We start from the raw sequence: 57,671 nt of genomic DNA, 5'->3' as shown, positions 1-57,671 counted from the left end.
CCCAAGGTGGAGATGAGCAACGCGCCGCGGTTCGATGACCCGCTCCGCTTCGATCCTCGGCGCATCCGGCTCGCGGACATCGACGGCTCGGGCACGACGGACATTCTCTACATCGGCGCGGACGGGATCCAGATCGCCTTCAACCAGGCGGGCAATGGCTGGAGCAAGGTCGAGAAGCTGCCGGGGTTCCCCACGGCAGACCTCGGGTCGCCGATCTCGGTGCTCGACTTCCTGGGCACGGGGACGGCCTGCATCGTATGGTCTTCGCCCTGGAAGGGCGTGGCGCAGCCGCCGATGCGTTTCATCGACCTCTTGGGCTCGAAGAAGCCGTACTTGCTCACCTCGACGAAGAACAACCTCGGGGCGGAGACGAAGCTCGAGTACGCGCCCTCGACGAAGTTCTACTTGGAGGACTTGAAGAACGGGACGCCCTGGGTCACGCGACTGCCTTTTCCGGTGCATGTGCTCGCCCGCGTGGAGACCCACGACGCCGTGAGCGGCACGAGGTTCGTCAGTACATACAATTACCACAACGGCTACTACGACGGCGCGGAGAAGGAGTTCAGGGGGTTCGGCATTGTAGAACAATGGGATGCTGAATCATTTTCCGAGAACGAGTTCCACCTCCCGCCGGTCCTGACGAAGACCTGGTTCCACACGGGCGCCTTCTTCGAGAAGGACAAGATCGAGAAGCAGTTCGCGAGGGAGTACTACGCGCTCGACGCCCAGGCGCCTGGACTTCCCGAAGCTGTTTTTCCCCAAGGCATGAGCCCGAGGGAGGCACGGGAGGCGGCGCGGGCCCTCAAGGGGCAGATGTTGCGGCAGGAGATCTACGGGCTCGACGGCTCACCGCAGCAAGAGCACCCGTACCTCGTCACCTCGGCCAGCCACGAGATCCGCAAGCTGCAACCGGCCACGGACAAGGCGCACGCGGTCTTCTTCCCGTACGTCCGGGAGAAGCACGAGGCCCACTACGAGCGGAATCCAAAGGATACGCGCATCGTCCACACCTTGGCGCTCGAGGTGGACACGTTCGGGCACGTGACGCGCTCGGTGACAGTGGCCTACGCCCGCCGGAACATGGAGCTGCCCGAGCAGGGCCTGCTCGCGACGATCACCGAGGCCACGGTGGCGAATGAGCCCAGCGCGCCGGACTTCTACCGGCTCGGGGTGCCCGTCGAGACCCGGACGTACGAGCTCACGGGCCTGCCGAAGGCGCAGAGCGCGTGCCTGCCCTTCGCCAGCGTCCTCGCCTCGGTGAACAACGCGACGCCCATCCCCTACGAGGCCACCCCCGATGGCAGCCTCCAGAAGCGCCTCGTCGAGCACGTGAGGCACCTCTACTGGGACAGCTCAACCCTGGCCGGCCCGCTGCCTCTCGGAGCCGTGGACGGGCTCGCGTTGCCCTACGAGACCTACGCGCTCGCCTTCACGCCGGGGCTGCTGGCCGGGGCGTACGGCTCGCGAGTCACGCCGCAGCTCCTCGCCGAGGGCGGGTACGTCGAGCAAGACGGCTTGTTCTGGATCCGGAGTGGACGGGAGACCTTTGATCCGACCAGGTTCTACTTGCCCATCGAGGTCAGAGACCCCCTGGGACAAACCACGAAGATCGGCTACGACAGCCACAACCTGCTCGTGGTCTCGGTCGTTGATCCTCTCGGCAACGAGATCACGGCGGAGAACGACTACCGCACGATGTCCCTGGTCCTGGTCACCGACCCGAACAAGAACCGCACCGCGGTAGAGCTCGACGAGCTCGGGCTGGTCGTGGCCACGGCGGTCATGGGCAAGGTCGGCGCGGGCGAAGGGGACACGCTCGCGGAGCCGACCTCTACGTTCGAGTACGACCTCGAGCGCTGGTGGAAGGACAAGAAGCCGAACGTCGTCCACGCCGCGGCGCGCGAGCGGCACGGGGATCCCGCCACGCCCTGGCAGCACAGCTACACGTACCTCGACGGGCTCGGGCGCGAGGTCATGAAGAAGGTCCGTGCCGAGGCCGGGCCCGCGCCGAAGCGGGACCAGAACGGCATCCTGGTCAAGGATGCGCAGGGGCAGCTCGTCCTCGAGAACGCGACCGTCCGCTGGGTGGGGACGGGACGCACCGTGTTCGACAACAAGGGCAACGCGGTCAAGAAGTACGAGCCCTTCTTCAGCGCGACGCACGAGTACGAGGACGAGAAGGAGCTCGTCGAGTGGGGCGTGACGCCCATCCTCCGGTACGACCCCCTCGGGCGACTTGTCAGGACCGACCTGCCAAACGGCACGTTCTGCCGCGTGGAGTTCACGCCCTGGAAGCAGACGAGCTGGGACGAGAACGACACGGTACTGGAGAGCGCGTGGTACGCGGCCCGGCAGGCTGGCACCTCGCCCTCACCGTCGGCCCAGGAGCAGCGCGCCGCGCAGCTTGCCGCCAAGCACGCCGGCACCCCCGCGGCGCTTCTCCTGGATGTCCTGGGCCGGCCGGTGGTGAAGGTCGAGGACAACGGGGCAGCGGGGAAGTACACGACCGCGACGACGCTCGACATCGAGGGCAATCCGCTGGCTATCAAGGATGCCCGAGAGAACATCCCCATGAAGCGCGTGTTCGATGTGCTCGGACGAGCGCTCTGGCAGAACAGTATCGACGCGGGCGAGCGGTGGACCTTCTTCAACGTACTCGGCAACCCGATCCGGAGCTGGGACAGCCGTGGGCACGTCGCCCGCTCGGTCTACGATGCTCTTCACCGGCGCACGGAGCTCTGGGTGCAGAAGGACGCGGGCGCGGAGATCCTGGCGGAGAAGACGAGCTACGGCGAAGGGCAGCCGAACGCGCAGGCCGTGAACCTGCGCGGGAAGGTGTATCAGGTCAGGGACGGCGCCGGCCTTGTCACGCACGTGGCGTACGACTTCAAGGGCAACGCGCTCGAGGTGCACAGGCAACTCGCCAAGAACTACAAGGGCGACATCGACTGGTCTGCGTCGCCGCTGCTCGAGGCGGAGACGTTCCTCCAGAAGACGCAATACGACGCGCTCAACAGGCCGACGAGCCTCACCACGCCGGACCAGAGCGAGACCAGGCCAAAGTACAACGAAGCCGGCCTGCTCGAGCAGGTAGAAGTGCGGCTGCGCGGGTCTGCCACCTGGACGACGTTCGTCGACGATATCGATTACGACGCGAAGGGGCAGCGGGAGAAGATCGTCTACGGGAACGGCGTCTACACCGAGTACAGCTACGACCCGCTCACGTTCCGGTTGACGCGGATCAAGACGACCAGGCCCTCGGACGGGGCACTTTTACAAGATCTTCGCTACACCTACGACCCCGTCGGCAATATCGTCGAGATCGCGGATCTCGCGCAGAAGACGGTCTTGAACAACGGCCCCGTCGAGCCGGTCTGGAGGTACGAGTACGACGCCTTGTACAGGCTGATCGAGGCGACTGGCCGCGAGCATGCGGGGCAGAACGCGGACATCCAGCAGGACGAGGGCGGCTTCCCCCTGCTCAATGTGCCGCACCCGAACGACCCGCAGGCGCTCCGGAACTACACCGAGCGCTACAAGTACGACGCAGTTGGGAACATCGAGAAGATGATCCACGAGGTCGTGGGCCTCTCGGGGAGCTGGACACGCTGCTACGACGTCGCGCAGGAGAACAATCGGCTACTCCGCACGAGCCTACCCGGCGATGCGGACGGGGACTTCTCGGCGAAGTACGGCCACGACGCCCACGGCAACATGACGTCGATGCCCCACCTGCCGAGCATCGGGTGGGACTTCAAGGACCAGAAGCGCGAGGTCGACAAGGGCGGCGGCGGCAAGGTGTACTTCACGTACGACGCTGCGGGGCAGCGCGTCCGGAAGGTCTGGGAGCACAACGGGATCGTCGAGGAGCGGATCTATCTCGGGGGCTTCGAGATCTACCGGAGGCGCGACGCGGGCTCCCTGGTCCTCGAGCGCGAGACGCTCCATGTGATGGATGGGGCTCAGCGCATCGCCCTCACCGAGACGAAGACCGTAGATGCTTCGGAGCCGAACCTCATCGTGGCGCCGCGCGTGCGCTATCAGCTCGGCAACCACCTCGGCTCGGCCGCGCTCGAGCTCGACAAGGCCGGCCTGGTGATCTCCTACGAGGAGCACCACCCGTACGGGACGACAGCATTCCACGCGGCGGCGAGCGGCGTGGAGGTGAGCACAAAGCGGTATCGGTATACGGGCAAGGAGCGGGACGAGGAGACGGGCCTCTACTACCACGGGGCGAGGTACTACGCGCCATGGCTTGGGCGGTGGACGAGCGCGGATCCGGCGGGGATGGTGGATGGGCCGAATCTGTATGCGTATGGCCGAAATAACCCCATCCGCTTTGTTGATCCGGATGGGCGCCAGGCGCTTGTCAAGCAGACAATGGTACGTCCTCCTCGGACGCCCGCTGATGTGCAGGCGGAGCATCGGGCGCAGCAGATGGCGCGGTCATCTCCCCCGCCGCCTCCATCCCCACCAGAGCCAGAATCACCGCCCACGGTGACGCCACAACCGAGGCCGGCGCCAGAGAGAAAGCCCGTTACCGAATTGAAAGTAAGCGAGAAGCTTGTCGACTGGGTCAAAAACCAAGAGCAATGGCACGATAACCCTATCGCGTTGCACGCCACCGTGGCGTGGGGGCACAAAATATCGACAGAGCGCGATTTGGAGCGGCTGGAGAAAATCTACGGAAAGGGGGCGACGATCAAGAAAGGCGACCCACGTGCGGAGGTAATGCTTCGTTCGGACCTGAATGCCCAGCTCACAGTGCTGGCTCGTATGCTCAAGGTGCCGCTAGCGCAACACGAGGCAGATGCGCTCGCCAGTCTTGCGTTTAACGGGGCCCTGTTCCGGAGCAAGGTCATCATCGAGAAGCTCAATGCGGATGCGAGTCGTGTAGAGATCGCGGAGCAGATGTTTGGCAATATCGCGACATCCGAGGGGCCGGGCGGCGTGGAGACTGGTCAGAAGGCCACGGTATCCCGGGGATTGATTGTACGGCGAATCGGGGAGATTCGGATGTTTCTCGAAGCAGTGTACGAGGGACGAAACAGGGAGTTGGACGATTTGGCGCGGGACATCGCGAAAGACTACAACCAAGGCGTGCGCAAGGGTTTCATCGAACGCATCACCGCGCGGAAGCAGTCGGTACCCCGATGACGTCGGCACAACTGCGTCCATGGTTTATAGCGCCGTTTGCGTGCACGGCCTTTACTCTGCTTGCCTGCAACGCACGACTATGCGGTAGCGTCGGGCCTCCCGGCAGCACAACTCCGCCGTCGCCAACGACGACCGGTGCGGGCACCATTGCAGGCGCCGAGTCGACAAATCCTGAAGATCACCAGAGCAAGCCACATGAAATGAACGGCGGCGAAACTCCTTCAACCGCAAAAAATGTCGATACTGATGTGTGCGCGCTCGTCGCGGAAAGGATCCACCTCGTCATCCGGACGAGGCGTGCGCCGCGTGACCTGGTTACAGGGAAAGCGCTATCGTGTGACGAACCGACTCGCCCGGCAGTTTGCGGCACGGCGTGGGCTGACGAGATTGGACTCCTCGGCATCGCCTTCCCGCAGAGCGGTCAGGGTGCATTTTTCTTCTTCGACCTGAACAATGAACCCGTCAGCAAAAAGCGCCTTACGTGCAACACAATCGGCTTAACGGCCAATGCGTGGCCGGAACCGGGCGTTGAACGCTGCGCGACAGTCAAACAAGGCCCACTAGCGGAAATGACGGTTATCGTCGATAGTCGGTGCGACGGATTGAGGATGACGGTCTTCGACAAGGCGTATAGCTTGAAGGATCCAACCGCAGAGCGTGTGACGGACTGCGACAAACCTTCAGCCGAACGCCTGGCTGGGCCAGAACTGCTGTGCAAACGTATGAACGAATAGGGGCGGCGTACCGGTGTGTCTGACGTCGCATCGGAGGCGCACGCGGAGCTGATCGGCGCATTGGCCCTGGCGTTAGAATAAGGGCGGCCAAGGAGGCCCGAATGAACCTTCGTCACGTCGTCGCGGCGATCTCCCTCGCACTACTGCTCGCCGGCCTCGGGATCTTGCCTTCATGCAGCAGCGCTTCCTGCGACGGCGGCGGTGAGGGCTGCCCGTGTACGACAGGCGTTGAGTGCGGCAGGCCGCCCATGTGCACGGGCTGGATCTGCGACGGCACCTGTCACAGCTTCAACGAGCGCGTGGGCTTCCGCTGCGTGATGGATTCGTGTCCCGGCCCGGATAAGTGCCCCGGCGTGTGCGACGGCGCGGGCACGTGCATCGGGTGCCTGCAGGACGCGGACTGCAAGCCGGGACATACCTGCGAGCCCGGGAACGTGTGCTCGCGGTGCGATGACGGCGTGAAGAACGGGGACGAGACCGACGTCGACTGCGGTGGGTCATGCCCGCTGTGCCCGGGGACGTGCAACGTGGATGCTGACTGCCCTGGGGGCTACTGCTGGGAGGGCCTGTGTGTCCGGTGCGATGACGGAGTCCAGAACGGGGACGAACAAGGCGTGGACTGCGGCTCGATTTTTGGACATTGCCGCATCTGCCTTGGTTACGAGTGCGAGGACGATCAGCAATGCACGAGCGGGATCTGTTCAGCGAATGGCGTGTGTTGCAAGGTCTCCTGCGAGGGCTGCTACGACTGCAACGGTACGGGTGATTGCAACATGAATGTCGGCCCCGTGCCTTGGGCCGGGTGTGCCGAGGGCCAGCTCTGTGGATGGGGTGGATTGTGCTCTTGGCCTGATGGCCACTCCTGCACGAAGAACGAGGACTGTTATCACCTCTCCTGCGTCAATGGCGTATGCACGTAGTCGCTGTTTGCTACGTCCCGGTTCAAGGCGGCGGGGTTAGCTCTGCGAGGCAGCAGTACGTCACGGGCCACGCGGTGAACGTTTCGCCGACGATGTCGCCACCGCTCGGCTGACACGCGCCAGCATCGTACGAGAGGATCTCGGCCGTCTTGCTGCCGACCGCCGCGCCGCTCAGCAGGTCTACGCACTTCGTCCCTCCATTCGACGAAAGCGACATGCTGGCTTGCTCGTTCCCGCAGGCACCATCCGTATACGCCTTGACCCGCACCGTGCATGACCCGCCTTCCACAGGACCACAGGTGCATGCCGAGCAGTGCCGCCCCTCCTCCGCCTGCTCCCATCCGGTATGCCGTTCGGGCCAGGCGTCAGGGCATGGGTGGGCCGCACCGAGCCCATCCGCGACGATGCAGAGCCGATAGCCCGCTGGCGTGTTCGGGATACAGGCTTTGAAGCCGTCGCAGTTGCCAAAGTCAGCCGAGGCGACCTCGATTACCCTTGTGCGCACCGGCGGGGGCAGGGGCTGGCCCTCGGGAGGAATCGCCGGCTCGGGCACGCACGGCGCGAGTGTCGGCGGCTCGACCACCAACGACCCAGCACACGGCACGCCACCGCAGTCGAGTCCCGCAGGGAGCGCGTTCTCCGGCGAGCAGGTGCCATCCCACCCGGCCGGCGCCCCGAACGAAGTGATAGTTGGGATCGTATTATCTTGACAAGCGGTTGACTCGACGTTCCACGCTGCCGGCAGGATGCATGCATCCGATGGCGTCGCGCACGAGCAGGCAGGGCACGCAGGTTCGGCGAACGTGACGTCGACCCACGTCTCGCGGACGGTTCCGGGCAGCGGCGGAGGGAGGGGATCCGTCTCCTTCCCCATCCACACGAACGAAGGGAAGTGCTCCCAGACCCCGATGCCTGGCGTGACGCACTGCCCAGGGCACGACGTGCCCGCTTCTGGGCCTCCATCTTCTTCGCCTGCATCAACATCGTCGCCGGCATCCACATCGGCGTCGTCCCCCGCATCCGGCGGGCACGCGTACTTCTCCCCTGCCGGGCCGCAGCAGGGGACCTCCTCCTGCGCGTCGTTGTAACAAACGGACACGTACTCGCTCCTCGCTACCCCACATGCAGCGAGCCCCAAGGCGATCAACAAGCCGAGGTACGAGGCGAAGACCGTGAACGCACGCACGCCATAAAGGCTAGCCCCCGGATCCAGGCACCGTCAATGTTCGGACCCGACGGACAAACCAAGCCTGACCGCTGTCGCGCTCCACCAACGCTTGCGCCTCTCGCGCCCCCCGGGCATGCTCTGCGCTGGGGACAAACCTGGTCTCTCAGGTCATGCGCGACGCCTCTTCACGCCCATGCAAGGCGCGCCTTCTGCTCGTCGCGGCCCTGCTCTGCGGCACCTCGGAAGCGGCAGCGCAGCCATCCCAGGTGCTGCCGTGGCGCCTCGACTATGCCCCCGGTCCTGACGCCCCGAAGAACTGCCCGGACAAGAGCTACATCAAGGCCGCCCTCGCCACGAAGCTCAAGGGCCACGACCCCTTCACCGACGACGCGCCGCGCTCCATCTCCGTGAAGTTGGTGCTCACGCCGCAGCGGATCGAGGCGCACATCGAGGCGCGCGACGAGAACGGGAAGGTGGTCGCCAACCACGTCACGCAGGCGGAATCTTGGCGATGCGATCAGCTCGCCGATCGCACCGTCTTCTACTTGCGCGACATCATCGACCCACTGACGATCCCGCCCGCGGCACCGGCGCCGTCGAGCTCGTCGGCGACGCCTGCGCCCTCCGCGGCTTCATCAGCCGTGCCGCCCCCAGCTCCCTCGACTCCCGCTCGCGTCGAGCCGCTTCAACCTGCCGCAGACCCCTCGGCACCCAAGGCCGCGGCGCGCTCGGCAGGTCTGCCGCAGCTCGCCATCTACGCGAACATGGGGGCTGCGTGGTGGAGTACCCCCAAGACCGCCTTGAGCCTCGCGGCGGGCATCGAGGCGCGGTGGAAGTGGCTCTCCGTCGGTGTCGAAGGGCAGTACGATCACGCCTGGGCCCTGCCGACAAAGCTCGATGTGGAGGCTGAACGCGCGGGCCTGGCCGCCCTGGCATGCGGACGCCATGAGCTCCTCCCTCCCCGCATCTTTGCCCGCGCATGCGTCTTCAGCGACGTGGCACTGCTCTCGCTCGATGTCCGGAAAGTCAAGCGCATCAACGAGGAGGATGATCTTGTCATTGACGTCGGCGCGCGGCTTGGCGCCGAGTTCCGGCTTGCTCGCTTCTTGGGCCTCCAGCTACAGGGGGACATCGCCTATGTGGCCCGTCACCGGGAGCTCGTCGTCGACGGCGAGGAACTCTGGCGCTCTCCTCGCCTCACCGGCGCGGTCCGGGTCGGCCTGGTTGTTCCCTTCGACATCCGGTGAAGTAGCCTTCGAGCAGAAAGCCGTACGATTTATTGGACGGGTGGCCCATCTCGGCGCGTGTTTGTAGTCGTGCGCCTCCTCCTGCCGTTCCTGCATCACGCCAGCGATGCCTTTCTCCGCTTCTACGCGTCGCACCTCCTGACCGTTCTCGGGATCCTGGCTCGAATGGGCGTACGCCAGGCAGATGTCGACGACCTCGCGCAGCTCGTCTTCGTGAAGGTCTACAAGAACTTCGACAAGGTCCCGTCCGCGGGAGTCGAGGACTGGCTTGAGATGATCTGCAAACAGCAGGCGGCGGAGCACTACCGTCTCTACCGCCACCGCTTCGAGACGCCCGAAGCAGACGTCGGCGTGGACGTGCCCAGCGACGAGAACCCGCACGAGCGCTTCGAGCATCATGAGCTCGATCAGGTCGTCAAACGCGTGCTCCAGACCATGGACGCGAAGCTCGTCGATGTACTGGTCAGGGCCGAGTTCAACGGGGAGTCGCTACCGAAGATCGCCGCAGCGCTGGGGGTCTCGCGCAACACGGCGCAGGCCAGGCTCGTAGAGGCCAAGGACGTCTTCCGGCGCAGGGTGAAGAAGCTGTTCGGCCGGGACTTCACGCCGTTCATGCTGCTGCCCTTCGGCCTGGACACCGTCTTCCGCCCCGAGGACCTCACGCCCGACTTCATCGAGAAGGCACGGCACGAAGTCTGGCGCGGCATCGCCCGCGAGCTCGGCTTCGACGATGCGCTTCCTCCCGCCCTGCCGCCGAGCTCGCCGCCGCCTTCAGAGCCGCCGGCTTCGGGCAAGCGGCTCATGCAGGCGGTCGCGCCCACGGGCTCCGGGCCTGGCGCTCGCGCCACTGCGAAGGCGGTGCTCGAGCTCATCAAGCACCCGCTCTTCCTGGTCGGCGTCGGCGCCCTGGGCGGGGGTGGCGCGGTCGCGCTCTGGCCCCACGACGAGTCGCCTGCCGCGCGGCATGCGGTGCCGATGGTGCTCTCCGTCGTGGTCGGCGAGAGCGGACGTGGTGAGAGCTTCTCCGTCGTCGCGCCCCCGCCCACCCCCGGACCGAGCCCCACTGTGGTTGTCGTCTCGCCCTCGCGGCCCCCTACCGCACCCGTGCCCGTCAACGACCCGGAGACGACAAACCTCGAACAAGCCCGGGAGATGCTCTCGCGCGGGCAGTTCACCGAGGCGCTCTCCACGCTGCGACAGCATGAACGGGACTACCGAGGCAGTCATCACGCGGGGGTCCGAAACAAGTATATCGCCGCCGCGCTCGAGGGCCTGCGGCAGAACGAGCAGAAGAGCGGCACTACGCCCTGACCAGCCCTTTGCATGGGGGCGTGCACTTTCGTTGGACGGTCGCCGACGTCGGCTCGTGTTTAGAGAGTAAGGACATGCGGCTTCTGCGCCCGGCCATGAGCGCCGGCCTGCGGCACGCGTTTGTCCTCGCGAATTATCATCATCCGCAGACGGCCGCGGTGCAGGGCGCGCATTGGGGTGCGTTCGTCGAGGCATACCACCGCGGTCGCCTGGGGATGGTGATGTTCGCTCGAAGGAGGTCGCGGGACACAGCTCGCATTCGCTAGCCCAGGTTCCGCGCCCGCCTCCGGGCGATCATCACTTCGATCGTCATCCGCTGTCATCTGCTGCGTCTCCCGAGTCGACGTCGCAGAGCCGACGACGAGCGGCTTCGCGGCTTTTTCAGGCCGCAGACGGCATTCGTGCGCTCGGAGGGGTACATGGCCGACGAGGAAGAAGACGAAGCTGCCACGCGCGTGATGGCGCGCCCGGCTGCGAGCCACGAAGAGGACGACAACGCCCCCACGGCGTTCTTCGTGCGGCCGGCGGCGCCCGCGCCTCCTGTCCCCGCCACGTCGATCTCGGTGAGGCCCTCATGGTGGCGCGTGCTGATCGGCCTCTTGTCCTTCTGGCGGCGCCGCCCTGTAGCGGTTGTCGCTGCTCCGGGGCCGGCCCCTGCACCTGCGCGTTCGGCGGCCTCTGCGTCGACATCGCACGTGCACGTGTCCGCGCACAAGGCGGCGCGCAGGCCCGTCCCCACGCTGGTCTCGCCTCTCTCCCCAGGGCGGCGCGCCGTTGTCGACGAGGTGCACACGCTGCTCTGGAGCTTTGAGCCTCACGAGCTTGAGGCAACGGCGAAGCTCATCGAGCACATCGTCGCAGCTAGGCTCGCAGGGCCGGAGGGACGCGTCGAGGCGCAGATCATCTACGCGCTCATGTACATGCGCCCCGACGAAGATGGGGCGGTCAGCCTCGCTGTTCTGCGGGGCAAGCTCCTCGGGCTTGCTCGATCCGCAGTGGACCAAGCGCTCCTACATCTCGAAGAGCAAGGCCAAGTTGTACTTCGTCCTGCGGATCCGCTCTCCGGGACACGACGAGTTGCTGCAGGGATCGAACATCCGACGCGAGGGCTGCTCGAGCGCGTCGCTCTCGTTGCACAAGCGAGGAGAGCGTCTTGAGCGGCGAGCGCGCCACAACACGTACGCCGGGCGGCGCCAACGCGCAGGCCGCGCCCATCTCGACGAACCCGCCGTCGACGATCCGACCTTCCCCGCCTGCGCCCCCACCCGTCGAGCCTCGACGGCGTCATCGCACGCCGATCGAGGAGGTGAACTATGTCCTCCGGCAGCTCCGCATCCCCGAGCTCGCCGACGTCCTGCTGTACGCGCAGCGCACCCTCGCCGCGCGTGACGCAGGTCCAGATCCGGCCGTCATGAGCGAGATCCTCGCGGCGATGGGCCGGCTTCATCCGGCCTACAAGAACACGCACGGCGTGCCGCTGCCGATCCTCCGCGGGGCCCTTGTTCAAGTTCCACGCGCGGCGTTCGAGGCGGCTCTACTTCACGCCGAGCGCGAAGGGCGCATCCGGCTGGTCGCTGCTTCGCTGCTCGCGCCCTTCGTCGAACGCGCCGCGGGCATCCACGACCCGAAGCGAGGCTTGCTCTACTTCTGTACCGCTCCGGAGGCACGCGGACGGCGGGAGCCCTGACATGGGCCGCCGACACGAGCCGGATCCGTTTGCCCTCAAACTAGGTCATCGGATCAGGGATCTGCGCCTCGCACAGGGGATGTCGCTCGAGCACCTCAGAAGGAAGACCGGCATCGTCGCGAGCCACCTGTCGCTCATCGAGCGCGGGTACGTCGCGATCAACGTCGGCACCCTCGATCGCATCGCACGCGCGCTCGGCTTGACGCCGATGTTCCTGGTGCTGTTCCCCGAGGAGAGTGAGCTCGAGGCAGTCGTCGAGCAGATCGGCCTCATGAGCGCGGAGGAGCTCGCGCAGCTCCGCGAACAGGTGTCCGCCTCTCAGAGCCCACGGGCAGCGAAGCCTCGCCCTTCGCGTGGAACTCGTCGCACGTAGACCAGCAAGTAGCCAGACTTGGCAGGCAAACGGGACGAGCCTCGACAGCAGATGGGGATGAACGAGTGCCACGGCATGCAAGCGAAGAACCCAAGGTCAGGCTCAACTTGGAGCTTCCCGAGCGCCTCCGTGGCAGGCTCGATCAGCTGCGCGCGATGAGCGAGGCCGGCACGATCACCCAGGTGGTGAAGAGAGCCGTGACCCTGTACGACGTGCTGCTCTCGGCGATCCGAAACGGCCGGGAGAGGATCATCCTGCGCAGCGCCGACGGCACGGAGCGCGAGCTGCTCATCCCGTGATCTTTCCTTCCCACGTGTTCCACTAGGATGACCAGGCAGGGTTTGTCCTCTCTTGCAGTTTGCCCCGGAACATGCGATCGAGGGGCTCGATGTCCTCCGCTCGTCCGCCTCCCGCGTCGTTCGAGCCCCCGCCTCCGCCCTCGCGAAGGCGGCTCAGAACGGGCCCGGCGCGTTCGATGTCCTCTCGCGGGACGGCGCGGCCGCGGTTCTGCTCTTCGCCCGTGCCAAGCTCGAAGCTGAGCGTCGGCGTGCACCGGGGCTCGTGAACGGATCCCTGCGCGCATTCGCCTCGGGCGTGGAGTCAGCGGCTCGCCGCGTGACCGAAGGGGTACATGACGACGGCGTGTTCATCGCACCGCTCTTCCGCCTGCTCCGTGAGCGTGACGAGGTCCCGTCCTGCCCGACGCTGTCGGCGTTCAAGGCGCGGCTGCTCCAAGCGTACAACCGCGGGCTCCTCGAGCTCGCCACCTGCGAGCGCGCCGAGGACGTGAACCCCTTGGTGGTGGCCGCATCTGCGGTTCGTTTCCGACGAACTACGTTTCATCTCGTACAGCGATGGTCGCGTCGGAACATCTTCTCCGCGCTCGACGACGTTGTCGCAACGCTCTCTCCCAAGGCTTACGCTGCAGCCAAAGACTTCGCGCGCAAGGTCCACGATGATGAAAAGCGCCGCGAAGGGCGCCCGCGTTTGATTACGCTGCCGCTCGACGCTCTTGCCGCCCGCGTGCAGACCGTGGTCAATGAAGGCTCGCAGGACGCGCTCATCGTGGAGCTGTTCCGGGAGCTCGATGAACGCGGTGAAGCGACGGGACTCAGCCTTCGGGCGTTCAAGGCGCGCCTTCGCGCGGCGCATCGGATGGGCCTGCTCACGCTGCGCGCCTGGCAGGCGACGGATGGTGGGGAGACCCCAGCCATGCAGGCGTCCGTGGTTGGTCACGAGGGGATGACGCTGCATCTCGTATGCCGCACGGCGGCCTCGTTGCCCATCCCGTGGGGGCGGCCGGCGCGGCTCTTGGTTCCCGCACCGCGCTGGATCGAAGCATCGCAAGGGCGAATGCAATGAGTGAGTATCAGTATTATGAATTTCAGGCGTTCGACAGATCTCTCACCGAAAAGGAGATGGCCGAGCTCCGTTAGTACTCGACGCGTGCCTTCATCACGCCAACGAGCTTCGTCAACCATTACGAGTGGGGGAACTTCAAGGGCGACGAGGACGCGTGGATGTTCCGCTACTTCGACGCGTTCTTGTATCTGGCGAACTGGGGCACGCACGTGTAGGGTCTAGGACGCGATAAGAAAGCTGTTGATGTGCTTCACGTTCCAGATCCACGCCGTGCCCCTCATACACGAGGACGGTTCATCTGCCGAAGTTTGTCCTCAACGACAGGAAGCTCTCCTTCGAGGCAACGACCGCCAATAGTTAACATGCGGGTAGTAAAGATGAGGCTGCATGCTGGATCGTCGTAACACCCATCCACTCTCGTTCCGCCGTCACGGACTTCTCTCGCTGCTGTCGCTTGTCGTCGCCTGCACAGCTCCGCCGCCTCCGTCCCCGGCGCCACGGCCCTCCTCAAGTCCCTCCCCGACACCTCAGTCCGATGCCTGCACGCGCGCTGCCGCGCTGCGCGGCAAGGTGCCGGCGTTGGTCGAAAACGGAAAGCTCGACCGGGCCATGCGCGTAATCGATAAGGCTGACCGCCTTTGCTCGCGCAGCGCGCCCGAGACGTGGTCAGTCGCTGTTGAAACTCTTGTGATGCTAGGACGATATGCGGAGGCCCGTCAGCTCGCCAAACAGATCGTTGTCGCGAATGAGGCATCCTCAGATGCCAAGTTTGCCGCGCAAGCGGCAATCGAGCTCAGCACGGACCCGCCTCCAAGCCCCTCCATTTCGTCGCTTCTCGAAGCATCCGAGAAAGCTCGCGCATCCAGGAATTACGTGCAGTTGCAGCGACTGCACGACCGAACGCTTTGGGAGATGATCAGCAAGAGCGGGCGCTCCCCCGTCATCGACATTGGAGGCGAGCCCACCAATACGGTAGCCTGGTCGCACGATGGGAAATGGCTCGCCTTTGGTCATGGTCGGACCATCACAGTAACCGATGCGGCGGCATGCAATGAGCAGTTCATACTCGAGGGGCACGAGCGTGTCGTAGAATCGCTTGCATTCTCGCCCGATGGCCAACTTGCTTCCGGAGCACGTGATGGTTGCGTGCGGCTCTGGGATGTGCCCTCAGGGCGGCTCGTGCGGTCATTGTGTTCGCCTTCGTTACAGAATGCGTTGATCGCCCTTGCATATTCGCACGGCGGCCACGTCCTCGCGATCGGCGCTACAGATGGCTCCACGCACCTATGGGACTGGCGCAGTAGCACATGGCGATGGACGCTGCGCGGTCATAATGGCGAAGTTGGGGCCATAGCGTTTTCTCACGATGACAAGCATCTCCTCACAGGTTCGTCGGACCGTTCGGCCATATTATGGGACGGGGAAACTGGCAGAGCTCTCCGGACCTTCGATGGACACGACGCGGCGGTCTCATCCGTTGCTCTTTCTTCTGATGGAGAATACGTCGCCACGGCTTCCGCAAAGGGGACTGTTCGCGTGTGGGATGCTCGAACGGGGGCCGGGCGCATGACCTCAACTCAGAACAAAGGTGAGATCCGCGCACTGAAGTTCTTGTCGGATGGCACCCAGCTGGTATCCGGTGGCCGGGATGGCACCATTCTCCGCTGGAACATGACTACCGGGAAAGCAACAGCGCTCGTGCATGATCCCGATGAAGCGCTCGCCTTTGCTTGGGCACCCGATGGAAGACAACTCGCTGCCGTAGGCCCTCGCTCTTTGCGCACGTGGGACACAGAGACAGGCAAGCACCAGTACTGCGTCAATGAATACAATGACCGTATACGCCGAATTGCGTTCTACCCGAAGGGATTGCAGTTTGCCACGAGCGGCTCCACCGTACGGTTCTGGGATCTCGTTCAGAGACAGTTCGTGACAGCTGATCCCGAAGCCGTCGATGCAGTTGCCTTTACGCATCGAGAAGCGCACATGGTCGGCATGCGGACGAGTGAAGGTCAATTGATTCTGATGGAGCCCCAGCATGTCGATATAACCAGGGTTGGTGGCCAGGTCACTTCCAAAGTCTACTTTGCCTCCTCAAAGAGCGTGGACCTACAGGATGCTTTGGGGCAGAGGGCTTCTGGGCTCGCGTCGGCGACGGCATCGGCGGATGGCACGCGCATCGCGGCGATTGATCGAGACGGTAGAATAATCGTTTGGGACGCGCAGACTGGCCGGCAACGAGCCATGCTGCAGGAGCGCGATGTCTGGTCCGAGCCTGTTGCACTTACCAAGGATGGGTCCGTGCTGGGCGTGGCTACCAGTGGACGCACGAATCGACAAGGTCCACGCATTCGCCTCTGGAACGTACACAAGCATACGCTCATTCATGAGCTCTCAGGCTCTGCGCACCGCGTGACGTCGCTTGCGTTCTCACCCGACGGACGGGTTCTCGCGTCGGGGCTAGCCACGGGGAACGTGGTTCTCTGGAGTTCAGAGTCCGGGACGATTCTCCTGGACGTTCCGGGTCACAGCCTGGACGTCACTGCACTTGCATTCTCTCCAGATGGGAAGATGCTCGCGTCGGGTGCACAAGATGCGACGGTGCGGCTGATAGACACGCAGAACGGCAAGCTGCTCAGGACCTTCGGTAGCCATGTTCACGCGCTGTCATTCGCCTACCAGGGGAGCTTGCTCGCCACGGTGGAACAAGACGGAGCAGTACGCCTCTATCGCACTACCAATGGCGAACGTATTGCGATGCTGGGCGCGCTGCGGGTCTTTTCGGGCGGATATGTAGTGGACGCGGAGAGCAGAATCGAGTTCGTCGGGCCCGAGGCGTGCGTCGTGCAGCATTATCCCCACCTCGTCTGCCGTTTCGGAAACCACGCAGTACCATTCGATGTCTGTAGGGAACGCTTGTTCGTGCGGGGCATGCTCCCCGCGCTCCTCGCAGGCGATACCTCGTACGCGGAACCAGAGCTCGAACATGCTCGCCTAGAATGTCCCCCTATGGCGTCTATGCCGTTGGATCTCGATAGCCTTGACCTTCCATCGAACGGGATGACGCCTTGAGCCGGCCACATGCCGGCCGGCGTGACCCCTCGCTGTCGAGCATCCTCGCGCTCGCGAAGGGCCTGGTGGTGCCGCCGGGGGAGTTCGTGGGTGGCGTGCACGATCTCGAGCCGGCTGCCATCGAAGCAGCACGGCTCTTCCAGGGCGCGTCCGAGGACGTCCAGGATACCGTCCTCCGCCTCTTGCGTGCTGTGACGCGGGGACGGCGGCGGAGCGGGTAAGTCGGGCCTGGGGCGGGGCCTAGCGGGCGCCCGGCCGGCAACCCACCTGCATGTCGAAGGTGGTTGCCGCGAACGGGAAGGCCGAGGGACGGCCATCCTCGCCCCCTGGTCGGGGCGTGAATGCGGCTCAGGGGCGCGCGACGTCTTCGGCTCCCTCCGCTCGCGCGCCGACTTTTCTTCGCCTCGCGCCCGGGAGGATTCGGCGCCGAGGCCAAGGTCCGGGGGCAGGTCCGTGAGCCGCGCCGATCGGCGAGAACTTCACGAACGAGCGCTGGCGACTGACTTCAAGACTCTGCTTCAGCGCCGCGACGTGACGTTCCCGCGCGACCGCGAGCTCGTCGGCCAGGTCCACGCCATCAAGCGCCGTGTGCTCCCCTCGGGCAAGGTCAGATTCGACGCCGAGCGCAACGCCGGGGCCACGCCGACAAGTTCTGGGCGCGGGCGCTCGCGTGCCAGCGCGAGCGCCAACCGGACAAGCCGAGGGGCAGCGAGGTCGGGGTGCGAGTTCTCGGATGAACGATCCGCTGGTATCCTGTACTCTCGAGGATCCCAGATGACGTTGTTGATGGTGTGGACCAACAAGCCCAATGACCCGACTGCGATCAACATCGCGAGCGACAGTCTGCTGTCCGCTCACGATGGGAAGGGCGGCCAGATCTCGTGGCAGTACGCTACCAAGATTCATCGGCTCCACCCGACCCGAGAGTATTTTGGCTACTGCGGCGACTCGTTCGTAGCCCTTAGTGCCATCGCCTCCGCCGTCGCGACTATCAGCAACTCAGACCATCTCCACAAGGTGGACGAAAAGGAGGCGCCGACAGTCGACGCGAGGGCGATGGCGATCCACGAACACCTCCGGCACACGTTCCCACTGCTACCGACTGCGTGGCGGCGTCCGGCGACACTTCTGCTCGCCGGTTGGGACTCACGGAAGGAGTGCTTCTCTGTCTGGCGGTTGGAGTTGAGCGACAAGGACGTCGCAGCACCTGTAGCGATCGACCTCGCATCAAAGCGCGTTCACTGCTTCGGAAGTGGGGCAGCCTTGGCGAAGTCGCGACTCAGCGAGCTGGAGAAAACAGGGGCGGTCAACACGCAGGGCATCGTGAAGGCGCTTCACGATGTAATTCTCGACGACAAAGAGACCAGTGTCGGTGGGGCGCCGCAGATGGTCATGCTGACGAAGGAGAGCGACGTCCCCGTTGGGTTCTGGTGGTCCAGCGAGGGTGGCAAGGGCACCCGCCACCTCTTCGGCCTTCCGATCCACCTGTCCAGCAAGATGGAGAACGTAAGTTGGAGAGAACCTGCGACGTTCGATGAACGTCCCTTCGTTCCCTTCAAACGCGTCGACGCTTGAGGAGGTTCACTCTGGCGGGGCCCCGCCGCCGAGGCCTGGCGCTTCGCCCGTTCCGGAGGCCAGTCGCGCGGTCCAGATGCTCGGTGTCCAGGTGGGCTGCCGCCTCGCAGGCTGGCCAAGTGGCTCGCCTCCGCTGTTCTGCGGAGTCCACCATGCGGCGCATCCTCAAGGTCTTCGTAAATCGCGGCCGGCAAGCCCGTGGCCACCCTGCTCGAGCCCGGGACTGACGTCGAGCTCGAGGCTACGTCCGAGGACGCGCTGCTCGACGCCGCGCACGAGGCGCTGACCAAGCGCGGGCAGCGGGCGCGCGCCGTGTCGTTCACCCCGACCGGCCTCGTCGTTCGCGGAGGCCGCCCGGTCAGCACGCCCGAGGCTGTCCACGAAGCGGAGCGGCGCCTCCAGACCATCCTGAAGGTCATCGTTGTCGGCGCATGGGCTAGGACCTCGAGGTCACGGGGTTCGCGTAGACGACGTCTCCCGCCCTGCCGTGGCCGAAGCGCGTCATCACGAGCTTGCCATCCGGGAGCTTCACCACCTGGCCGAGGCCCCCGCCCTCGGGCGGCGCCGGGGCAGCTCCGCGACGGTTGAGAACCCAGCCGCGTCGGTCCACCGGAGGATGCGGTTGTTCTTCGCGTCGGCGATGTAGAGGGCCGCCGCGGTCTCGTCCCACCAGAGGCCGTTCGGGCCGCCGTCGACCGGGATGCTTGTAGGCCCACGACGAACCCCAGTGTCCCCCCTCGGGGTGACGCCTGGATCAGCGGTTGCGGTGCCGGTCTGAGTACCTCCGCACGCCATGAACGAGAGCATGCCGCAGATAGCCACTGCGAGACGAACTGCGACGCGTAACATGCGCGGAGAATAGGCGAGGCCGTGCAACCGGTCCACGTTGTTCTGCCGATCGCGGGAGGAGTTCGATGTCGATCAGCTCAGCGAGCAAGTAGTCGTCGTAGTTGTCGACGTCGGTCCAGATGAACTCGGCGATCACGGCCGCTGTTTATCCGTCTTCACCGACAGGTGCCGGAGGCAACTCACGCGCTGAACATCGAGATCATGGTGAAGCGCATGAACAAGACCTCCGAGCTGCGGAGATGTACTCCCGGCGGTGGCCCCTGGGGGTGTGTCTGCGGGTGCTTGCGCAGCGTCAGGGAGGGGGTGGTGACGATCTTTTTTGCAGGTGGGACTCGGTGTTGAGTACCCAGTTCTGATCGGACCGACCGTTCTTAGCTAACTCCATGATCAGACATATGTTTTATCTACTCAGCACAGACTCCTAACCACAAAGTTAAACGCCGATCCTCCGCATCTCCGACTCAGCCGATCACGACCCTGAGGACTGGGACCGGGTCGCCGCCCTAGACCTCCAGGCATGGGTTGAAGCGGTTGTAGTTCAAGGACCAGATGTTGTTCCTGGCAGCCGTTGAACTTCGACGAGGCCGTCATGAACGACGACCGTCTCCTGCTCACCCTGCGCTGCTAGCGCCGCTGGTCCAAAGCTCAGCGAGAACGTCGACAGGAAGAACAACGACAAGTCCCGCTTCAACCGGGAGGCTGGCGGTTGAACTTCCACGCGAAGAAGAACATCGGGTTCGAGTCGGACATGTAGTCGTTGAACTTGAACAACAACGTGACCGAGGGCAGACCGAGGTCAGCGGCCTTGTTCAACTGCACCGAGTAGAACGTGGACGAGAAGAAGAAGCCGAGCCGTACTCCCCAGCGGGCGACATCGAGTGACCCGGAGGAGCAGAACCTCTCGTCCTTCGCGAAGTTCAGCGCCCTTGTTCGTCAGGGCAGCGGCGACGAGTGCTGGTACTGGCTCGGCGCGGTGAACAACCGCGGCTACGGCGTCTTCCGCGTCGGCCGCCGCGTCGTCATGGCCCACCGCCACATGTTCGAGTTGGAGCACGGACGTCCTCCGTCTGGGATGGTCCTGCACACCTGCGGCAAGAAGACGTGCGTCAACCCCAGCCACCTCTACGAGGGCTCGAAGCCCAACCCGTTCGACGCAGACGCGGTGCTGCTCGAGGAGATCGAGCGCCAGGCGCTTCCCGCGGCTTCTTCATCGCGAGGTCGGCCCGGGATCAACAACCCGCGCGCTCGGCTCACCGAGGAGCAGGTGAAGGAGATCTGCGCCCTGCTCGATCAAGGCGTGTCTCCGAGGATGATCGGGTTCAGCTTCGGCGTCGACGCGAAGTCGATCCGCAACATCGACGAGGGCAAGACCTGGCGACACGTCCCCGAGGTGGCTCGTCGGGCGGAGGCCCCGAAGAAAAGACGGCGCGGAGGATGGCGTCGTCGAGCGCGTTGAAGCGTGGCCGCAGACGGCAAGAAGCCCTGAGGAGACGCCTGTGCACAAGGCTTGACGCGCGAGTGACGCAAGCCGATAGATCCACTGTTTCCTACCCCCAGAGGAGCCATGGCCGTCCACTCGTTGGGAGACCTCGGATCACTGGTTCGCGCGTTCCGCGAGCACCGCGGTCTCACGCAGGAGCAGCTATCGAAGGACGCAGGCAGGCTCCCTCGCACTGCCATCGCTCACCTGGAGCAGGGCTATCGCCTCCCTGCCGCCGAGCACCTGCGCGCTCTGGCGAAGCATCTCAGCCTGCCAGACGCGCTCGTCGAGCCGTTTCTACGTCCGAGTGCTGCACGACGAGTCGAGTTCGAGGCCGAACTTGGCGAGCTCATCGGGCAGGAGGTGTCGATCGCACATCTGGACGATCAGGCGTCCCAGGCCGTCGAGGGCGCTGTCACCTCGTTGATCGGCGCCGCCATCACGAACCACGCTGCCTTCGACACTCTGCGGGAGATCCAGGTCTTCTACGGCATCCGGCCGGTGTCGCAGCAGTTCTTCAACCGCTACTTCAAGGCCGATTCATTCCAGGACATCGGGCAGTTCTCGGCCGCAGTGAAGCGCTACCAGGCCGAGGCCATCCGTCTGTTCCCGACATTCATGCAGGCGTACGAGGAGATGAATCGTGCAAGCGACCTCGCAACACTTGTCGCAGCTCTCGGAACACGCTCACTCGACGAATACCGGGACCGAGCTCCGTGGAACCGTATTGAGAACATCGACGAGGCGCGCTTGCGCGACCTCGGGTACATCGCCGCCGCGAAGCTCGACCAGGAGCGTAAAGAGCGCGAAGAACTGGTGAAGTGGCTTCGAGATATGGCTGCCTTCATTCGGCAAAACGGGCGCACTTCCGTAGAGGAGTTCAAGCCCAAGCGCCGACGTGAAATGGAATCACTTCTACGCAAGTTTGGTTCCCGGCTCAGCCACGGCCCGATGTCCGCGCTATTCAGCCCCGCGCCTGAGGAGTTGGAGGCCGAGGCCGAGCGCCTGGCGCCGAAGGATGAGATCGATCGAGCGCGGATCGCGGGTACCCAGGCAACAGGCCTGCGCAATCTTTCGCAGTATCTCGCAGCCGACCACATGGACGTGTACGTCGCAACCTCGATGCGAGAGGACTCGGACTTCGTGTCGGTAAATCAGTTCGTGCTGCGTCTCTTCGAGCACCCGGAGGTCAAGCCATTGAAGTTGCGGTATTTCAACCCAACTCAGTCTTGGGTTGAGGATCGCATCGCGAAGGGGCTTGTTGAGGCGCTGATGCTAAGGCGATCCGCCGCAACCATCTACATGGCGCAGAAGTCCGACACGTTCGGAAAAGATTCGGAGGCGTCCGTCGCGCTCGGCCAAGGCAAGCCTGTTATCGTCTACGTCCCCAAGCTCGAGGCTCCCGAACTCCAGCTCGATTCGTCAGAGCTCGCGCAATCGTCAGAGGACGACCTTCGCAACATCCTCCACAGGATCGACCCTGCTGAAGTTTCACAGACGATGGACCGCGAGGCGATGCTCGGCGCGATTCTGAACCGGCGACTTGCCGCCGGCACGGATGAGCAGATCGCGGACGTAGTGGCGCGCCACTGGGCAGACTTCGGTTTGGATACGGAGACAGACCGTTTCAAGGAGACCCGCGGCAAGTATCTCGAATGGCTCCGCGGGGTGATGAGCAACCCCAACGCACCACCGCCAATACCCGAGGGCCTCCGCGCAGACATCGATGGCACTCTCGTCGCGACCGCAGTGCGCTTCGAGCGGCGTGCATCGCTGTTTCGCGAGAAGCACCCGCTTGCGCTTCAGGTCATTCTCAGCACCGGCGTGTTGAATGGCATACTCGTGGCCAGATCGGTCGACTCGTGCGCGACGCTGCTGCGAAAGGTATTCGAGAACAACCTTGACCTAGAGCTGGTCCGCGGCGAGGACAGCTATCGTCTGATCGAGCGAACGACGCAGTCGACCATCCGAGTGATCTCGAAGCACCATCTCCTCGCCAACGCATTTGCCTCGTACTACGCAAGCCATGCACCATGACCCGCTCGATTGCGTCCCACTCGCCCGAACTCCGTGGGACGCTCGCCTAGAGACCGCGGGCGCCGGGCATCTCTCAGCGTCCCCATTGCGCACGTACTGTCCTCACGGGCGCGCCGAGCAGGCATGTAGAACGGGCACGCTGGCACGGTTGTTGGGGCCAGGATTGCAGTGTCATCGCTTCGTGAAGTTCTCGAAGGGACTGATCTCAAGGTCTCGCCGCATCGTTCCTGGCTTTCTCTACCAGTTGCCAAGTCCGCATCCGCCGGGCCTTTGAAGTTCGTGTTGCCTTTAGGGAGTTGGTCGCCATGCAGCTATTCAAGTTGACGATCAAGGGTTTCCGGTGCTTCGGTCCCGAGGAGACAACGATTGAGTTCGACCCGCTCACGGCGTTTGTCGGTGCGAACGGTGCGGGCAAGAGTGCTGCTCTTATTGCCCTCGTCCGGATGTTCGGAACTACGAATGCGCACCGGACCCTTACCCGAGAGGACTTCCACGTCTCGTCAGCGGCAGGCGCGAGCATGCCAAATCAACTCGATCTTCGGATCGAGGCATGGTTCCAATTTCCCGAACTCCTGAACGATGCAGCGGCAGCCGCCTCAGCTGCCGTGCCCGAGTGTCTGAAGCACATCGTCGTGAGCGAAACCGCATCTGTGCCGATGTGTCGCATTCGCCTGGACGGAAGTTGGTCCGCCGGACCCACAGCGGAGGGCGAGGTCGAGCAGAGACTCTCCTGGGTGAACTCCGACGCAGTGGATGCTCCAGAAGAAAAGGTCTTTCCGCTGTCCGGCGTCGAGCGCCGCCTCATTCAAGCATTGTACATTCCCGCTACCCGTGACGCTGTCCGCGAGCTCCGAGCTGTGTCGGGGACGATCCTCTCTCGCGTCCTGAAGGTCATTCGGTGGCCGGATGAGCTTAAGGAAAAGATTTCCAAGCTTGACCGAGAGCTCACGGGCATGGTGCGCGCCGAGGCGACCCTGAGCGAGCTCGAGTCGACGCTCCGCGAGCATTGGTCAGACCTTGTCAGTGGCACGTCTGTCCCGTCATTCACGTTCGCGGATACGGATCTTGCCGGCGTCCTGCGGCGCCTTGATGCCGAGATCTCGGGCCCGGTCGGCTCGAGATCCATCCATCTTCTGAGCGAAGGCGAGCGCTCGCTTCTCTACTTCGCCCTCGTGGAAAGCACGCTCACGTTCGAGGCGAAGCTCGCGGGCAAGGGCTCAGCCACGTTCGATAGCGGGCCGCGCCCAGTGCTCACCTTGCTCGCGGTGGAGGAGCCTGAGAACCATCTCGCTCCTCAGTACCTCGGGCGTATCCTGAAGAAGCTCCGCAACTTAATCGCCGCTGGCGGTGTGCAGGTACTTCTGACGAGTCACTCCGCATCGATCATGCGTCGTGTTGAGCCGTCCGAGGTGCGCCACTTCCGCGCTGAGGCGAATGGCGGGCGCCGTATCACCCGCCTGTCGCTGCCAAAGGACACTGAAGAGGCATTCAAGTACGTGCGCGAGGCCGTGATGGCATATCCCGAGCTCTATTTCGCCTCCGTTGTGGTTCTCGGCGAGGGTGCAAGCGAAGAGATCGTCATCCCGCGTGTCGCTAGGGTTCTTGGGCTCGACATCGATCCTCGGTTCATCGCGGTCGTCCCCCTCGGGGGCCGGCACGTGCATCACTTCTGGCGGCTCCTTCGCGAGATCGGAACACCCTACGTGACCTTGACCGACCTCGATCTCGAGCGCCATGGCGGTGGTTGGGCACGCATTCGTGACCTGGTAGGTGAGCTGGTGGAATTCGGCGAAGGATCCGCCAAGGTGCTCGACGGCGTTCACCTTGAGCAGGTCGACACTGTTGTTCCCGTAGCGATCACGGATCCTACCTTCGCATCTTGGATTAGGCATCTCGAGGTCGGCTTCAACGTCTTCATGAGCGCGCCGCTCGATCTCGATTTTTCAATGCTCTCGGCATTCCCAGAGGCATACAAGAAGCTCGCTCCCTCGCGCGGAGGCCCGCAATTCCCGCAACCTCACGAAGACGTGAAGCCGTTCGTCGAACGGGTCACACGCGCAACCCTGGGCACTAACGGAGGCAGCGGCCTCACGTACACAGACGAGGAGCACAAGCTCTTTTCTTGGTACGCGTACTTTTTCGCGTCGGGCAGCAAGCCTGCAACCCACGCGCGAGCTCTCGCGCAGTGCGACGATACTACACTCGCGAAGGGCGCCCCCGATGTCCTCCGTCGCCTTGCCGAGCGAGTAAAGGCGCTCGCTCCAACGTGACATGGCTCGTCTAGTCGACCCCTCGGCGTGGACGCCACGCGGCATAGCGGAGCTCGAGCCGGCCGCCGAGTCGGCGGTGCGGGCCAACGAGAACACTGCCGTCGTCGCAGGACCCGGTGCAGGCAAGACCGAACTCCTCGCGCAGAGGGCTTGCTTCCTGCTCGAGACAGGAACGTGCCCGCCGCCGCGGCGCATTCTTGCGATCAGCTTCAAGCGCGATGCGGCTCGGAACCTGCGCGATCGCGTGCACCGTCGAGCAGGTCTCGATTTGGGACGACGCTTCGACTCATACACCTTCGATGCGTTTGCCAAAAGCGTGCTGGACCAGTTTTTGGTCGCCCTCCCTCGGGAAGTCCGACCGACGGGCGACTACGAGGTGGTGCTCAGCTCACCTCGAGCCGAAGACGTGGGCGACGTTCTCCGACGTATGACGCCACCAAGAGACCTGGGCTCTTCGAGCGACCTGGAGGCATTCGAGAACGAGTGGTTCTTCAAGCAACGGGTACTCCAAGTTCCGCTGCGAGTGCAACCCAAGAATCTCGAGCATTGGGCCGCGCAGGAGTTTTGGCGACAACTCCTCTTCGCAGAGGCACGCAGCAGGCTCTACTTCGGAATGATTACAAGGCTCGTGATCGGCCTCATTCGGACCGACGAGCGCGTGCGACGCGCCTATCGCACCACATACTCGCACGTCTTTCTTGACGAATTCCAGGATACAACCGAGCCGCAGTACACGCTCACGCGTGCCCTCTTTCAGGGGACCGCGGCGATCCTTACTGCCGTTGGGGATCCGCAACAGCGCATAAACGGCTGGGCTGGCGCTTTGCCGAATGCGTTCAAGGTATTCTCAGCGGATTTCGGAGCTACCACTAAACGCCTTGAGCGCAACCGGCGCGCCTCGGCAGAGATCGCGCCCGTCGTGCGCTTTCTGGCCGCGCGGCTACGCGAGGAGGCAGACGAAGCCGCTGCGTCCGAGATCGCGGCGCTCGAAGGCGGAGGCCCACCGCCCGAGGCCTGCGGAGCATACCTCTTTCCTAACGACACCGACGAAGCTGACTGGATTGCAGGAGAGATCGCCGCACTTATCGAATCGGGAGTGCCTCCGCGCGACATCTGCATCCTTGCTCGCTACCACGCGGCCCGCTACACAGCCGCGACGGTTGACTCCCTTCGGCGCCGCGGCATTAACGCGCGTCTCGAGGACGCGCTCCAAGATCTCCTCTCCGAGCCAGTCGTGACGCTACTGCTTCTCGCATTCCGTGCGCTGCTGGGTCAACACCCAGGTATCGCATGGGCGAAGCTCCGCGATGAGTTAGCGTCCCTCCACGGTTTGGAGGGTGAGGAAGATGTTTCAGCTCTCGACCGTTCGCTCGCAGGACTTCGTGGAACGCTGCGCAGCTTTGCGCCGACTCTCCCGCCCACAGCCGACGCAATCCGGGCGCTGGTCGCCGAGCACATCGAGCCGCGTTTCATTCGAGCGCTACGCAATCGCTACGCGCAATATCAGCGTGGCTCGTTCTACGAGCAGACCGTCTCCAAGCTCTCGGCCGAGCTCTCCAAGATAGGAACGGGAGGCTGGGAGGATGCGATCGCGTTGGTTGAAGGGGCTGGTGCCGTTCCCATCATGACCATCCACAAGAGCAAGGGCCTCGAGTACTCGGCGGTCTTCTTCATCGGGCTGGAGGACGCTGCCTTCTGGAGCTTCCGCCTGTCCCGTTCCCAGGCGGTGGAAGAGCTTAACGCCTTCTTCGTCGCGATCTCTCGGGCGAAAAAACGCGTCGCCTTCTCCTTTGCGGGACGCCGGACCTTAGAGAGAGGAATTAAGAAACAGTCACGAGACGAGATCGCTGAGGTCTACGAACTCCTCACGGCGGCGAGCGTGCCGGTCACCGACATGGGAAGCCCGTGACGGTGAGCCGTCTGTTCGCCCGTGCAGACCGACGGGGGGATGGCGTCGCTCCGTTAGGTGATCTCCGGCTCCGTTTGTCGCAGGCGGTACAGCCCACAGAGCGGGTAGCCGGACCGAACCTGCTCGCCGCCCACATCGAACGAGACGCCCCTTGCGTCGATGTACATGACGTCGACCTCGCCGCCCAGCTTCTTCAGCGACGCTGCGATGGCGCTCGCGGCCGCAAAGTGCGCCTTCGCCCCCTCCCCGGGGCGCCCGTACTCGGTGATGAGCCACTCCCTTGTGGTTGCCGGGAGTCGGTTTAGGATCTGAAAGCTCGTGAGGAACTGCGGGACAGGTCCCTTGCCTTTCGCGGCGTTCGCAAGCACGGCGCGGATCTCATCCAGCAGTTCGTTGTCTCTTGCGGCCATGGGTACACCTCACCGCGAAGGAAAGGACCGTTCGTGTCCCGGGTCAACCCGCAGCGTACCTCTTCTCGCGCTCTGCGTGCCCGAGAAGGCTGGTTCGACATAACCGTGCAGGCTCTCAAGTGCCCGGCGGCTTCGCGCCCTAGCTCGCAGCCGATCAGCGGCTAGGCACGACGCGCAGCGACCTTCGCTGGAAGCGCCAACGCCCGCGAGCGTGCCAGCGGAGGGCGAGCGCCTATGTCGCGTGCGACGGGCGCATGGAGGATCGCAGCGATTTGGCCGTCGAGTCGGGTAGTGTTCTTGCTGATCACGGCGAGGTATTCCGACTGCCGCGCCCACGTACGCTCGTGGTCCTGCCGCTCCTTGTTCTGGAGCCCCTCGAGGTCCTGCACGGCCTCGGCGATCGCGTCCATCTGCTCGCCGAACTCCTCGCTCTGGATGAGCTGGAGCAGTCGGTCCGCCCTTCGTTGGCGTTCAGGCTCTGTCGCCCTGCTCTGCGCCAGGGTGATGATCGCTTCGCGCAGGTAGCGCGCGAGATGAACTGCGATCGCCGGATGCACGACGGGCACGTCGCGCACGACGCAGAGGTGCTTCTGACCGCGCGGGAAAACGTTGGTCACGAGCACGGCGTAGCGGGCCTTGTGCACGGTGCGGGCCTTGCGCACCTGCGCGATGAAGCCGTTGCTCCAGGCCGCGACGTTCTTGCACTCGTACGCGATCACGCCGCACATGGCGCCCTGCTCGCGAACTTCGTGCAAGATGTCTGCGCCTCCTTGACGCTTGTTGAGCCGGCGGATCTCATCCGTGGGGAACGCGGTCTGGAGCTGGGTGAGGATCTCCGCCTCACCGAACTCGCCACGCTGGTCAGACGTCTGTTTTTCCAGCCTTCGCTGAAGTTCCGCCACCTTCTTTTTGAGCTGCTCGTTCTCGCGCAACTGCGTGCGGCTCGCGGCCGCCGCCGCTTGGGACGTCGCGCGCGCCAGCTCTTCTGCGTGCTGGCGACGAAGCGCTTCCACTTGGCGGAGCGCTAGCGTGTTGGCTTCACGCTTCGCCTCGCGCTCGAGCCTTGCCTTTTCGCGTCCGAGAAACTTGTTGAGGTTCGCTTGGACACGCGCATGAGCCTTCGGGTCGAGCAGCGCTTGGCCGCAGACGGGGCACTTCTGCTGTGGCACGGGGCCCTCCGGGTTCGAGGCGGTGGCTTGAAAGGTAGCGCGGATACGGGACGCGAGGGCCGATCGCCTCAAGTGCGTCAGGGCCGTCTGCGGGATGAGAGCAGAGAAGAACCGGCCCTTCTCCCGTCGCCATGTCGCGAGCCGTGCTGTACCGGGCTGTTCGCAAGTAGCTAGAAAAGAAGGCAGCCACGAGTACGCGCAACGTAGCTGTCGTGAGCATCAGCTAGACGAGCGAGAAGGCGGTGCAGCTCCCGAACTGCACGCCCTCTTGTTCTTCTTCAGGCCGCCGCCGCTGCCCTGTCGCCCTGCATGTTGTCCTCGTCGACCTGCGCGTCCTCGGAGACCAGCACGGACTCATGCCGTCGGTCCTCGATGGAGAGCTCCAGTCCGAGGTGCACCTTGATCAGGTTGGCCGCGAGGATGACGCTCGCCGCGTTCTTCGCGATCCTGCCGTTCACCACAGCGCGCCCCTCCCACCGCGGGCTCATGCGGGACCAGTCCAGCGTTCCGAGGCCCGCCAGGACGCTCTTCCAGTCCTCCCGTCGCTCCCGCAGCAGCGCGTTGCCGGCCCGGCCGAGGGCCTCGAGCGCGACCGCGTGCCCATGCACGTACTTCTCCCGCAGCTCGGCCGCCCGGACCTTGCCGAGGCCGCCCTCGTTCCAGAGCGGCATGACGCGCGTCACCTCGGTCCAGAACTCGACCGCGATTGGCCTCGCGGTCTCGAAGCTCCCGCTGAACCCCGCGAGCAGCGTCTTCGTGGCCGCGTGGATGCTGGCCAGCGCGAAGAGCTTGTTCGAGCCGCCGGCCACGGACGTCTTCTCCCCGTCGGCGAGCTTGTGGAAGAGAACAACGTCGCGCACGACGGCGCGGGTGAGGTTGGCGAGCTCGTCGCGGTGGTCGTAGAGGAGCCCGAGCGAGTTGTTCGGCCGCACCGCGAAGCGGTTGAGATTTGCGAACCGCTGCTGCGCCCTCTCGAGCCCGGCGTCGACGAACAACGTCAGGCACAAGCCCAGCGTTCCCTTGCGCTTCTTGATGTACTCCTGCGAGCGCGCCATCGCGACAGCCGCGCGCTTGTGCTGGCCGCCCAGGATCGCGCAGCTCGACCCAGGGGTGCTACGTCCCGCCCTTCGACGTGGTGCACGTGAACACCTCCCAGCCCTCCGACGCGGCGTGGGACGCCTTCGGGAACTTCCTACTGCTCGACCAAACGTGGACTCGCATTCTCCTCTTCACGCCGACGGAGCTTCACCTGCCTTGAGGGTGTGAGCGAGGCGCGAAGCGCCCCGGTTCCAGGGTCGATCGTGGCAGACTGGGGATCGTGTCCTCCGACAAAGGATTGAAGCACAAGCCCTTCTCGTCGCTCCGCGACGCCGTGCCGGCCGCCGACACGCGCGCGCCGAAGCCTGCCCCTGCCCCTTTGGTCCGGGCGCCGCTCGGCCGGGTCATCGTGCGCTGGGAGTTCGACCCCACCGAGGGCGCGGTGATCACGCGCGTCATCGGCGTGCCGCACGAGCACCACGCCCCGCTCTGCGCGCGCTGGCGAGACCGGCTGGGTCGCCCGGTGCTGGTCGAGGGGCGCGACCTCCTCGTGATGACGGACGACTGCGAGAGCGTCGCTGCGGTGCTGCGAGAGGCGGGCGCAGGCGAGGTGAAGATCGTCCTACCAGCGGCCCCGGCCGACCCCTCGCGAACCGGGGAGCCCGGAGGGACGGTGCGGGCGCACATCCGCCGCGGCTTGCGCGTCGCCATCGTGCAGAAGGCAGATCAGGAGACCGGCGCGCTGACCGAGGGCGTGGTGCGCGACATCCTCACGAGCTCGCCGGAGCACCCGCGAGGCATCAAGGTGCGCCTCGAATCGGGGGAGGTCGGCCGGGTGCGCAGGATTCTGTCGCGTTGAGGGGAACCGCGGGCTGGACAAGGCGATCAAGTACATGGTGGGCCAGTGGAGCGGGCTCGTGCGTTTTCTGGACGACCCGCGCATTCCGCTCGGCAACAACCACACCGAGCGGGCCGAGCGCGGCGTGGTTGCGCCCGGAGCTCACGGCGCTCGACAAGCGCCGCGCACCAGGCCTCCACGCTGCGCGAACGCAGCGCCAAGCACGGGGGAGAGCGGGCGTCATGACGGGGGACGGCAAGGTGATACACCTCACCCGCACGCCGCAGCCTCGGATCCGGCGCAGCGGCTGCTCGGGCAGCGGCAGGTTGTGCCAGTGCGCGCCGTGCAGAAGAGCGTCGGCGTAGATCTCGCCCGCGAGGATCACGAGCTGCGGCGGCGGGCGGAACGAGGGCAACAACTCGCCGATCGTTCGGGCTCCCCAGTCCTCCCGATCGTTCTTCCGGAACTTGCGCAGGCTCCGGTCATACGGGTGAAGGACGGTCTTCGGGGCGACCGCGCCGTAGAAGGCCGAGACGATGACCACCACGTCGCACGTCTTCTCGGCGTACGCGTACGCGGCGCGAAAGAGCGCCGACGTATAGAAGTCCTTCGCGGAAGCCGGTTTCTTGTTCTTCAGAGCCGAACAGCCCACGAGAGCGACCCGCTTGGCGCCCGGCTGCTTCCCCGTGAACATGAACCCTCCGAGAGGGCTGTGCGCGCGTCAGAAGTCCTGCGAGTTTCCTCGGCGACTCCGACGACGCGCTGATCTCTACTTCTTCTTGCCCGCGTGATGACGCACAGGCGTCCGCACAGGCCCCTCAACTACTCCGCGGCCGACCGCTGCGCGAGGGAGTGCTCGATGGCGCTTCGGATCGCCGCGCCCAGCGGCCCCTTGATCGCCTCGCGCGCCTTCTCCCGGCCCTGACCGAGCGTCTCCCCGCGGAAAGACAAGTACGCGCCGGTCTTCTCAACGATGCCGTGGGCGACGGCGAAGTCGAGCAGGTCCCCAGCCGCGTCGATCCCCGTTCCCCAGCGGATATCGAACTCCGCCTCTCGGAAGGGCGGCGCGCACTTGTTCTTCACGACCTTCACGCGGGTCTTCGAGCCCAGCACCTCCTCGCCGACCTTGAGCGCCCCGATGCGCCGGACATCGAGCCGCACGCTCGCGTAGAACTTCAGCGCATTGCCACCCGTGGTCGTCTCGGGACTGCCGAAGACCACGCCGATCTTGTGCCGGAGCTGGTTGATGAAGATGAGCAGCGTCTCGGTCCGGTACGCGATCGCCGTGAGCTTGCGCAGGGCCTGGCTCATCAGCCGCGCCTGGAGGCCCATGTGCGCGTCACCCATGTCGCCCTCGATCTCGGCCTTCGGCGTCAGGGCCGCGACCGAGTCGATGACGATGATATTGACGGCGCCGGAGCGGGTCAGCGTCTCGACGATCTCGAGCGCCTGCTCGCCGTTGTCCGGCTGCGAGATGAGCAAGCGGTTGACGTCGACGCCGATGTTGCGCGCGTAGTTCGGATCGAACGCGTGCTCGGCGTCGATGAACGCGGCGATGCCCTTCGCCTTCTGCGCCTCGTAGAGCGCGTGCAGGGTGAGCGTGGTCTTGCCCGACGACTCGGGCCCGTAGATCTCCACGATCCGCCCACGCGGATATCCTCCGATCCCGAGAGCGGCGTCGAGTGCGAGCGAACCCGTGGGCAAGACCCGCACGCCGCGGTCCGGATTGTCGTCCCCGAGGCTCATGATGGCCCCCTTGCCGTACTGTTTCTCGATGGCCTGCAGGGCGCCGCGGAGGGCGCCGTTGTTCTGCTGCATGGTCGTTGGTCCACAAAAGAAGGGCGCACCTCCCCGAGAAGGTGCGCCTGCCGAAGCTCCCAGGAGCCGCCATTCGCGCCACATCTGGGCTCGGGTGCTTATTCGTGCGATGCCTGGAGGCAGCGCCGTGGTTGTTATTCCTGCTTTCGCTCGCGGCTCGCGTGCGTGGTCAGCCGCTCGAGGAGCCCGAGTGCCCCGGGGATGCGATGATCGCGACGGAGATCGTCCAGGAGGTCGTTCACGAGGTCGAGGAACTCGGGAGCCGCCGCGATGAGCTCGGCATCCGCCTCGATGACCTCCGCGACGAACAGTCCGTTCTGATCACGAATGATCGCCCTGCCTTCCGAGCACGAAGCGATGTGCCAGCGATCGTTCGGCGGGATGGTCGGCCTCGCCTTCATACCCGGTTCGGTGGGAGGTCCATCTTCGACCTCCTCCGGCTCTTTGGTGCCCGTCATCAGCCACGCCCGAAGACAGGAGCGAGGAGAACGGCTTCGGCCACGTGGGGCGCGCGGACGATATCGCTCCCGTCGAGATCGGCGATCGTTCGGGCCACGCGGAGGACCTTGGCCCGGAGGCTGGCGGACAGCCCGAGCCGCTCGACGGCCTGTTCCAAGGTCCGCTTCCCCTGCGCATCCGGCGCGGCAATGCGCCCGAGGTCACCCTCGTTCAACGCGGTGTTGAGCGAGGAGGCGACCTTCTGCCGCCCGGCCCGCGCACGCTGGATCGTTCGTGCTGCAACGACCCGGTTCCGCACCGTCTCGCTGTTCTCGCCCTTCGCCTTGCCACCGACCTGCGCGACGTCGACAGGCGGCACCACGATCTGCATGTCGACTCGCTCGAACAGCGGCCCGTGCACTCGCTCCCGATGACGCCGGATCTGCTCGACGGAACATGTGCACCGCCGTTTCGCGTCCCCGTAGAACCCGCAAGGGCACGCGTGCGTCGCCAGAACCAGGAGAGGACGCGCAGGAAAGACCGTGCGGTTCTGCCCCCGGATGATGACCGCTTCCCCCTGGGCGAGCGTTGTCTCCAGCAGAGCGAGCGAGCTCCGACGAAACTCTGGCAGCTCGTCGAGGAACAAGACGCCGCCGTGGGCGAGGGACACCTCCCCGGGACGCACGGGCTCTCCCCCGCCGACAAGTCCTGCCGGAGCCACCGAATGATGAGGCGCGCGAAACGGTCGATTCGTAGCGAGCCCTTGCTCCGAATTGAGCAATCCCGCGACGGAGTGGATGCTCGTGACTTCGAGCGCCTCGTCCACGGACATCGGTGGCAGGATCGTGGGAATGCGGCGCGAGGCCATGGTGATCCCAGCACCGGGCGGGCCGATGAAGAGAATCGAATGCTGGCCTGCCGCCGCGATCTCGATCGCTCGCCGCGTGGAGGCCATCCCGCGCATGTCCGACAGATCGAGCGCCGCAGACTGCTTCGGTCGGAAGGGCACGCTCGCGCACTCGAGCTCGCAGGCCCCACGCAGGTAGTCCTGCACGGCATCCAACTTTCCGGCGACGCGCACGTCGAGCTCCGACGCACCCACAGCAGCCTCCGCGAGGTTGGCACGGGGCACGATCGCATGCTGGATCCCCTTGCTTGCCGCACCCCGCAGCGCCGGCAGCACCCCACGAACGGGCCGCACTCCCCCCGAGAGGGACAGCTCGCCGAGCACGACGGTGCCCGGCAGCGTCTTCTTCTCGAAGGCAAGAATCACGGCCGTCGCAATGGCCAGGTCGAAGAACCCATCATTCCGAAGACCTGCGGGGGAGATCTTGACCGTGATGTTGTAGCCATCGAGGCGCACGCCGACCTGCGCGAGAGCGGAGCGGACGCGCACCTTCGTCTCGCGCAGGCTCACCTCGGCCAGACCAACGAGGTGAAACATGCTCGTGCCCGTCTCGATCGTGACGAAGATACTCACGAGCGACGCGACGAGACCCGTGAGCGAGATGGAAAGCACCTCGCTCCGGAGGCACTTCTCCGACTGGGGATGCTTCCCCATATCGACTCCCTTCGGACGATTGATTGTGAAAAGGAAGAAGCGGGCCCGGAGACACATGCCCCCGGGCCCAGTCCCGATCAGAAGACGCCCGACTCCGGCCCCGTCCCCGGGTTCACCGGCTCGGCGCCCTCGGGCGGCTCCTGCCCGCCGAGCTTGCCCTTCTCGATGGCGCTCCGCAGCGCGACGGCCACGTTCGGCATGATGAGCTCGACCTCCTCGGCGAAGAACTCCGTCTCCGCCCGCGTGAGGCGCACGCCGCGCCACTCCTTCCGCCCGCGCCGCTTGTCCGCCGGCAGCTCGTCCTCGTGGATGTAGACGTGCCCGTCGCTGGCGAGCGCGAACGAGGCCATGCATTCCTCCACGCGGTCCTGCTCCTCGGTCTCCGCGTTCTTCGTGGGCGACTGCTTGGACGACATGTATCTCCCTGAAAAAACGAATGCGGCGCACGGAAGAACCGCACGCCGCATTCCTGTTCTTGGTTTGTCGCTCAATCCTCTTCGGGCAAGAGGATCGTGATGACCGCCTCGCCGTCGTCGCCAGGCCCAATGGTGGCCTTCAGCTCGACGAGGGACGGTTCAATCGCGTCGGTGACGACATGCAACTGGTACCGGATCTCGGCTTCATCCGACCGTTGCAGGGCGGCACAGCGGAACATCCAGAGGATGTCCCACGTCCTGCCCGTCGTGTCGTTTCCCGCCTTCTCCGCAGCCGGGGACAGCTCGACGTACCTCTCCCAGACGGAGCGCGTCAGCGCCACCGGCGCCTTGATTCCGGCCTGCTTCGCGAGCTCGGTGACGTCGACGAGCGTGCCGTCTTCGAGTGCCTGTGCGCGACTGTATGCCGCAATCAGGACAAACTCTCCACCGACATCGTCCTCTTCGTCGCTCACGTTGCCCCCGCGAGCAGCGTGATGCTCGAGCCCTCGGTCATCGCCTTGTCGTTGAGCTCGGTGTATTGCGCGGCCTTCTTTCGGAGCGGCGAGTCCTCCGCGATGGAGCACTCGATCGCCACCGTCCAGAGCCGCGCGCCGATGCTCGCCGCCGCGTCGACCGACTTCTTCTGCTCCTCCTCGTTCCGGTCGATGCCGTCCGTGACGAGGATGATGTCGGCGCCGTGCTGGCCCTTCTGCGCCAGCGCCTTCACCTGATCCACGGCCACACCGAGGGCCAGACCGATTGCCGTTCCACCGCTGAGGAAGTGAAGGATCATCTTCACAACCCCGGCGCTGTCTCTGGGCTTCACGATCTGCACCACGGTGGAGGTCGCGTAATGGACCACCGCCACGGGCCGATTCTCCTCCGCCGCGACTCGGGCGAGCGCCACCGCAGCGGCCTTCGCCCACTCGTTCCGAATTCCGGACATGCTGCCAGATTCATCGAGCGCGAGCACGAGCGGGCCCTTCGACTTCTTCGTCGTCCCCCGGACCGCGTACTGCGCAGCCCGACGAGAGGCGATTCGTTCGAGGGCCACGATCTCGATTTGCGGATCCGTCAGGAGTACCGTCTCTGCCGGCAGAAGCCGGGCGACGTCATTGCCCAGCTCGACCGAGTACACCTCGCCCGAGACCCCGTGGACCTTGCTCGCGTGCGCGCCGCGAAGCGAGGCGAACATGCGACCAGCCAGCCGAGCAATACGCTCGACCCGATCCATATCGTCTCCCGTAGCATCCACCTGCCGGACTTGCGCCCAGGCCGCCGAGAGATCCCAGCCGAACCCGTCCGACAGGTGCTTGACCTGCTTCGCCTTCTTGTCGAACGTCGCCCACTCTTCGCGGGCGGCGCTCCGCAGCTCGAAGGCCGAGGCCCCCTCGGGGACGTGCTTCCCCGCCTTCCATAAGAGCCCGAATGCGTAGGCCGCGCCTACCTCGTCGAGGGCGAGAAAGGCCATGTACTCGGCGGGAACCGTATCCCTCACGGCCTCCGCGAAGGACCGCGTCGGCGGATCCCGCCCGAGACCCACGATCGCATTCCAGAGGTCACCGGCCTTCTCCGCGTTTTCGAAGGAAGCCTCCTTGACGCAGAGATGCCGGCGCCTCGCCTGCAAGAACGTGCCCATGGCCTACGGCAGCGCGTAGCGCTTGGAGAGGTCGGCCGTGAGCGCGTCGTGGGCCTTCTTGAGCTCGTCGAGCTTCGGCTGGATACGCGCGTGAGCGCGACGCGACACGCCGTTCTTCAGCATGTCCTGCACGCGCTTTCCCGCCTCCGTGACCTTGTCCGCGAGCTGGGGCAATGCGGACTGATACGCGGCCGGCTCCGTCGGCCGATTCGCGTATCCGCGGAGCGCCTCGTCCACGATATCGATCGCCTGCGCCACGACGGAGCGATCGACCGTTTGCAGCACGGCGACGACGCGCGCCCGATCCTCCGGCTTGTTCCACAGCCCGTACTTCAGGACGGAGAGGTGATCGAGCTCGACCGTGGGCGCATCGTCGAGCCACGCCGCGGCCTTGAGGACACGCGTGAGCGCGATCCAGCGTCGATCGGAGAGGACGAGACCATCCGCCTTCAGCGCCGTACGGAGCCGGAGCAGCTCCTCGACGACACGCTGGGGCAATTCGAGCCGCAAGACGTCCTTGCACGCGGCATCCCACTCCGCGAGGGCAATCTGCGCCGCCGGCTTGTACTCGGGCGGCGTGGCCACGAGCTGCATCCACGTCGCGTCCGCCTGCACGTACTCGACGACGTCCCGCAGGAGGAAACGGTCATAGATCGCCGCGAGGATCTCCTCCTCGGGCAGCTCGTTCGAGGCCCCGACGAGCAGACGCAGCGGAATGGGATTCCCCTTGTAGAGCCGCTCGTTCATCGCGCTCAAGAACGCATTGAGCACGCTGTCCGAGCCCTTGAAGACCTCGTCGAGGAAGGCGCACTCGACAGCCGCGAGGCGGCCATCCAGGTTCCTCTCCCACAGGTCGTTCTTGAGCGCCGAGAGCTTCACGGGGCCGAAATACTCGTCCTCGGTGCCGAACTTCGTGACGAGCGTCTGGAACTTCCGCGCGTCCGGGAACGACGCGAGGAAGCCGAAGAAGAGCGCGCTCTTCGCCGTGCCCGGAGGCCCGACGAGCAGCGCGTGGCTCTGCGCGAGCGCGGCGAGCAAGATGCACTCGATCGCGTCCTCGCGCTCCCGAAAAGCCGCATTGAGCCCATCACGCACGGCGCGGAACCGCGCACGGACGGAGCCCATGTCGATGGAACCGTTCTTTTTCATTTTGTGGAGATCCGCGACTGGTTGAAGCCGCGGCGGTGCCCCGACCCGGTGTCACCCGAGACGAGGCCGGTTTGTCGTGCAATCAGTCGTTCACGGCGATGGAGAACGACGGCCCGCTGCTCCCGCCGCCCGAGAGCTGGCGCTGGAAGCTGTCCTGGAGCTCCTTCACCTTCGTGGTGATCTTGTCGGAGACGCCCGCGAGCACGCCGCGGTAGAGCTCGGCCTTGGCGACGAGCTCGTTGCAGAACTGGACCCGCCGCGAGAGCGCGTCCTGCCGCATGCCGTCGGTCTTCGCCTTCTCGAGATCCGTGAGGAGCTCGGCGATGTCGGACTCGAGCGCGCTCTGCGCCGCGGACTTCGCGACGGCGAGGTTATCGGGCGCGTCGTGCATCTCGATGGTGAGCGGCTCGACGCGCAGTTCTTCGAGCGCGGGTTTGAGGCGCTTCCACGTGCCGCAGGACGGCGGCGGAAGCAGGTAGAGGCCCCCACGGTTGCGGATGGGCACACCCGAGAGGGCCTTCACGATGGCGACGAGGACATTGGAGATGTCCCGCGTCTCGCAGTGCGTGATGAGGTGGTTCGCGTGCGCGGCGATGTTCTCGGCGTGCGCGAGGGCGGCCTCGAGCCCCGCGCCTCCCTCGGGTGGCAGGGAGACGATGCGGTTGCCGCCCGAATCGACCCGACACCGCGCGCCGCAGACGACACTGTCGCCCTTCTCGCCGTCGTTCTTGTTCTGGAGATAGACCCCGAACGACGCGGGCGTGTCGACGTTCGGGCGGGAGAACGGCCGGACGAGGATGTTCGCCGGCCGCTTGACCTCGCCGGCAGCGCGGGAAAGCGCCGTGGCGGGGTCCATGTCCACGATGAGATGCTCGAATTTCTCGGGCTCGAGGAGCTTCCGAGCATCCTCGCGGGAGACGTTGATGCGCTCCGTGTTCCATCCGACGATGTCGCCGATATGGCGACCTCCGGCGGCGGCGACACGGCGCTGGGACCGGGAAAGGGTCGAAGCAGCGCTGCTGGTCATGGGATTGTCCGAGGAGAGGACGCAATGCCTGCAAGCATGCCGTCCGAAGAGAGGGCACCGCAGACGTGGTTCGTCGCGGTGATACGTTGTCGCCAGGCGCTACGCCAAGAGCGTCATGTTCACGACTTCATCGCCCAGCGAGACCGGACGCCGCGGTGGCCGCTGTGCCCGGTGCACGCTCGGCCGCTGCACGGGCGGCGTGAGATACACGTGCAGCCCGAACCCGATGTCGCGCGCGGGCACGTGCTGCGAAAGGAAGTTCAGGCCGCCCCGCCCGTTCTTCCAGCGGAAGTGAAGCCCCTCGGCATCCACCCAGACGACGAGGTCGTCGTGCCGGGAAAGCGCCTCGCCTGCGCTCCAAAGCGTATAGCGCAGCATGCGGACCTCGAAGGCACGTCCGCCGTGAAACGCGATGAACTTGTGCCCCACATCCGCGAGAATGGCACCGAAGAGAATGTTCGGGTCAAGGTGCGCCCGTCCCTCGTGCCACACGGTAGTGCGAGCGAGGTGCTCGGCGGCGGAGCCGGCGACCTGAGCCGCCCGCTCCGCGCGCCTTGCTTCCTGCGCTTCTGCTCGCCTGTGAAGCAGGGCCTCGAGCTTCGGCCCCACTTCACGGTCGGGTTTGCCGACGAGCTGCTCGAGAGCCGCGCGCTCGACCCCGAGGAGAACGGCCACGTGCTCGGACGTCTCCTCGAGGTATCGGCTGAGGCTCTTCGTATTCGGCTCCGCGATCCTGAGCGCGCACCGCAGCTCTTCGAGGCTGCTACGCCGCGGCATGCAGCGGCTCGTGCGGCTCCGGCAGCACGGGCTCGGGCCGATCGAAGTCCGGCGACGGCCCCGGCGCCTGGTCGGGCGCCCGCTTAGCCTGCGTGGCGAGGCTCTTGAAGAGCCCCATGTCGGGCGTGTTGTTCTTCGCCGCCCGCGCGATTCGCCGGGCGACGGTGTAGGGGTTCATGGAACGCGGCACGCGCAGCTCCGTGATGCCAAGCGAGAGAAACATCCGCCGCTCGGCGAGCGTGGAGTAGCGAAGCGTGCGGCCGTTGACGCGCATGGAATCTCCTTTCCGGAAACAGAAGGGCGCCCGGAGCACGTCATTACGTGCCAGCGGGACGCCCTGGTCGACGGACGATGAACGGTTTCAGCGGTCCCACAACCTGCTGGGCCTCCAGGCCGGCGGCGGTTCCTCCTCGTCTTCGTCGAAGAGGTGCCGCTGATGGGGAGGCGGGTAATGGTTGGGGTATTGGGGCGGACCGTATCGAGGCATCGGCCGCGTTGGCGCATGCCGGAACGCCAGCATGGCCACGGGCCGGTTTCGCTCGACGAACACGACGCCGGTGAACATGGCCCCGTCCTCGCTGACGAGCTCGACGCCCGGAGGCGGACGTGCCGCCTCCCGGAGCCATTCGAGCGTCTCATCGGCGACGGGGGCGATGTCCTTGAGGCGGCGCCGCAGTTCGTCGAACAGCGCCTCGCCGAGGATGTCCGCTACGAGTTGGAGGGCCAGATGGCCTCGGTGACGACGGCCAGCACGACGCCGGCCACGAGCGCGGCGGCGCCTTTCTTCGCCGAATCATTGGCCATGACGCGCTTGATGAACGAGGCGCCGGGGTTCTCGGGGTTCGTCGGGGCGGCGTTGGGCGTGATGGGCATGGGTTCTCCTGTATACCTTTCGGATTGAATCGGGATGAGGTGGCTCCTCAGCCCAGGCAGATGGTGATGATCTGCGCGACCAGGGTGATGACGGCCGCTGCGATGCGAAGCGCCTTGCTGACCGCCTTGGGATCGCGAAGGAAGCGGGAGAGACGAGACATCACGGTGACCTCCAGGGTTGAGGGGTTCCTCGTGATTCTTATCACCGGAATTGTACGATTATTGCGAGGCCGGCTGGCTCGTCCATTGGTTCGCGACGAACGAGCTGAATCGTCCGGATGCAACCACGATGACGTGATCAACGAGTGGCATTCCAAGCAGGTCCGCCGACTGCTGCACGCGCAGGGTGAGCGCGATGTCCTCGGGCGAGGGATTGGGGTTCCCGCTGGGATGGTTGTGGACCAGGACGAACCCGGATGCAGCGAGCTCAAGGCCGGCGCGGAGGATGTCGGAGGGGCGAACGGCGAGCGCGTGGAGACCGCCTCGAGCGATGAGCCGCGCGCCGCGCAAGGCGCCCTGGCCGCTGATCGCGAGGAGGTGCATCTCCTCGTGCGCGAGGTGTCCGAGCCGCGGGTGGGCCCAGGCGACGACCTCGAGACAGGAGAGGATGGTGGGGGCGTCTGTGCCTTCGATGAGTCGGCGGTGGCCGAGCTCGAAGGCGGCGAGGACACGGGTGGCGTCGTCGGGGGTGAGGGCGAAGCGCTCGGTCAGCGCTTCGGGGGAGAGGCGGACGAGAGAGGCGAGGTTGCCGAGGGATTCGAGGAGATATGCAGCGACACCGGGGCGTCCGAGCACGATGTCGATCAGGTTCTCGGTGGTGGATTGCTCGATGTTGATGATGGAAGCGGTGAGAGGAGCGTCAGGCGAGCCTGTCACGGATGCAGGGCCTCCTTTCCGATGCCGTGGCTCTTATCTCCGAGCGTGCACGAGTCTTTCCGTGGACGGAACGAGCAGGAGATTCCGCGCGCTCGGGGGCACGGACGGTGCTCATACCCGGGGGTCCACGTTCACCGGAACGAAGAACACGGAGTGGCCATCTCCTCCGCGTGGGCAGGAGCGCGCGTTCAGGCGACCGTCAGAAGAACGGGTACGAGTACGTGGGGAGTACCACTTGGCACGAGAAGGCGAGTGGCTAAGCTGCCGCCGATCAGGCCAAGAGGAGAAGGTGATGCCGAGAAACAGCGCTGCCGCCGAGGTGGAGACTATCGTCGACGAACAAGCACAAGCCGAGGAGATGGCCCCCGAGCTGCGCGATCGATGCGACAAGGTCCGGAAGGAGCTTGCCAAGTCAGGTCCGCGCGACACCCGCGCCCGGTACCAGCTCGGGGAGCTGGTCAAGGACGCGAAGGCGGACGCACAGAAGTACGGCAAGAAGGCCGTGGCCCAGATCGCGGCCTCCCTCGGCTACGATGAGAAGACGCTGTACCGATACGCGCAGGTCGCCAAGGCTTGGTCCCGGGACGAGCTCAACGAACTGCTGACCCAGTCCTCCCCGAAGACCGACATGCCGATCGGCTTCTCACACCTGCTCGAGATCGCAGTCCTCGACGACAAGCGGAAGCGCAGGAAGTACGTCAACCAGGTGCTCAAGGAGGGGCTGTCGGTGCGGGAGCTCAAGAGCCGCATCACGGCTGAGTTCGCGCCGGGCGGCGAAGAGCCGGAGGTAAGCACGGCGAAGACCCTGAGTGGCATGCGCTCCGCGTCCAAGAACTGGCTCGGGCGCGTTCGCGACTGGGAGGAGCGCCTCCTCCCCGCGCTGGACGAGGCCCCGCCTTCCCCGGAGGCCCGTGCAAAGTTCGAGGAGATGCTCGACCAACAACGTGAGCTCGTGAAGCGGCTCCAGAACGTCAACAAGAGGCTCGACTCCTGGCTCGGCGCACCGCCCGCCTCGGCGAAGCGACCGACGCTCGAGGATGCACAGGAGGACGAGCTGGAGGAGGACGACGAGGCGGAGGCCAGCGGGGATGCAGAGGCTCACGACCACGCCCAGGCCGAGGAGGAGGAGGAGGACGAGGACGAAGCGGCTACGCCCGAGCAGGCGAGGACCGCGTAGGCGGTGTGGAAAGTCGCGACGTCGCGACTTTGTTGACCTGGCAGTCCCCCCGGAACAGGCCCGGGCTGCGGCCGAGACTGCACGGCGGTACTAGAGTGCGACCACACGGTCGCTGATGGCGGCGACCGAAGCGTTTTCTGGGGATCGCTGCGCAAGTGCTTCTGCGTCGGCTCATCCACGGGCGCACGCAGGTCAGCATCGCTCTCCGCTTCAACTCGGTGACGGGCGTGGGGAGGGCGGCGCGGCGGTTGAACCTTCACGACCGACGCCGGCTCGAACGAGCCCTCGCTCGACCGTCCCCGTCGTCAGGAGCGTCAATCTCGCCTCCATCACGTTCTTGGTCGTCCGAGCTCGTTCCATTCCCTGAACAGATTCTCTGCTTCGCGACGGTTTGCGATGTCCTTGCCTCCACGTGCCCGCTTTTCGCGGTGCCACCACTCCTGGAAGTCTCTTTCATTCTCGTACCCGTACCAGCGGTCGCGACGGTTCTTCTTGCCGCCGCGGAGACGCTCCTCGGTGTTCTTTCCCTGGCGGTGTGCCTCTCTGTCCATGAGAGGCGACACACCGATCGCGAGTCGCCTCTCGACGATTCGCTACTACGTTGATTTAATTGGGGTTTTCTCCCCAGGGATTGGTGAGGCAAATCACACGGCAAAGGGGTTTTCATCCAGGCGCACCGTGGGCTGCCCTGGCGTCCCCCTTGCGCTCTCCCGCGGCTGGGCCGCCGGTTACTAGGCCGCCCAGCACAAAACGATCAACGATTCTGCCCCATGGCAGGCAAGCGCGTCCCCGGGGGGCAGGATCGGGCGCGGCACGGGACTCTCTACTACGGGGACAACCTCGACGTCCTCCGGCAGTACGTACCCGACGAGTCCGTCGACCTCGTCTACCTCGACCCCCCATTCCAGAGCGGCAAGAACTACAACATCATTTTCGAGTCGAGGGAGGGCGCGAAGGCGGCAGCCCAGATCCAAGCCTTCGAGGACACGTGGAAGTGGGGGCTGGAGTCCGAGACCGCATACCGCGAGATCGTCGAGCGGGGCGGTCAGGTCGCTCTCACCATGCGGTCGCTCCGGCAGTTCCTCGGCGAGAGCGACATCATGGCCTACTTGTGCATGATGGCGCTCCGGCTCGTCGAGCTGCGCCGGGTGCTCAAGCCGACCGGATCCCTCTACCTTCACTGCGACCCGACAGCGAGTCACTACCTCAAGGTGCTGCTCGACGCGCTCTTCGGCCCCGCGTGCTTCAGGAACGAGGTCATCTGGCGTTACCGGCGATGGCCGACCGTCGCGCGCCAATTCCAGAAGATGCACGACGTGCTCCTCTTCTACAGCAAGGGCGCGGACGGCGAGCAGAAGTTCAACACGCTGTACGGCTACGAGCCACTGGCCGCTTCGACCCTGAAGACGTTCGGCACGAAGAAGCAACGGGCGGACTTCTCCTCGGGGCACCGCAAGCCGAGCGTCGTCGAGGAGGAGACGGTCGGGCCGCCGCTGTCGGATGTCTGGGAGGTCGGCGTCATCGCGCCCATCGGCAAGGAGCGGTTGGGTTACCCGACCCAGAAACCCGAGGCGCTCCTTGAGCGCGTGATCCGCGCGAGCAGCGACGAGGGGGATGTCGTGCTCGACCCGTTCTGCGGATGCGGTACGGCCGTGGCCGTGGCGCACAGGCTAGGGCGCCGCTGGATCGGAATCGACATCACGCACCTTGCAATCGGCCTCGTGAAGCACCGGCTGCTGGCGGCGTTCGGGGCCGGTGCGGAGTTCGACGTGGTCGGCGAGCCGAATACGGTCGAAGACGCGCGACAGCTCGCGGGCGACAACCCGCACCAGTTCGAGTGGTGGATTCTCGGGCGCGTTGGCGCGCGCCCGGCCGAAAAGAAGCTCGGGCCCGACAAGGGAATCGACGGGCGCCTCTTCTTCCATGATGAACCGGGGCGCGGGGGAAGGACGAAGCAGATCGTCATCTCGGTGAAGGCCGGCAAGGTCATGCCTGTGCATGTGCGCGAGCTACGCGGCGTGCTTGAACGGGAGCAGGCAGAGATCGGTGCGCTTCTCACGATGAACCCGGCAACGCGCGAGATGGAGAAGGAGGCCGCGACGGCCGGCTTCTACGACTCGCCGTGGGGGCGGCACCCGCGGATCCAGATCCTGACGGTGGAGCAGCTCCTCGCGGGCAGGGGCATCGACTACCCGGCGCCGCTGTCGAGCAACGTGACGATCAAGCGAGCTCCACCCGCGGCACGTCCGAGAGGCGAGACCCTACCCTTGCCAGGGTTCGACGCCCCGCCGGTCGCGCGTCGTGCGCAGGAGAAGGCCCCCGAGGCGACCTTGCCGCTGCCGGGTGTGGCCACGGCAAAGCCTCGCGGGCAGCGGAAGCTTGCGAAGACGCAGCCCGCAGTGACGGAAGCCACGGAGACGGCGAAGCGCGGAAGATGATTGGGTAGCACACGCTCCTGCCCTTAGATCAGGGCACTTCCGCGTCGCTCGATGCCCTGCTACCTTCCGCTCGAAACTCACCGATGGCTTCCCGACGGACTCCAGACAACAAGGCCGAGCCGCAACTTGATCTGTTCGCTCCCAAGCCGGACCAGGCAGCGGCGGCCGAAGGTTCGGATGGCAGCAGTCCAGAAGGTCCGACCACGATGCCTCCTGGCGCGCGCACGGATCCGGCCCTTCGACCCCGGACGCCTGCTTCCACCTCGTCGCCTCGCCACCCGACCGCTCGCCGTACCTCTGTCGTGCCGCGCCAGGCAAGCGGCATTCCTTATCAGATTAGATACGGGGCATTGAGGGCTCTGGAGCTCCTTCCCGAGGAAGAGCTGGGGATGGAGGATCTCGACGACGTAAGTCTGGGAGGTCCTACAGGTATCGTCCTCTTCCAGGTGAAGAACGAAGCGAAAGCGGTCGGCGATCTGAACGAAGGGTTTTGGAAGGCGCTTGCCAACTGGGCGCGTGAGATGGCGCGGTTACCCCCCGACGTTGTAAGCATCCGAGAATTCGTTTTCGCCACGACGGCTCCGATCACCGGAAATTTGCCCAAAGCGTTCTTGATCCCAGAACCGTCGTCGAGGGTAGACTATTTCCTGCGGCACCTCGCGCCGATTTCTTCCGATGACCAGGGCATCAATGATGCTATTCAAGCGGTCAAGGCTCTTGATGATGTACGACTTCGTAGCTTGCTTGCTCGAATTCGAATTGAAAAGACTGGCAGTGCAGAAGAGCTTCTGGCCCAGCTAAAGAGAGCCTTTTGGCGATTGACGTTTCACGAAAATGACCTGGAGTCGGCCGCCCGTGAATTCGAAGGATGGTTCAACGAGACAGTGCTAGCCGCGTTTGACAACGGGGAGGGGGCACGAATTCCGGGAAGAGTGGTGCTCGATGTGCTCCAGAATATCCGGAGCCGATTTGCCAGTCGAAAGCGCAGATACTTGCACGGGACTACGTCTGTCGCTCAAGAAGACCGCACGGCGTGCCACGATCGACTCTTCTTCCGGCAATTGAAGGAGATCGAGCTTCCTCCTATGGCGCTCGACAACGCTCTCGTGGACTTCCTGCGAGAGCAGTGGGAAAGAGCCGAATGGGTCACAGACCTCACGGTTAGCCGTGATGAACTGCTACGTTACGAGAGTGACCTCTACGAAGACTGGAAGCACAAATTCGCAGACGTCGCGCAGCGAAGATCACAAGCCGACGAGAACCTGAATGGTCGACAGCTTTACGACGACCTCATGGATAAATCGGCACATCAACTCGGCGGAGATGTGCCCCCCCCGCACGTGTTCCGTGGCTCCTATCATCGTCTCGCCGACGCTCCACACATTGGCTGGCATCCACGGTGGGAACAAATATTCGGTGCACCCGGGAGCGAGAGTGTTGTAACGGAACCAGCACTGGAGCCGCCGACCGATGAGTGATGGCACGGCCCAATTCGACCGGCTGCTCAATCCCGGTTTTTGTGGTATTCTTTCAGCTTTCATGGCTGAAGGTGCATCCTCGGGGCGGCGCGGGCTCCCGTTGGTCGCCGTTTACCTCATGATGCCCATGGTCTTGCATCGACGGACCGCGGAGCGCATCGAGAGGTCATCCTCGCGGGGTCTCGCTGAATTCGTTCACCGCTACCCTGATGTCCTCGTTGGGCTCGATCGTCGAGCCGCCATGACCATCCCGAACACTCGAGCTGGCCTGGCTGTGGCTATCCGTCGAGGTGCCCTTCAGTTCGATCGGCGATCTGAAGAACTGGTGGCTACAGACTCCATCAAGATGGCGCGTGCGCGCCTCGGAGAACTCCTCTCCCCTGACGATGTCCGGCGGGTGGAAGCATGTTTGAAGCTCGGCAAGTGGGTCGGACATATGACGGTTGCGCTCATGTGCGACGTTCTTTCCGTTCGACCGGTTTGGGGGTCGACCGACGCTGGGAGCGAGCGGCTGGCCACGATCACGGAGACTGAAACCGACCTATGAAGCCGTTCCTAAAAGCAGTTGTAATTCAGGGTCGCAACGGCAAGCAGCGGCGGCTCGAGTTCGATCCCGGCGTCAACATCATCACTGGTGTCGGATCGAAGGGAAAATCCGCGATCCTTCATATCTTCGAGTACTGCCTCGGGGCGACCACGTGTCGAATTCCGCTCGGCAAAGTTCGCGACTTCGCGGAGTGGTTCTTCGTCGTGCTTCATGTTCACGACGCTCCTGTGATCATAGGGCGTCGAGCTCCCCCAGCGACTGGACAGGCATCTGACGAGGCGTTCTTCGACGACAGCGCGCAGCCCGCCATCCCGTCATCGGTGGAGGCGAATGCATCGATCAAGACGGCTTGCAGCTGGCTCGCGAAGCGCCTGAACGTGCCGGAAGGGGCGTTCAGGTTTGGAACGGATCAGGTGGTGCACGGGAACGTCGAACTCAGCGATCTCATCCCACTGCTTCTCCAGCCGCAGAGCATCATCGCCACGCAGGAGCTGTTTTACCGCACGGGCCGTCTGCTCGACAAGGAGCGCTGGGCTGAAATCGTTAAAATCGCGCTCGGCATCATAAGCCCCGAATTACTGGCCCTCCGTGCCCAACGCGCCCGGCTCCAGAAGGACAAGGATGCAGCCGAGAAGAGGCGCCGGGAATCGGAGCGCGAGCAGAAGACCGCCTTGTTACGCGTACAATTGGCCTGGCAGCAAGCAAGTTTCGGTGGTTTGGTCCCCGACAAGCGGCTCCAGTCGATGGACGACGTGAGGTCCGAGCTTCAACTCTTGCAGCAAGGAACGCCTGTCGAGCCCCAGATTGACGTATCAGCTCAGCGACGAGTTGCCGAATTGGAAACGCAATCCCAGAGCGCACGTCGAGAAATCAAGCGGATCACGGCGGAACTCCAGCAGATCGCGCGAATCCGGGATGCTTCCCACGACGTAGAGCAGTCGCTGGATAAGCAGTCGGCGAGACTTCGGGTTGTCGATCTCCTGGGAACTCCACTGCGGGACGAGGTGCCCTGTCCCTTGTGTGGTTCGACGCTCGGCCCGAGTACCGAGAGCACTCTCGCGGAGCTGAGGTCAAGCCTGCATGAGGACTTGGTGTACGTACGCAATATTCCGCCCGAACTCGACGCTGCGCAGAAGAAGCTGGAGCAACAGCTCGCGGAAGAGAAGGCACGGCTACGGGATATCGATGCCCAACTGCTCGAACTACAGCGACAAGGAGTTGCACCCACGCTGACGGAGGAGCGCGTTCAGCGAGAGCGCTTCATCGGAGCCCTCATGCATAATGTTCAATGGGCCCCAATGAAGCTGTCAGCCGATTCCGAGGTCGATCTGCAACGAATGCAGACGCAGCTTGACGATCTCGACGAAAAGATACGGGCAACAGCGACCGAGAGGAGCGAGGTGGAGGTATCGCAGAGCCTCTGCACGCGGCTGACGAAGTTGGCTGGGGAGTTCAAGCGGCTCGATCTCGGAGGGGGTGTCCTCGCGTTCGATCCGACGTTTTCCACCATTCAGCGGGTGCACGGGAGCGAGAGAGAATCCCTACCGGTTCTTGGGGGTGCCGAGAGCTTCGTGATGTACCATCTCTGCGCCCTGCTTGGCCTGCACGAGCAATTCCTCGAGGGTAGCTTCGTGCCGCCGCTGCTGATCCTTGATCAGCCTAGCCAAACGTACTTCCCTTCGGAGAGCGACACGAAGGAAACGGACCGGAAAGCGGTTAAGGCCATTTACGATTTGCTTTTCCGCATCGCAGAACGCCAAAAGAATCGGTTCCAGATCATCGTCCTGGATCACGCCGACTTCAGCGCGGATGACGAGCGCTTCCGCTTGGCGCGGAAGTATGATTGGCACGGGGAAGGTGGACTGATCGAGGGCGAGTGAAATGGCTGTGCAGCAGCCCGAGAAGCCTCATGCCACCGCGTAGGCCGGCTGCGGTCGCTGCTCCTGCTCCACCATGGCGAGCGTCTTCCTGTACTCCGCAGCCTCGGCCACCCGGACGATCTCCACCTCGGCCTGGTGGTGCTTCCTCACCACCTCGACGATCTCCTCGATCTGCACCTTGAAGAACTCCTTCTTCTCGTTTACCCGGTTCACGCGACGATGGTTGAACGCGCGGTGAAGGGTGTTCTCGAGCGTGGGGGCGTCCTCGGTGTAGATGATCGCGTGCACGTCGAACTCGAACGGCACCGACGCGTCACCGAGCTCCTTCACCCGGTCCATGGGATCGAGCCGGCGCGTCATGCCGATCTTGTACACCTGCTCGCCGAACGACCCCATGTTCGAGATGATGTACACGTGCCCCGAGCGCGTCTGCTGCGCCCTTGAGAGCGCGCGCTCCTTGTTCGCGTGCGCCTCCGCAAGCTTCTTCTCGAGCTCCGCGATCTGGGCCAGCAGCTTCTGCTGCTTGCTGCCATCGGCACGTTGCGCATCTTCCTGGGCCTTACGAAGCGCATCCGCGTAGCGCTTCTCCTCCTTCTCGGCGTCCAGGCGGGCCTTCTCGATCTCCCGCAGCGCCTGCTCCTCCTCGCGCATCTGCTCGCGGATCCGGCGCTGCTCTTCCTTCTCCTCCTGGACCTTCTCCTCGTACTCATGCACGAGATAGAGCTCGTCGAGCTTCAGCTTCAGGTACGTGGCCGTGATGGTGCACTGCTGGATCTCCGCGAGGCCGTTGATAGCTTCGCGAGCCTTCTGGATCCGCGCCTCCATCACATGGATGTTGTTGTACTTGACCTTCGCGATCGCCGCGTCGCACTCGCCGTTGAAGGCGCGCAGCATGAGCTTCAGCGTCTGGTTGATCTGCTTCTTCCCCTCGGCAACGCTGCCGTTGACGGTCCACTCGATCGCGCAGGTGGCAGCCTTCTTGTCCTTGATCGCCTGCTTCTGGCGCTCGCGGATCTCCTCGAGCTTCGTCTGGTAGCGCTCGGAGGAGGAGAAGTTGTACCGCGGCTTGTAGAAGCCGAAGGACTGGAGGTGCGCCTCTTCGTCGAGCGCGGAGAGCTCGGCGCGCACCCGGTTGACCTGCATCTGGAGGCCCTGCAGGTCCGTGGCGGCCGTGGCGTGCTGGCGCTGGGTTTGCTGTAGTGCCTGCTCGTGCTGGGCGCGGATGTGCCCGACCTCGTTGAGGACCCGTTGCCGCTCGGCGTCGGCGTCGACGACGCCCTGGAAGCGCGTCTTGAGGGCTTCGTGCTCGCGAGACAGGCCCTTGTAATCGGTTTGGAGCTTGCCGAAACGCTGCAGGAGAACGGCGAGTGCTGCGAGAACAACGACGAGAAGGATGACGAGCGCGGTCATGAGGATCCCCCCACCCAGCCACGATGTCGCGACCCTGAAAGTGCGGAAGACCGCAGGTTACAACCCGACGCTCCGGCAGAACAACGGGCACATGAATCACAGGCGGCAGAGGCGGGAGCTCTGGCGCGCGGCCCTTCCTGGCAGGGCAGCAGGCGCAGTACATTCGCGAGATGCCGCGCTACTGGGTCATGCGGGTCGACCACCGGGGAGCAAAGGACTTCCTCTGGAACGAGCTGAAGGCGGGCCGCCTCCGCCAGGGCTGGGGCTACCGCGAGGACCAGAACCTCGAAACGATCGCCGCCCACAGGACGAAGGGCGCGGGCATCACCGACGAGCAGCAGGCCACTTGGCGCGGGAACCGCCGGATGCTCGGCTCCGAACCCGACAGCATCCAGGAGGGCGACGTCATCCTCGTCGCGCATCTCCCCGAAGACAGGCACTGGTCGATCGTGCGCGTGGTGGGCCCGTACCGCTTCCAGATCCCCAGGGCGCCGGAGGACTACGGGCACATCCTGCCCGTCGAGCTGCTCTCGGAGGAGCGCCCCGTTGGCTTCCAGGCGAAGGGGGTCGCAGCCGGTCTGCGGCAGACGATGCGCAACTTGTCGCGCCTCTGGAACATCGACCACCTCGGGGAGCACGTCGAGCAGATCCTCAAGGGTCTTGAGGCGCCCACCGGTCAGGGCGGCGACGACAACGGGGATCGGCTTGAAGCGCTCCTCGGGGAGCTCGAGGTCGCCGGCTGGGAGCGGTTCAAGTTCCACTTCCAGGGGGCCGAGTTTGAGGTCCCCTGCGTGCGCCTCCTCGAAACGCTCTATGGCGAGGGGAACGTCGAGCACACGGGGGGCAAGAACGAGAACGGTGCCGACGCGATCTGCACGTACCGCGATCCTCTCGGGGTGCCCCACCGGGTCGCTGTGCAGATCAAGATGTGGTCGTGGGACACCGACTGGACGCGACCCCTCCAGCAGATCAAGAAGGCGTGCCAGTCGTACGAGGGGATCACGTCAGGAGTGATCCTCTCGACGTCGGAGCGCGTCACCCCGGGCTTTGAGGCAGCGCGCACGAAGCTCCAGAAGGAGCTCGGGCTTCCTGTGCGAGTCGTGCTCCGGCGGGAGCTGCTCCGGCTGTTCATCCAGCACCTGCCGAAGCTCGTCTCCATGGAGGCCGAGCCCGAGCCAGACCGGTAGAGCCCACCAGCCGCTCATCAGTTACGGGCGCAAACGCCGCCGTGATGGGAGCAACACCCACGATGCACGGTGGTACCGGTCGGCGAGACGGTGCCATCGCAGCAGCAAACCCGGCCCGCGGGTTCCTCGTCTGGGCACCTGCACCACCTTTGCCCGCTCCTGAGCCTGTTCTTGAGCCGCCTTCGCTCGTGCCTGGGCCTCGCGGGCGTGCTCTCGGGCTACCGCGGCCGGCTCAAGGGTCTTGAGCTCGCGCTCGAGCTTTATGTGCTCCTGCGCGTTGGCCGCGGTGTCGACGACGAGTTCGTGGTCTCCGCGTCACACGCCGTCCCTGCGCACGCCTCGCGTAGCGTCTTCTCGCGCAGGACCGGCGTCGTGGCAGCGTAGGAGGCCCGTCGCTCGGCGAGGCGGCGCTCCTCGGCCGCTCTCGCGCTCAGTTCGCACTCGGCTCGTTCGTCCTCGCGGCGTCTGCAGCCTGTTTCACCTTGAACCCAGCGGGCCCGCAAGCGACCGTGCGTGCATGTCGTGGGACCCGCTCGAAGCTCACCTCTCCCTCCTCGAACTTGCCCGCTATGACGCCGGGCTTCGGGGCACGCTTACTCCCATCGGTGCCGCGATCCGCGAGGCCAGCGACCGCATCGACAAGGCGGTGCAGCAGGCCGCGCCGGAAGACGTCGACTTCTTCGTCGATGACCAGTGCGAGCTGATCGAGAACCTGCTCGGAGCAGCCTTCATCGTTTGCCAGGCTCGGATCACGGCCGTGGTGTCAGGCGGCGTCAAGCTCGCCGCCTACTGCGGTAGGAAGGGGATCCCCTTCACCGCTTACGCCCCGCGGAAGGACGCGATCCTGACGATGGGCCTCACGTTTACCGGATCGCCAGTCACCCTCATCCAGTTCATGGACGCCGTCGCTAATTACTTCAAGCACCGTGACGAGTGGGCCGAGATGGACTGGAGCAAGCTGACCGGCCAAAGTAAGCGCACGGCGGACGTGATCCAAGTGGGTGGGCTCAAGGCCGGCTTCACAGGAAACCTGCGCGCTGGTGCTGAGGCGCTGGGGAACAATGACTTCGTGTCGACCGCCATCTTCGCCGACATCATCGACGCGTGGTCTGGCGAGGTGATGAGGGCGACGGAGAAGGCGCTCGGGCGGTAGGCACGAGGCCGACGATGAGCGAGCCGTCAGTTTGGCCGCCGGTCGTCCGTCTCGCGCACTGACCGCCGGGTTGACAGACCGCGCAGGCATGAACACCTATGGCCCCCATGCCGTCCCGTGCCACTTCTTCGCTCTCCCGCCGCACGGGCGCGTCCGCTCCGTCCCTGCTGATCTTGCAGCTCGACACGGCCCGGCTTCGGGCTGACGGCCTTCACCTGGGAGACGTCACTCGCCTTGTGTCCCTCATCGGGACCGTCGCGAGCGGCGCCACCGTCACGATCCGAGAGACGACAAACGAGCGGGAACTGCTCGATCAACTTGCCGCTCTCCATCAGGATCGTCGGCGGTTTGACGTGGTCGTGGCGATCGGGCACTCGAATGAGACCGGTATCCGGATGGCGAACGACAGGTTCGCCACGTGGGACGCTTTCGCGGTCTACCTCAAGCCGTTCGAGCCGAGGCGGCTCATGCTCGTTGCCTGCCAAGCCGGGAGGTGGCCAGCGGCAACGGTCCTGTTTCGGAAGCTTCCCAAGCTACGACGCATCTTCGCGACCCCGGTCAACGCCTCCAAAGATCTGGCGACACTGATGCTCGCGATGGTGCCCTATCTCCTCGAGGTGAAGGCTCCTCGCGACTCCGCCGTTCGTATCGGTCAGGCCGTATCGGTGGTGCTTACGGGCCGTCAGGTGAGGCACTGGATGCGGACAAGGGACAAGGACAATCCCGAGGGGTTGGTCCTGGATGAAGCGGCGCAACTCGTGGATCCCTACCTGCGTCTGGTCCCCGGAGTTCTTGCGTCAATCTTTAAGTAGCTGGGTTACGCCCTCCGCTCAGCCACAATTGCGCCCGTCGCCCTCCGGCAGGAGCTTCACGTGAATCTGCCCATCCGGGTCTTGCCAGAAGACGTAGCTGTGCGACGCCTCGCTAACCTTGGCCGCAGATTGACGTGGAGCCGAGGTCAATGGAAGGGTCGCCGCGCGCTCGACCTCGCGAACGACGCCGCGCGCCGTGAGGTTGCGCTCCCACCACCCCATTTCCTCTACGCACGCGCGTGCGTGCTGCTGGAGCTCGCCGAGCATCGGGAAACTGTCGATGGCGCGGCTGTACTCGAGCGTTTTTTCGCGAATACGTGCCAGCCGGCGCTCGACGTCTGTAGGGGCATGCTCTAACGCGTAGTAAAGACGAGCCTCCTCGACGCGGCAGTCGGCCCTCATCACGGCGATCAGGAGCTGCATGTCGTGAGCGGCTTGCGGCCCTTCTTCGTTCAGAAACGCCGCTGCATGGACGGCCCCGTCCTTACCCGAGCGCTGCGCGATGGTCTGGAGCTTCTGCCGAACCTCCTCGATCAAGATGAGGTTGCGCTCGACAACCGACCCGATCGCCTCCTCGACCCGCGCTAGGCGCATCAGCATGTCGGGGGAGAATGTGCCGGTGGTAGCGCGCTCTGCGAGGATATCATTAAGAACACGGAGTGCGTGGCGCACGTTGCCGAGCGTCTCAGCCTCTTGGCGGATCCTCCCCCGCTCCAGCGAGCGTTGCATTCCGTCCAGTCGTGCGTTGATCTTGCTGAGCTGGGTAGTACCAGCAATCCCATGGAAGATCTGGATGGCGAGAAGAGGCGTCACCACCGGAGCAAGGGACGCTTGGGCGAACCGGAGCTGTCCTGCAATCTTGCCCGAAGACCTCTGGAGAACAGTCCCCAACGCGCCCTCGGACGTCGACATGAGCGTCATGGTGCCATCCCTGAGCCCGCTCAAGAGAGAAGGCGTGCCCACGACCTTGAAGACTTGACCCCCCTGGAGTCCTGCGAGGACGAAGGGCGATGCCTTGGCCAGATGGTCGACAACCGCCGGACCCACGTTCCCGCCGTGCGGTACATGCCCGAGCTCAAGCTCCGTGCGCGTTAGGTTCTCGAGGACGCGACGGCTCTCCTCCGGGTTGAAGCGCGCGAGGATCGCCTGGGGGCTCCCGTCCGGGCCCACCAACTCGACCCACTCCCCCGCGCCAGTCGCGGCGCTGTCGGCCCCCGCGCCGTCGCCGCTCGTCTTCTGCGATCGCGGCCGGTCCTGCTGAAGCCGCTGGGTTACACGTTCAGCAATGGCCTGCGGCACGGGGCTCTGTCCATCTCGCGCGGTGAACCCCACCGCATCGAGAGCGTCGAGCACCTCATGCTCGGTCCGACCGATGACCCGGGCCAACTCATGTACGGCGACAGTCCCTACCTTCGGCATGTCTGAAGCTCCTCCCGCGTTCGGAACACGCAAGCGCGGCCCACGAGTCACACGATTGAAATCACCTTGTTCGATTCGATCCGCTGTTCAGTAGCGCTGCGAAGAGCAGACCGAGCCCGGCCCCGAGCAGCACCCCTTCACGCTTGTTGCTCGTCGAGGCCCCGAGGGCGCCCCCGACCATCGCCGCCCCGATGTAGAGCGCCTTTTCGGGGTCGTGCTCGGCCGCTTCCACGGCACGGGTGGTAATTCGGACCGTATCAAGGAACGCCTCGAAGCGGTCATCGTACTCGCGTACCGCAAGTCCCGGCTCACCGGGCGGCCCCTCAATGCAGTAGTCGGCCGTCTGTCCTACGGGCCAGGTTGCCGTCGTGCGAGCACCTGCATCGCGCGGGTGAGGGAACCCCATTCGACGCGGAATGCTCACTCCAGCGAGCGAGTCGTTTGCGGCGAGACGAGCGCGGAGCTCTTCCCATGCTTGGTGATTCTGCTTCTTCGTCATGCGCTCTACTCCCTGTCACTCCTCGTCGTTTCCTTCTCGAATCAAGTCGATGAGCCGATCCCCTCGCGTTGCAACCGGCGGCTTCCCCTGGGCAATTGCGCGACGGAGCCGACTGCGCCGGAGATCCGCAGCATTCGCCGTGGTGAAATGGTCAGGGTATCGGTCCGCGAGTTGCTGGGATCCCATGTCGTCCTCGAAGGCGTCCGTGCGTGCCACCGCGGCATCCGGCGCGTACAGGGCGCGGACGAGCGTCGTGCTTTCAACGAGATTCTGGATGATGCTGATTGCCTCGGCGGACTGCATCATCACGTCGCGCCTCGCCTCCTCGGCGTCCTGGAACGTTCGGACGAAGAATTCGGCGACAACAACCTGTAGCGGGCGAACCTCTTCGTCGTGCAACTCCTCCATCGCAAGGATCTCGTCGAGCACCCCCTGCGCCTCACGTTCGATGCGGGCCAGGCTGCCGAGGACCTCGACGGCCGGGTCGTCCCACGTGGCGACGAGCAGGTTGAGCCGCACCGCCTGGTACAATAGGAAGCGCATGAGGGCGGCCTGCGGATCGTCACGACGTATCGCGGCAGTGAAGAACGCCCGCCGAAGCCCATCGAGGTCACCTCGGGCAGCCTGTCGCACCGCCGCGCGTACGCCGTCGCGGAGCTCGGCCGGGAGACGCCGTTGGAGCAGATCTTCCAGCCCGAAGTGGACCCTCCCGAGAAGAGGGAAGCGGACCTGCCTCGCGGCGTCCGGAAAGAGAATCCCCTCCTGCTCGGCCCGCATGACCTCGATGGCGAGCTGCGAGGCATCGAGGAGGAGGGCAGGTAGCGCGGGCTCGATCGCGGCGCGGAATGCGGGTGGGTAAAAGTTGAAGATGCTGCGGGCCGCAAGGGCAACGAGCTGCATCGTGTGTCTCCTAGGGGGTGGTCTAGGTCCACCATCCCATGTGCCGGCAAGAACCTGTCACGTCTCGACAACTTTTCGCCGGATGAGCCATGGCGCGCCCGGTACTCTGGTCCGCCCCCGTCCACGACCACGTAAGCCCTCGCGCTGCCCCGTGTCGACGGCGTGGACTCCGCATGGTTGGCGCCGGGGTCAGCCGGCCATTCATCACGCGCCCGGGCGTTGCAAGGGCGTGAAGCGCAAGCGCGCTGGCCACGCGAGGCCAAGGCCAGCGCCCCCTACCGCGCTCGCGGCCGTGCCGGCTCGAAGCTGAGGCTCACGATAACGTGTGCTTAGGGCGCAAGATGGGCGTCAGCACCGACACGAACTGCATCAGGGTCTCGGTGACCTTCGAGAGCATCAGGTCGTTCAGGTCTTCGCCGGTCGACCACTCGAACGTCGTCAGCGCGTTGACCGTGCGCGGACCGCCGTTGTCGATCCGCGTGCCAGCGGGGAGCCGATTGATCACGGCCTCGATGCGCTTCCGCCAGGCGTCGCGGCCCGCGGTGTCGCCGGTGCCGAGCATGAGGCCGACCTGGATCGAAGACCACGCCTCCTTTTCGTAGCCCCCGAAGTGGATCTTGAACACCGCGCCGGAGTCGTCGTCGAGCGTCAGCGCGTACTCGAGCGACTTGCGTGGCTTGGCCGTCCGCGCCATCTCGGGGTGCGCGGGGAGGAGAGCGGCGTCGAGCGGTTCGCGCGCCTTGCGCAGGAACTCGATCACCTCTTCGCGTACAGGGAGCCGGCCACGGCTCGCTTGCGCTGCCTCGTCCTGCACATCCCGTACGACGTCGGCCGGGATCTCGCGTCCGTGCACATCCTGAACGATCACGCGCACCGTCAGCTCGCGCTCGCTGCGCTGCACCACGTTGACGACGTGAGGGACGAGAAGATACTCGGTGTCCAGCGAGTACAGGGCCATCGACACGAGCGCGAGCTCGGTGAGGCTGAGCGGGTCGTCCTTGCCCGCGAACCGACGCGCGAGCTGCATCAGCCCATCGTCGATCCTGTCGCCCCCGATCATGAGAAGGAAGTCGCCGCAGCGGCAGCATTGACGGCGCTCCTCCTCGTTTTCGTGCACCCACTGCGGGTGCTCGCGCAGCTTCTCCGCGAGGGCAGCACGCGGCCACTCTTCCTGCACGATACGGGCGTAGTCGAGGATCTGGGCGAGGACCTGTCGCCTCGCCTCGGGGTTGCGGAGGAGCTTGCGCTCTTCGATCCGAGGGGAGCACGTCTCGTACACGGACACCGCGACGATGGTGAGCGCGCTGTTCTCGGGAGACGCGCACCGCGCACCCCGGGCGTCGATGGCGCCGGCAGCCACCCAGGCCCGCACCGAAGGTTGTGTTGCGGCGGCACTCGCACCTAGCCCCGGCCGGCCTTTGCCTGCAACCATCGGCGTCTCCTCCGTCCAGCAGCTGGGCGAGCCTAGTACATCATCCCCAAAGTTCGTAGTGGTTCACGCGATCGGCATGAGCATCCAGCTGAAGGAACCGTGGAGGAGGTCGAGCAGCGGCTCCTGCTCGCGGTGCTGATAGGGCGTGGGCTCCCAGCG

Annotated in this window: 51 protein-coding genes and 1 pseudogene (1 of these 52 running past the window's edge); 27 read left to right on the top strand and 25 right to left on the bottom strand. The window is 64.9% G+C overall.

What is annotated here, in order from left to right:
- From KEG38_RS20595 to KEG38_RS20585, 3 genes are all read left to right on the top strand, one after another.
- Positions 1-5,157: the 3' portion of a SpvB/TcaC N-terminal domain-containing protein gene (locus tag KEG38_RS20595; protein ID WP_272421437.1), read on the top strand. Its footprint begins 1,749 nt before the window's first position; 5,157 of the gene's 6,906 nt are visible here — the last part of the coding sequence; its start codon lies off the left edge, out of view; the stop codon is at positions 5,155-5,157.
- Between the two features lie 200 nt (positions 5,158-5,357).
- Positions 5,358-5,891: a hypothetical protein gene (locus KEG38_RS20590; RefSeq protein WP_272421436.1), complete on the top strand. Its 534-nt coding sequence runs from the start codon at positions 5,358-5,360 to the stop codon at positions 5,889-5,891.
- A 101-nt stretch (positions 5,892-5,992) separates the two neighbouring features.
- Positions 5,993-6,811, top strand: coding sequence for a hypothetical protein (locus KEG38_RS20585; RefSeq protein ID WP_272421435.1), 819 nt, complete (start codon positions 5,993-5,995; stop codon positions 6,809-6,811).
- 22 nt (positions 6,812-6,833) lie between these two features.
- Here KEG38_RS20585 and KEG38_RS20580 read toward each other — a convergent pair whose 3' ends face one another.
- Positions 6,834-7,997 carry a hypothetical protein gene (locus KEG38_RS20580; RefSeq protein ID WP_272421434.1) on the bottom strand — a complete coding sequence of 388 codons (1,164 nt, stop codon included), beginning with the start codon at positions 7,995-7,997 and terminating at the stop codon, positions 6,834-6,836.
- A 152-nt stretch (positions 7,998-8,149) separates the two neighbouring features.
- Here KEG38_RS20580 and KEG38_RS20575 point away from each other — a divergent pair, with 152 nt between their 5' ends.
- The 10 genes from KEG38_RS20575 to KEG38_RS20530 all read left to right on the top strand — a co-directional run bounded on the left by KEG38_RS20575 (position 8,150) and on the right by KEG38_RS20530 (position 18,606).
- Entirely contained in the window at positions 8,150-9,226 is a 1,077-nt protein-coding gene (locus KEG38_RS20575; RefSeq protein ID WP_272421433.1) for a hypothetical protein, read from the top strand.
- A gap of 69 nt (positions 9,227-9,295) precedes the next feature.
- Positions 9,296-10,537 (top strand): sigma-70 family RNA polymerase sigma factor, encoded by a 1,242-nt coding sequence (locus KEG38_RS20570; RefSeq protein ID WP_272421432.1) that lies wholly within the window; start codon positions 9,296-9,298, stop codon positions 10,535-10,537.
- Positions 10,538-11,322: 785 nt separating this feature from the next.
- Positions 11,323-11,694, top strand: coding sequence for a hypothetical protein (locus tag KEG38_RS20565; RefSeq protein ID WP_272421431.1), 372 nt, complete (start codon positions 11,323-11,325; stop codon positions 11,692-11,694).
- Positions 11,691-12,224: a hypothetical protein gene (locus tag KEG38_RS20560; protein WP_272421430.1), complete on the top strand. Its 534-nt coding sequence runs from the start codon at positions 11,691-11,693 to the stop codon at positions 12,222-12,224. Before KEG38_RS20565 ends, KEG38_RS20560 begins: the two co-directional genes overlap by 4 nt.
- A 1-nt stretch (position 12,225) precedes the next feature.
- A complete protein-coding gene (locus tag KEG38_RS20555) occupies positions 12,226-12,597 on the top strand; it encodes a helix-turn-helix domain-containing protein (RefSeq protein ID WP_272421429.1) in 372 nt (123 codons plus the stop codon).
- Between the two features lie 107 nt (positions 12,598-12,704).
- The gene (locus KEG38_RS20550; protein WP_272421428.1) at positions 12,705-12,896 is read left to right on the top strand and encodes a hypothetical protein; all 192 of its coding nucleotides are present in this window, start codon (positions 12,705-12,707) and stop codon (positions 12,894-12,896) included.
- A 487-nt stretch (positions 12,897-13,383) separates the two neighbouring features.
- Entirely contained in the window at positions 13,384-13,959 is a 576-nt protein-coding gene (locus KEG38_RS20545; protein WP_272421427.1) for a hypothetical protein, read from the top strand.
- 387 nt (positions 13,960-14,346) lie between these two features.
- Positions 14,347-17,031, top strand: a complete 2,685-nt coding sequence (locus KEG38_RS20540) for a WD40 repeat domain-containing protein (RefSeq protein WP_272421425.1) — start codon at positions 14,347-14,349, stop codon at positions 17,029-17,031.
- Positions 17,028-17,252 (top strand): hypothetical protein, encoded by a 225-nt coding sequence (locus KEG38_RS20535; RefSeq protein ID WP_272421424.1) that lies wholly within the window; start codon positions 17,028-17,030, stop codon positions 17,250-17,252. Before KEG38_RS20540 ends, KEG38_RS20535 begins: the two co-directional genes overlap by 4 nt.
- A gap of 232 nt (positions 17,253-17,484) precedes the next feature.
- A complete protein-coding gene (locus KEG38_RS20530) occupies positions 17,485-18,606 on the top strand; it encodes an Ntn hydrolase family protein (RefSeq protein WP_272421423.1) in 1,122 nt (373 codons plus the stop codon).
- Positions 18,607-19,042: 436 nt separating this feature from the next.
- On the opposite strand, the gene KEG38_RS20525 is transcribed toward KEG38_RS20530, so the two are convergent.
- Both KEG38_RS20525 and KEG38_RS20520 read right to left on the bottom strand, forming a co-directional pair.
- The gene (locus tag KEG38_RS20525; protein ID WP_272421422.1) at positions 19,043-19,216 is read right to left on the bottom strand and encodes a hypothetical protein; all 174 of its coding nucleotides are present in this window, start codon (positions 19,214-19,216) and stop codon (positions 19,043-19,045) included.
- Positions 19,217-20,142: 926 nt separating this feature from the next.
- Positions 20,143-20,268, bottom strand: a complete 126-nt coding sequence (locus KEG38_RS20520) for a hypothetical protein (protein ID WP_272421421.1) — start codon at positions 20,266-20,268, stop codon at positions 20,143-20,145.
- Positions 20,269-20,284: 16 nt separating this feature from the next.
- Between KEG38_RS20520 and KEG38_RS20515 the strand changes: the two genes are divergently transcribed.
- The 4 genes from KEG38_RS20515 to KEG38_RS20500 all read left to right on the top strand — a co-directional run bounded on the left by KEG38_RS20515 (position 20,285) and on the right by KEG38_RS20500 (position 27,151).
- Positions 20,285-20,911, top strand: coding sequence for an HNH endonuclease (locus KEG38_RS20515; RefSeq protein ID WP_272421420.1), 627 nt, complete (start codon positions 20,285-20,287; stop codon positions 20,909-20,911).
- A gap of 108 nt (positions 20,912-21,019) precedes the next feature.
- Positions 21,020-22,972 carry a helix-turn-helix domain-containing protein gene (locus tag KEG38_RS20510; protein WP_272421419.1) on the top strand — a complete coding sequence of 651 codons (1,953 nt, stop codon included), beginning with the start codon at positions 21,020-21,022 and terminating at the stop codon, positions 22,970-22,972.
- Between the two features lie 305 nt (positions 22,973-23,277).
- The gene (locus KEG38_RS20505; protein ID WP_271916096.1) at positions 23,278-25,242 is read left to right on the top strand and encodes an ATP-dependent nuclease; all 1,965 of its coding nucleotides are present in this window, start codon (positions 23,278-23,280) and stop codon (positions 25,240-25,242) included.
- 1 nt (position 25,243) lies between these two features.
- Positions 25,244-27,151 (top strand): UvrD-helicase domain-containing protein, encoded by a 1,908-nt coding sequence (locus tag KEG38_RS20500; RefSeq protein ID WP_272421418.1) that lies wholly within the window; start codon positions 25,244-25,246, stop codon positions 27,149-27,151.
- 53 nt (positions 27,152-27,204) lie between these two features.
- Here KEG38_RS20500 and KEG38_RS20495 read toward each other — a convergent pair whose 3' ends face one another.
- From KEG38_RS20495 to KEG38_RS20485, 3 genes are all read right to left on the bottom strand, one after another.
- Entirely contained in the window at positions 27,205-27,561 is a 357-nt protein-coding gene (locus KEG38_RS20495; protein ID WP_272421417.1) for a hypothetical protein, read from the bottom strand.
- A 161-nt stretch (positions 27,562-27,722) separates the two neighbouring features.
- Positions 27,723-28,730, bottom strand: a complete 1,008-nt coding sequence (locus KEG38_RS20490) for a DUF2130 domain-containing protein (protein ID WP_272421415.1) — start codon at positions 28,728-28,730, stop codon at positions 27,723-27,725.
- Between the two features lie 278 nt (positions 28,731-29,008).
- Positions 29,009-29,818, bottom strand: coding sequence for a DNA sulfur modification protein DndB (locus KEG38_RS20485; RefSeq protein ID WP_272421533.1), 810 nt, complete (start codon positions 29,816-29,818; stop codon positions 29,009-29,011).
- A gap of 230 nt (positions 29,819-30,048) precedes the next feature.
- On the opposite strand from KEG38_RS20485, the gene KEG38_RS56415 reads away from it, so the two are divergent.
- Complete coding sequence (locus KEG38_RS56415) at positions 30,049-30,627, top strand: YwbE family protein (protein WP_504970458.1); 579 nt, start codon at positions 30,049-30,051, stop codon at positions 30,625-30,627.
- 322 nt (positions 30,628-30,949) lie between these two features.
- Here KEG38_RS56415 and KEG38_RS56015 read toward each other — a convergent pair.
- From KEG38_RS56015 to KEG38_RS20410, 14 genes and pseudogenes are all read right to left on the bottom strand, one after another.
- Positions 30,950-31,300 (bottom strand): annotated as a pseudogene (locus KEG38_RS56015) (DUF6884 domain-containing protein); the annotation flags it as partial.
- Between the two features lie 128 nt (positions 31,301-31,428).
- A complete protein-coding gene (gene recA, locus KEG38_RS20470) occupies positions 31,429-32,424 on the bottom strand; it encodes a recombinase RecA (protein WP_272421413.1) in 996 nt (331 codons plus the stop codon).
- A 134-nt stretch (positions 32,425-32,558) separates the two neighbouring features.
- Positions 32,559-32,825: a hypothetical protein gene (locus tag KEG38_RS20465; protein WP_272421412.1), complete on the bottom strand. Its 267-nt coding sequence runs from the start codon at positions 32,823-32,825 to the stop codon at positions 32,559-32,561.
- 56 nt (positions 32,826-32,881) lie between these two features.
- The gene (locus KEG38_RS20460) at positions 32,882-34,423 is read right to left on the bottom strand and encodes a YifB family Mg chelatase-like AAA ATPase (protein ID WP_272421411.1); all 1,542 of its coding nucleotides are present in this window, start codon (positions 34,421-34,423) and stop codon (positions 32,882-32,884) included.
- A 77-nt stretch (positions 34,424-34,500) separates the two neighbouring features.
- Entirely contained in the window at positions 34,501-34,839 is a 339-nt protein-coding gene (locus KEG38_RS20455) for a hypothetical protein (RefSeq protein WP_136934498.1), read from the bottom strand.
- A gap of 71 nt (positions 34,840-34,910) precedes the next feature.
- Entirely contained in the window at positions 34,911-35,312 is a 402-nt protein-coding gene (locus KEG38_RS20450; RefSeq protein ID WP_272421410.1) for a DUF6573 family protein, read from the bottom strand.
- Complete coding sequence (locus KEG38_RS20445; RefSeq protein WP_272421409.1) at positions 35,309-36,478, bottom strand: vWA domain-containing protein; 1,170 nt, start codon at positions 36,476-36,478, stop codon at positions 35,309-35,311. The genes KEG38_RS20450 and KEG38_RS20445 overlap by 4 nt, the downstream gene beginning before the upstream one ends.
- 3 nt (positions 36,479-36,481) lie before the next feature.
- On the bottom strand, positions 36,482-37,627 hold the full coding sequence (locus KEG38_RS20440) for an AAA family ATPase (RefSeq protein WP_272421408.1): 1,146 nt from the start codon (positions 37,625-37,627) through the stop codon (positions 36,482-36,484).
- A gap of 82 nt (positions 37,628-37,709) precedes the next feature.
- Positions 37,710-38,654 carry a DUF6744 family protein gene (locus KEG38_RS20435; protein WP_272421407.1) on the bottom strand — a complete coding sequence of 315 codons (945 nt, stop codon included), beginning with the start codon at positions 38,652-38,654 and terminating at the stop codon, positions 37,710-37,712.
- Between the two features lie 99 nt (positions 38,655-38,753).
- Positions 38,754-39,431 carry a hypothetical protein gene (locus KEG38_RS20430; protein WP_272421406.1) on the bottom strand — a complete coding sequence of 226 codons (678 nt, stop codon included), beginning with the start codon at positions 39,429-39,431 and terminating at the stop codon, positions 38,754-38,756.
- A complete protein-coding gene (locus tag KEG38_RS20425) occupies positions 39,418-39,705 on the bottom strand; it encodes a hypothetical protein (protein ID WP_272421405.1) in 288 nt (95 codons plus the stop codon). The genes KEG38_RS20430 and KEG38_RS20425 overlap by 14 nt, the downstream gene beginning before the upstream one ends.
- A gap of 87 nt (positions 39,706-39,792) precedes the next feature.
- The gene (locus KEG38_RS20420; protein WP_272421404.1) at positions 39,793-39,996 is read right to left on the bottom strand and encodes a hypothetical protein; all 204 of its coding nucleotides are present in this window, start codon (positions 39,994-39,996) and stop codon (positions 39,793-39,795) included.
- 143 nt (positions 39,997-40,139) lie between these two features.
- Positions 40,140-40,304: a hypothetical protein gene (locus KEG38_RS20415; protein WP_271916077.1), complete on the bottom strand. Its 165-nt coding sequence runs from the start codon at positions 40,302-40,304 to the stop codon at positions 40,140-40,142.
- A 219-nt stretch (positions 40,305-40,523) separates the two neighbouring features.
- Positions 40,524-41,180, bottom strand: coding sequence for a JAB domain-containing protein (locus KEG38_RS20410; protein ID WP_272421403.1), 657 nt, complete (start codon positions 41,178-41,180; stop codon positions 40,524-40,526).
- A 235-nt stretch (positions 41,181-41,415) separates the two neighbouring features.
- Here KEG38_RS20410 and KEG38_RS20405 point away from each other — a divergent pair, with 235 nt between their 5' ends.
- From KEG38_RS20405 to KEG38_RS20385, 5 genes are all read left to right on the top strand, one after another.
- The gene (locus KEG38_RS20405; RefSeq protein WP_272421402.1) at positions 41,416-42,357 is read left to right on the top strand and encodes a DUF1016 N-terminal domain-containing protein; all 942 of its coding nucleotides are present in this window, start codon (positions 41,416-41,418) and stop codon (positions 42,355-42,357) included.
- Between the two features lie 770 nt (positions 42,358-43,127).
- On the top strand, positions 43,128-44,795 hold the full coding sequence (locus KEG38_RS20400) for a DNA methyltransferase (RefSeq protein ID WP_272421401.1): 1,668 nt from the start codon (positions 43,128-43,130) through the stop codon (positions 44,793-44,795).
- A 389-nt stretch (positions 44,796-45,184) separates the two neighbouring features.
- Positions 45,185-46,273: an ABC-three component system protein gene (locus tag KEG38_RS20395; RefSeq protein WP_272421400.1), complete on the top strand. Its 1,089-nt coding sequence runs from the start codon at positions 45,185-45,187 to the stop codon at positions 46,271-46,273.
- Positions 46,266-46,820, top strand: a complete 555-nt coding sequence (locus KEG38_RS20390; protein WP_272421399.1) for a three component ABC system middle component — start codon at positions 46,266-46,268, stop codon at positions 46,818-46,820. The genes KEG38_RS20395 and KEG38_RS20390 overlap by 8 nt, the downstream gene beginning before the upstream one ends.
- Positions 46,817-48,700 (top strand): DUF3732 domain-containing protein, encoded by a 1,884-nt coding sequence (locus tag KEG38_RS20385; RefSeq protein WP_272421398.1) that lies wholly within the window; start codon positions 46,817-46,819, stop codon positions 48,698-48,700. The genes KEG38_RS20390 and KEG38_RS20385 overlap by 4 nt, the downstream gene beginning before the upstream one ends.
- Positions 48,701-48,727: 27 nt before the next feature.
- Here the strand turns inward: KEG38_RS20385 and KEG38_RS20380 are convergent, their stop codons facing one another.
- On the bottom strand, positions 48,728-50,110 hold the full coding sequence (locus KEG38_RS20380; RefSeq protein WP_272421397.1) for an SNIPE associated domain-containing protein: 1,383 nt from the start codon (positions 50,108-50,110) through the stop codon (positions 48,728-48,730).
- A gap of 170 nt (positions 50,111-50,280) precedes the next feature.
- Between KEG38_RS20380 and KEG38_RS20375 the strand changes: the two genes are divergently transcribed.
- The 4 genes from KEG38_RS20375 (at position 50,281) to KEG38_RS20360 (ending at position 53,262) form a co-directional block, all read left to right on the top strand.
- Entirely contained in the window at positions 50,281-51,297 is a 1,017-nt protein-coding gene (locus KEG38_RS20375) for a restriction endonuclease (protein WP_272421396.1), read from the top strand.
- A 171-nt stretch (positions 51,298-51,468) separates the two neighbouring features.
- On the top strand, positions 51,469-51,681 hold the full coding sequence (locus KEG38_RS20370) for a hypothetical protein (RefSeq protein WP_272421395.1): 213 nt from the start codon (positions 51,469-51,471) through the stop codon (positions 51,679-51,681).
- A 133-nt stretch (positions 51,682-51,814) separates the two neighbouring features.
- Positions 51,815-52,450 (top strand): hypothetical protein, encoded by a 636-nt coding sequence (locus KEG38_RS20365; protein ID WP_272421394.1) that lies wholly within the window; start codon positions 51,815-51,817, stop codon positions 52,448-52,450.
- Between the two features lie 173 nt (positions 52,451-52,623).
- Positions 52,624-53,262 (top strand): hypothetical protein, encoded by a 639-nt coding sequence (locus KEG38_RS20360; protein ID WP_272421393.1) that lies wholly within the window; start codon positions 52,624-52,626, stop codon positions 53,260-53,262.
- An 18-nt stretch (positions 53,263-53,280) separates the two neighbouring features.
- On the opposite strand, the gene KEG38_RS20355 is transcribed toward KEG38_RS20360, so the two are convergent.
- The 4 genes from KEG38_RS20355 to KEG38_RS20340 form a co-directional block, all read right to left on the bottom strand.
- A complete protein-coding gene (locus tag KEG38_RS20355; protein ID WP_272421392.1) occupies positions 53,281-54,681 on the bottom strand; it encodes a hypothetical protein in 1,401 nt (466 codons plus the stop codon).
- A 61-nt stretch (positions 54,682-54,742) separates the two neighbouring features.
- Positions 54,743-55,180 carry a hypothetical protein gene (locus KEG38_RS20350; RefSeq protein ID WP_272421391.1) on the bottom strand — a complete coding sequence of 146 codons (438 nt, stop codon included), beginning with the start codon at positions 55,178-55,180 and terminating at the stop codon, positions 54,743-54,745.
- Between the two features lie 15 nt (positions 55,181-55,195).
- Positions 55,196-56,080 (bottom strand): hypothetical protein, encoded by an 885-nt coding sequence (locus tag KEG38_RS20345; RefSeq protein ID WP_272421390.1) that lies wholly within the window; start codon positions 56,078-56,080, stop codon positions 55,196-55,198.
- Between the two features lie 313 nt (positions 56,081-56,393).
- Positions 56,394-57,512, bottom strand: a complete 1,119-nt coding sequence (locus tag KEG38_RS20340) for a hypothetical protein (protein WP_272421389.1) — start codon at positions 57,510-57,512, stop codon at positions 56,394-56,396.
- Positions 57,513-57,671 lie beyond the last annotated feature (159 nt).

Source organism: Polyangium jinanense (assembly GCF_028435265.1).
In the GTDB taxonomy this organism is placed as follows: Bacteria; Myxococcota_A; Polyangia; order Polyangiales; family Polyangiaceae; genus Polyangium; species Polyangium jinanense.
The sequence above is the reverse complement of the archived record's forward strand: the minus strand, read 5'-3'. Positions and strand labels throughout refer to the sequence as shown.

Excerpts from the sequence above, each read along its gene's own strand:
- KEG38_RS20590 (WP_272421436.1), top strand. The coding sequence starts at position 5,358 with ATGAACGGCGGCGAAACTCCTTCAACCGCAAAAAATGTCGATACTGAT.
- KEG38_RS20585 (WP_272421435.1), top strand. The coding sequence starts at position 5,993 with ATGAACCTTCGTCACGTCGTCGCGGCGATCTCCCTCGCACTACTGCTC.
- KEG38_RS20575 (WP_272421433.1), top strand. The coding sequence starts at position 8,150 with ATGCGCGACGCCTCTTCACGCCCATGCAAGGCGCGCCTTCTGCTCGTC.
- KEG38_RS20555 (WP_272421429.1), top strand. The coding sequence starts at position 12,226 with ATGGGCCGCCGACACGAGCCGGATCCGTTTGCCCTCAAACTAGGTCAT.
- KEG38_RS20540 (WP_272421425.1), top strand. The coding sequence starts at position 14,347 with ATGCTGGATCGTCGTAACACCCATCCACTCTCGTTCCGCCGTCACGGA.
- KEG38_RS20510 (WP_272421419.1), top strand. The coding sequence starts at position 21,020 with ATGGCCGTCCACTCGTTGGGAGACCTCGGATCACTGGTTCGCGCGTTC.
- KEG38_RS20505 (WP_271916096.1), top strand. The coding sequence starts at position 23,278 with ATGCAGCTATTCAAGTTGACGATCAAGGGTTTCCGGTGCTTCGGTCCC.
- KEG38_RS20500 (WP_272421418.1), top strand. The coding sequence starts at position 25,244 with ATGGCTCGTCTAGTCGACCCCTCGGCGTGGACGCCACGCGGCATAGCG.
- KEG38_RS20495 (WP_272421417.1), bottom strand. The coding sequence starts at position 27,561 with ATGGCCGCAAGAGACAACGAACTGCTGGATGAGATCCGCGCCGTGCTT.
- recA (WP_272421413.1), bottom strand. The coding sequence starts at position 32,424 with ATGCAGCAGAACAACGGCGCCCTCCGCGGCGCCCTGCAGGCCATCGAG.
- KEG38_RS20465 (WP_272421412.1), bottom strand. The coding sequence starts at position 32,825 with ATGAAGGCGAGGCCGACCATCCCGCCGAACGATCGCTGGCACATCGCT.
- KEG38_RS20460 (WP_272421411.1), bottom strand. The coding sequence starts at position 34,423 with ATGGGGAAGCATCCCCAGTCGGAGAAGTGCCTCCGGAGCGAGGTGCTT.
- KEG38_RS20455 (WP_136934498.1), bottom strand. The coding sequence starts at position 34,839 with ATGTCGTCCAAGCAGTCGCCCACGAAGAACGCGGAGACCGAGGAGCAG.
- KEG38_RS20445 (WP_272421409.1), bottom strand. The coding sequence starts at position 36,478 with ATGGGCACGTTCTTGCAGGCGAGGCGCCGGCATCTCTGCGTCAAGGAG.
- KEG38_RS20440 (WP_272421408.1), bottom strand. The coding sequence starts at position 37,627 with ATGAAAAAGAACGGTTCCATCGACATGGGCTCCGTCCGTGCGCGGTTC.
- KEG38_RS20435 (WP_272421407.1), bottom strand. The coding sequence starts at position 38,654 with ATGACCAGCAGCGCTGCTTCGACCCTTTCCCGGTCCCAGCGCCGTGTC.
- KEG38_RS20430 (WP_272421406.1), bottom strand. The coding sequence starts at position 39,431 with ATGCCGCGGCGTAGCAGCCTCGAAGAGCTGCGGTGCGCGCTCAGGATC.
- KEG38_RS20425 (WP_272421405.1), bottom strand. The coding sequence starts at position 39,705 with ATGCGCGTCAACGGCCGCACGCTTCGCTACTCCACGCTCGCCGAGCGG.
- KEG38_RS20420 (WP_272421404.1), bottom strand. The coding sequence starts at position 39,996 with ATGTTCACCGGCGTCGTGTTCGTCGAGCGAAACCGGCCCGTGGCCATG.
- KEG38_RS20415 (WP_271916077.1), bottom strand. The coding sequence starts at position 40,304 with ATGCCCATCACGCCCAACGCCGCCCCGACGAACCCCGAGAACCCCGGC.
- KEG38_RS20400 (WP_272421401.1), top strand. The coding sequence starts at position 43,128 with ATGGCAGGCAAGCGCGTCCCCGGGGGGCAGGATCGGGCGCGGCACGGG.
- KEG38_RS20395 (WP_272421400.1), top strand. The coding sequence starts at position 45,185 with ATGGAGGATCTCGACGACGTAAGTCTGGGAGGTCCTACAGGTATCGTC.
- KEG38_RS20390 (WP_272421399.1), top strand. The coding sequence starts at position 46,266 with ATGAGTGATGGCACGGCCCAATTCGACCGGCTGCTCAATCCCGGTTTT.
- KEG38_RS20385 (WP_272421398.1), top strand. The coding sequence starts at position 46,817 with ATGAAGCCGTTCCTAAAAGCAGTTGTAATTCAGGGTCGCAACGGCAAG.
- KEG38_RS20380 (WP_272421397.1), bottom strand. The coding sequence starts at position 50,110 with ATGACCGCGCTCGTCATCCTTCTCGTCGTTGTTCTCGCAGCACTCGCC.
- KEG38_RS20375 (WP_272421396.1), top strand. The coding sequence starts at position 50,281 with ATGCCGCGCTACTGGGTCATGCGGGTCGACCACCGGGGAGCAAAGGAC.
- KEG38_RS20365 (WP_272421394.1), top strand. The coding sequence starts at position 51,815 with ATGTCGTGGGACCCGCTCGAAGCTCACCTCTCCCTCCTCGAACTTGCC.
- KEG38_RS20355 (WP_272421392.1), bottom strand. The coding sequence starts at position 54,681 with ATGCCGAAGGTAGGGACTGTCGCCGTACATGAGTTGGCCCGGGTCATC.
- KEG38_RS20350 (WP_272421391.1), bottom strand. The coding sequence starts at position 55,180 with ATGACGAAGAAGCAGAATCACCAAGCATGGGAAGAGCTCCGCGCTCGT.
- KEG38_RS20345 (WP_272421390.1), bottom strand. The coding sequence starts at position 56,080 with ATGCAGCTCGTTGCCCTTGCGGCCCGCAGCATCTTCAACTTTTACCCA.
- KEG38_RS20340 (WP_272421389.1), bottom strand. The coding sequence starts at position 57,512 with ATGGTTGCAGGCAAAGGCCGGCCGGGGCTAGGTGCGAGTGCCGCCGCA.